At 68.8% G+C, this 43,021-nt stretch carries 47 protein-coding genes and 1 pseudogene; 42 read left to right on the top strand and 6 right to left on the bottom strand.

What is annotated here, in order from left to right; all coding sequences use genetic code 11:
- A pseudogene (locus FHX73_RS43070) lies at window positions 1-451 on the bottom strand (hypothetical protein); the annotation flags it as partial.
- 1,142 nt (window positions 452-1,593) lie between these two features.
- Between FHX73_RS43070 and FHX73_RS43065 the strand changes: the two are divergent.
- The 37 genes from FHX73_RS43065 to FHX73_RS42890 all read left to right on the top strand — a co-directional run bounded on the left by FHX73_RS43065 (window position 1,594) and on the right by FHX73_RS42890 (window position 35,926).
- The gene (locus FHX73_RS43065; protein ID WP_145911591.1) at window positions 1,594-3,744 is read left to right on the top strand and encodes an ATP-dependent DNA helicase; all 2,151 of its coding nucleotides are present in this window, start codon (window positions 1,594-1,596) and stop codon (window positions 3,742-3,744) included.
- Window positions 3,745-3,881: 137 nt separating this feature from the next.
- Entirely contained in the window at window positions 3,882-4,610 is a 729-nt protein-coding gene (locus FHX73_RS43060; protein ID WP_145911590.1) for a hypothetical protein, read from the top strand.
- 67 nt (window positions 4,611-4,677) lie between these two features.
- Window positions 4,678-5,172, top strand: coding sequence for a hypothetical protein (locus tag FHX73_RS43055; RefSeq protein ID WP_145911589.1), 495 nt, complete (start codon window positions 4,678-4,680; stop codon window positions 5,170-5,172).
- An 8-nt stretch (window positions 5,173-5,180) separates the two neighbouring features.
- Window positions 5,181-6,044 (top strand): hypothetical protein, encoded by an 864-nt coding sequence (locus tag FHX73_RS43050; protein ID WP_145911588.1) that lies wholly within the window; start codon window positions 5,181-5,183, stop codon window positions 6,042-6,044.
- A gap of 211 nt (window positions 6,045-6,255) precedes the next feature.
- A complete protein-coding gene (locus FHX73_RS43045; RefSeq protein ID WP_145911587.1) occupies window positions 6,256-6,642 on the top strand; it encodes a hypothetical protein in 387 nt (128 codons plus the stop codon).
- Entirely contained in the window at window positions 6,639-7,490 is an 852-nt protein-coding gene (locus tag FHX73_RS43040) for a P-loop NTPase family protein (protein WP_145911586.1), read from the top strand. The genes FHX73_RS43045 and FHX73_RS43040 overlap by 4 nt, the downstream gene beginning before the upstream one ends.
- A 3-nt stretch (window positions 7,491-7,493) precedes the next feature.
- Window positions 7,494-8,795, top strand: a complete 1,302-nt coding sequence (locus FHX73_RS43035; protein WP_145911585.1) for a DnaB-like helicase C-terminal domain-containing protein — start codon at window positions 7,494-7,496, stop codon at window positions 8,793-8,795.
- Window positions 8,792-9,391 carry a WhiB family transcriptional regulator gene (locus FHX73_RS43030; RefSeq protein WP_211786515.1) on the top strand — a complete coding sequence of 200 codons (600 nt, stop codon included), beginning with the start codon at window positions 8,792-8,794 and terminating at the stop codon, window positions 9,389-9,391. The genes FHX73_RS43035 and FHX73_RS43030 overlap by 4 nt, the downstream gene beginning before the upstream one ends.
- Window positions 9,391-9,645 (top strand): hypothetical protein, encoded by a 255-nt coding sequence (locus tag FHX73_RS43025; RefSeq protein ID WP_145911583.1) that lies wholly within the window; start codon window positions 9,391-9,393, stop codon window positions 9,643-9,645. Before FHX73_RS43030 ends, FHX73_RS43025 begins: the two co-directional genes overlap by 1 nt.
- Window positions 9,632-10,735, top strand: a complete 1,104-nt coding sequence (locus FHX73_RS43020) for a hypothetical protein (protein ID WP_145911582.1) — start codon at window positions 9,632-9,634, stop codon at window positions 10,733-10,735. The genes FHX73_RS43025 and FHX73_RS43020 overlap by 14 nt, the downstream gene beginning before the upstream one ends.
- A 12-nt stretch (window positions 10,736-10,747) precedes the next feature.
- The gene (locus FHX73_RS45390) at window positions 10,748-10,909 is read left to right on the top strand and encodes a hypothetical protein (RefSeq protein WP_170305342.1); all 162 of its coding nucleotides are present in this window, start codon (window positions 10,748-10,750) and stop codon (window positions 10,907-10,909) included.
- A gap of 5 nt (window positions 10,910-10,914) precedes the next feature.
- Window positions 10,915-11,649, top strand: a complete 735-nt coding sequence (locus tag FHX73_RS43015; RefSeq protein ID WP_145911581.1) for a hypothetical protein — start codon at window positions 10,915-10,917, stop codon at window positions 11,647-11,649.
- A 55-nt stretch (window positions 11,650-11,704) separates the two neighbouring features.
- Complete coding sequence (locus tag FHX73_RS43010; RefSeq protein ID WP_145911580.1) at window positions 11,705-12,703, top strand: hypothetical protein; 999 nt, start codon at window positions 11,705-11,707, stop codon at window positions 12,701-12,703.
- A 97-nt stretch (window positions 12,704-12,800) separates the two neighbouring features.
- Entirely contained in the window at window positions 12,801-16,442 is a 3,642-nt protein-coding gene (gene dnaE / locus FHX73_RS43005) for a DNA polymerase III subunit alpha (RefSeq protein WP_145911579.1), read from the top strand.
- 11 nt (window positions 16,443-16,453) lie between these two features.
- Window positions 16,454-17,050 (top strand): hypothetical protein, encoded by a 597-nt coding sequence (locus tag FHX73_RS43000; protein ID WP_145911578.1) that lies wholly within the window; start codon window positions 16,454-16,456, stop codon window positions 17,048-17,050.
- On the top strand, window positions 17,047-17,334 hold the full coding sequence (locus FHX73_RS42995; RefSeq protein WP_145911577.1) for a helix-turn-helix domain-containing protein: 288 nt from the start codon (window positions 17,047-17,049) through the stop codon (window positions 17,332-17,334). The genes FHX73_RS43000 and FHX73_RS42995 overlap by 4 nt, the downstream gene beginning before the upstream one ends.
- Window positions 17,335-17,385: 51 nt before the next feature.
- On the top strand, window positions 17,386-18,477 hold the full coding sequence (locus FHX73_RS42990) for a RecA family protein (RefSeq protein ID WP_145911576.1): 1,092 nt from the start codon (window positions 17,386-17,388) through the stop codon (window positions 18,475-18,477).
- Window positions 18,474-18,746, top strand: coding sequence for a hypothetical protein (locus FHX73_RS42985; protein WP_145911575.1), 273 nt, complete (start codon window positions 18,474-18,476; stop codon window positions 18,744-18,746). Before FHX73_RS42990 ends, FHX73_RS42985 begins: the two co-directional genes overlap by 4 nt.
- On the top strand, window positions 18,746-19,210 hold the full coding sequence (locus FHX73_RS42980; protein ID WP_145911574.1) for a hypothetical protein: 465 nt from the start codon (window positions 18,746-18,748) through the stop codon (window positions 19,208-19,210). The genes FHX73_RS42985 and FHX73_RS42980 overlap by 1 nt, the downstream gene beginning before the upstream one ends.
- Window positions 19,204-20,040, top strand: coding sequence for a hypothetical protein (locus FHX73_RS42975; RefSeq protein ID WP_145911573.1), 837 nt, complete (start codon window positions 19,204-19,206; stop codon window positions 20,038-20,040). The genes FHX73_RS42980 and FHX73_RS42975 overlap by 7 nt, the downstream gene beginning before the upstream one ends.
- Entirely contained in the window at window positions 20,037-20,732 is a 696-nt protein-coding gene (locus FHX73_RS42970) for a hypothetical protein (RefSeq protein WP_145911572.1), read from the top strand. The genes FHX73_RS42975 and FHX73_RS42970 overlap by 4 nt, the downstream gene beginning before the upstream one ends.
- Window positions 20,729-21,418: a hypothetical protein gene (locus tag FHX73_RS42965; protein ID WP_145911571.1), complete on the top strand. Its 690-nt coding sequence runs from the start codon at window positions 20,729-20,731 to the stop codon at window positions 21,416-21,418. Before FHX73_RS42970 ends, FHX73_RS42965 begins: the two co-directional genes overlap by 4 nt.
- Window positions 21,419-21,578: 160 nt before the next feature.
- The gene (locus FHX73_RS42960; protein WP_145911570.1) at window positions 21,579-21,971 is read left to right on the top strand and encodes an RNA polymerase sigma factor sigma-70 region 4 domain-containing protein; all 393 of its coding nucleotides are present in this window, start codon (window positions 21,579-21,581) and stop codon (window positions 21,969-21,971) included.
- The gene (locus FHX73_RS42955) at window positions 21,971-22,288 is read left to right on the top strand and encodes a DUF7236 family protein (protein WP_211786514.1); all 318 of its coding nucleotides are present in this window, start codon (window positions 21,971-21,973) and stop codon (window positions 22,286-22,288) included. Before FHX73_RS42960 ends, FHX73_RS42955 begins: the two co-directional genes overlap by 1 nt.
- Window positions 22,288-22,917 (top strand): hypothetical protein, encoded by a 630-nt coding sequence (locus FHX73_RS42950; protein WP_145911569.1) that lies wholly within the window; start codon window positions 22,288-22,290, stop codon window positions 22,915-22,917. Before FHX73_RS42955 ends, FHX73_RS42950 begins: the two co-directional genes overlap by 1 nt.
- A 63-nt stretch (window positions 22,918-22,980) precedes the next feature.
- A complete protein-coding gene (locus FHX73_RS42945; protein WP_145911568.1) occupies window positions 22,981-23,973 on the top strand; it encodes a hypothetical protein in 993 nt (330 codons plus the stop codon).
- Window positions 23,974-23,988: 15 nt separating this feature from the next.
- Complete coding sequence (locus FHX73_RS42940) at window positions 23,989-24,453, top strand: hypothetical protein (protein ID WP_145911567.1); 465 nt, start codon at window positions 23,989-23,991, stop codon at window positions 24,451-24,453.
- Window positions 24,450-24,764, top strand: coding sequence for a hypothetical protein (locus FHX73_RS42935; protein WP_145911566.1), 315 nt, complete (start codon window positions 24,450-24,452; stop codon window positions 24,762-24,764). Before FHX73_RS42940 ends, FHX73_RS42935 begins: the two co-directional genes overlap by 4 nt.
- A 53-nt stretch (window positions 24,765-24,817) precedes the next feature.
- Window positions 24,818-26,920 (top strand): hypothetical protein, encoded by a 2,103-nt coding sequence (locus tag FHX73_RS45385; protein ID WP_170305341.1) that lies wholly within the window; start codon window positions 24,818-24,820, stop codon window positions 26,918-26,920.
- Between the two features lie 42 nt (window positions 26,921-26,962).
- Entirely contained in the window at window positions 26,963-30,478 is a 3,516-nt protein-coding gene (locus tag FHX73_RS42925; RefSeq protein WP_145911565.1) for a GNAT family N-acetyltransferase, read from the top strand.
- 45 nt (window positions 30,479-30,523) lie between these two features.
- Window positions 30,524-31,306, top strand: a complete 783-nt coding sequence (locus FHX73_RS42920; protein ID WP_145911564.1) for a hypothetical protein — start codon at window positions 30,524-30,526, stop codon at window positions 31,304-31,306.
- 80 nt (window positions 31,307-31,386) lie between these two features.
- Window positions 31,387-32,304 carry a C2H2-type zinc finger protein gene (locus tag FHX73_RS42915; RefSeq protein ID WP_145911563.1) on the top strand — a complete coding sequence of 306 codons (918 nt, stop codon included), beginning with the start codon at window positions 31,387-31,389 and terminating at the stop codon, window positions 32,302-32,304.
- A gap of 122 nt (window positions 32,305-32,426) precedes the next feature.
- Window positions 32,427-33,632 (top strand): DUF2637 domain-containing protein, encoded by a 1,206-nt coding sequence (locus FHX73_RS42910; protein ID WP_145911562.1) that lies wholly within the window; start codon window positions 32,427-32,429, stop codon window positions 33,630-33,632.
- A gap of 40 nt (window positions 33,633-33,672) precedes the next feature.
- On the top strand, window positions 33,673-34,236 hold the full coding sequence (locus tag FHX73_RS42905) for a hypothetical protein (RefSeq protein ID WP_145911561.1): 564 nt from the start codon (window positions 33,673-33,675) through the stop codon (window positions 34,234-34,236).
- Window positions 34,237-34,297: 61 nt separating this feature from the next.
- Window positions 34,298-35,407, top strand: coding sequence for a hypothetical protein (locus FHX73_RS42900; protein WP_145911560.1), 1,110 nt, complete (start codon window positions 34,298-34,300; stop codon window positions 35,405-35,407).
- A 124-nt stretch (window positions 35,408-35,531) separates the two neighbouring features.
- Window positions 35,532-35,735, top strand: a complete 204-nt coding sequence (locus FHX73_RS42895) for a hypothetical protein (protein WP_145911559.1) — start codon at window positions 35,532-35,534, stop codon at window positions 35,733-35,735.
- Window positions 35,732-35,926 carry a hypothetical protein gene (locus FHX73_RS42890; protein WP_145911558.1) on the top strand — a complete coding sequence of 65 codons (195 nt, stop codon included), beginning with the start codon at window positions 35,732-35,734 and terminating at the stop codon, window positions 35,924-35,926. Before FHX73_RS42895 ends, FHX73_RS42890 begins: the two co-directional genes overlap by 4 nt.
- Here the strand turns inward: FHX73_RS42890 and FHX73_RS42885 are convergent.
- From FHX73_RS42885 to FHX73_RS42865, 5 genes are all read right to left on the bottom strand, one after another.
- Entirely contained in the window at window positions 35,923-36,129 is a 207-nt protein-coding gene (locus FHX73_RS42885) for a hypothetical protein (protein WP_145911557.1), read from the bottom strand. The genes FHX73_RS42890 and FHX73_RS42885 overlap by 4 nt on opposite strands.
- A 14-nt stretch (window positions 36,130-36,143) precedes the next feature.
- The gene (locus FHX73_RS42880; protein WP_145911556.1) at window positions 36,144-36,686 is read right to left on the bottom strand and encodes a hypothetical protein; all 543 of its coding nucleotides are present in this window, start codon (window positions 36,684-36,686) and stop codon (window positions 36,144-36,146) included.
- Between the two features lie 111 nt (window positions 36,687-36,797).
- Window positions 36,798-37,217, bottom strand: coding sequence for a hypothetical protein (locus tag FHX73_RS42875; RefSeq protein WP_145911555.1), 420 nt, complete (start codon window positions 37,215-37,217; stop codon window positions 36,798-36,800).
- 24 nt (window positions 37,218-37,241) lie between these two features.
- The gene (locus FHX73_RS42870; RefSeq protein WP_145911554.1) at window positions 37,242-37,649 is read right to left on the bottom strand and encodes a hypothetical protein; all 408 of its coding nucleotides are present in this window, start codon (window positions 37,647-37,649) and stop codon (window positions 37,242-37,244) included.
- A 28-nt stretch (window positions 37,650-37,677) separates the two neighbouring features.
- Window positions 37,678-38,442, bottom strand: a complete 765-nt coding sequence (locus tag FHX73_RS42865) for a hypothetical protein (RefSeq protein ID WP_145911553.1) — start codon at window positions 38,440-38,442, stop codon at window positions 37,678-37,680.
- A gap of 316 nt (window positions 38,443-38,758) precedes the next feature.
- Between FHX73_RS42865 and FHX73_RS42860 the strand changes: the two genes are divergently transcribed.
- The 5 genes from FHX73_RS42860 to FHX73_RS42840 all read left to right on the top strand — a co-directional run bounded on the left by FHX73_RS42860 (window position 38,759) and on the right by FHX73_RS42840 (window position 42,980).
- A complete protein-coding gene (locus FHX73_RS42860; protein WP_145911552.1) occupies window positions 38,759-39,877 on the top strand; it encodes a radical SAM/SPASM domain-containing protein in 1,119 nt (372 codons plus the stop codon).
- Complete coding sequence (tmk, locus tag FHX73_RS42855; protein ID WP_246214240.1) at window positions 39,874-40,503, top strand: dTMP kinase; 630 nt, start codon at window positions 39,874-39,876, stop codon at window positions 40,501-40,503. Before FHX73_RS42860 ends, tmk begins: the two co-directional genes overlap by 4 nt.
- Window positions 40,493-41,335, top strand: coding sequence for an endonuclease/exonuclease/phosphatase family protein (locus FHX73_RS42850; protein WP_246214239.1), 843 nt, complete (start codon window positions 40,493-40,495; stop codon window positions 41,333-41,335). The genes tmk and FHX73_RS42850 overlap by 11 nt, the downstream gene beginning before the upstream one ends.
- 34 nt (window positions 41,336-41,369) lie before the next feature.
- Window positions 41,370-41,693, top strand: a complete 324-nt coding sequence (locus FHX73_RS42845) for a MazG-like family protein (RefSeq protein ID WP_145911550.1) — start codon at window positions 41,370-41,372, stop codon at window positions 41,691-41,693.
- A gap of 336 nt (window positions 41,694-42,029) precedes the next feature.
- Window positions 42,030-42,980, top strand: coding sequence for a hypothetical protein (locus tag FHX73_RS42840; RefSeq protein ID WP_145911549.1), 951 nt, complete (start codon window positions 42,030-42,032; stop codon window positions 42,978-42,980).
- Window positions 42,981-43,021 lie beyond the last annotated feature (41 nt).

The following is a 43,021-nucleotide window of genomic DNA, read 5'->3' as shown; positions in this document are numbered from 1 at the left end:
CGGAGATCCAGTGGGCGATCAGGACCTTGAGGTCGCTGGCCCCGGCCTGGCCGGTCCACGCCAGTTTGGAGTACTCGGCGAGTAGCCGGTGGAGGTCCCAGAGGGCGTCGCTGCGGGAGGAGATGCCGTCGTCTTCCCGGGCCTTGGCCTTGGCGCTGGCCCAGATGCGGTTCAGCTCCCGGATCACCCGCTCGTGGCCGCGAAGGTGGAGAAGGTGCTTTGCCCAGCGCCCGGCCCTGGAGGGGCTGTCGGTCATGACGCGGATGAACTGCAGGCGGTCCCACCCGGCGCGGACGGCGAACATGGCGGCGACCCAGGTCACGGCGTAGCCGTTGCTCTCCTTGCTGGGCATCGGGGTGAGGACCTTGGTGGTCTTCCCGTTGATCACGGCCCAGCCCTTGGAGCGGGCTCCGTAGCGCTGTTCGGGGTCGCCCTCGACGAGGAGGCGCACGCCGGAGGGGGGGAGAGCGGGGAGGACCAGGAGCCACGGCGGGGTGGACGTGACTGTCCTCGTGGTCTTGGACGTCTGTCCGACAGGGGAGGTTGCGGAGAACTTGGCGAGATTTACATCACTCTTGGCGTGCAATGCTGATGGGAGGGCCCTAAACTGGGGCTGCTGCACCGCTGACTTGGACACGTGTTGGTCTTTTCTTCCTTGGCAGGGTTTGAGATCGACGCGATGCGCTTAGAAGGCGGCTGTGGCCAGTGGTGGCCTGGTTGAACAAACCGCACTACTGAGCGGTGACGGCCTGGTTGAACAAACCGCGCGCCGCAGCAGGTCCGGATCGGCAGTTTCGGACCTGACCGGGCAAGGGGTCATCCCCTTACCACCTCGCCGCTCCTTGGAGCTGGCTGTGAACGGGCGGCTCTCTCCGTGGCAGGTGAGAGGCCGCCCGTCACTGTTTTCTGAAGGCAGCATCGTACGAACGTCCTGTCGAAGCCCGTGCGCGGTGGCGACGCCCACGGTGGTGGTGGTGGCAGGTGTGGCAGGTGAAGCAGACGGTTGCGGTGCTTGGCGGGCGATCCGAACCTGGACAGCATTCAACCTCATCAGAGCGGCTGATGGGGAGAGCGACGCCGTGAGCCCCAGAGCGCGTGGCGTGTCGAATCGGCGTGGGGTACTCGCGGCGGCCCGCCGCAGGGTACGCTGGTGCATGCCAGCGACCTCCTCAGGGTTTTGAGGACGAAAGGTTGCGCGGCCACCGACAACGCGACACCCACTAGCGGCGGGTGGTTGTCGGAGCCCCCGGATGCGTCGGACAGCCAATCCGTCTCCCGGGGGCCTCTTGCGTTTCCCGGGGGCCAACCCAGGGCACGCACTCGGCCTTCAGCGCAGGGGCCTCTAGCGACAAGGCACCCGCGCGCTGCGGGGCTAACCCTACTCGTCCACAGCCTGTGGATGCACGCATACCCCCCTCTTGGCGCCCCGGCGTGTCCACAACCCCTCACCTGCGACGACGCAAGAACGAGCGTTCGAGCGAACCCGGCCACGCCCGAGCACCAGTTCCAGGAATCATATTGACACCTAGATATCACGGTTGCTAAATTGCAATTCCTGCCACCAACACCCGCTGCCGAGGGGAACCTGCCACCATGACGACCGCCACCCCCGAACCCCAGCTCCGCACCTTCGCCGACGCCGAGAACGTCCTGGCCTCCCGCCTCCCCGGCTACACCGCCCGCCCGGCCCAGCAGAAGCTCGCCGCCGCGATCGAAGCCGTCATCACCGCCTGCGAGACGGACCCGGCCCCCCAGCACCTCCTCGCGGAAGCCGGTACCGGCACCGGCAAGAGTCTCGGCGCGCTGATCCCGGCCATCCTCGGCGTCAGCCGCAACGGCCGGATCGCCGGAGGCCGGGTCGTCATCGCCACCTCCACCCTCGCGCTGATGACCCAGTACCTGGAGAAGGACCTCCCGTTCCTGAAGGAGCACCTCCCGGTCGATTTCACCTACGCGCCGCTGAAGGGCCTCGGGCAGTACGTCTGCAAGGACAAGCTGCAGGAGGCCACCTCCGAGCAGGTCGCCAACCTGGCCGACCTCATCGAGGAGACGATGGCCGACGGCTCCACCTCCACCGGCGACCGCGACACCCTCACCACCCCGGTGGCCCCCGAGGAGTGGAGGCACGTCGCCGTCGGCGCGAACGAGTGCCCCGGCCGCTCCGGCTGCGCGTTCGGCCAGACCTGCTTCGGCTACAAGGCCAAGGACGAGGCCGCCGAGGCCAACATCGTGGTCACCAACCACAAGATGGCGATGCTCGACGTCAAGGTGAAGATGTCCATCGCCGAGAGCAACGAGAACGGCATCGGCGAGTCCGTCATCCTCGGCGACCGCGACCTCATGATCTTCGACGAGGGCCACGAACTGCCCGAGACCGCCCAGAGCACCCTCGGCTTCGAGGTCAAGGAGGGCGGCATCCTCGCCTGGGCCGACCAGGCCCTGAACTTCGTGACCCTCCAGAGCGCTACCGACGACGAGAACGCCGAACGTGACCTCGAAGCCATCCGCGACACCGAGAAGCTCGTCGAGACGATCCAGGCCAAGCTCGTCGAGATCCGCGAGATCGTCGTCAAGCTCATGGAGATCGAAGGAGCCACCCTCGACGTCGACTTCGTCGAGGAGCACTACCCCGTCTTCGAGGCCCTCACCCAGGCCATCACCCGCGCCTGGCACAAGATCAAGGCCGCCAAGATCACCAAGGGTGAGAAGGGCGCCCAGGGCACGAAGCAGAAGCGCCTGCTGACCCTCGGCGAGAGCTACCTCACCAACATCGCCCGGGTCCTGGAGGCCCCTGAGATCGACATGGTCGCCTGGCCCGAGACCTACACCGCCCGCAGCAAGAAGACCGGGGAGCAGGTCACCCGCTGGGCCCTCACCGCGTGCCCCATCGAAGTCGGCCCCATCCTCCGCGAGGAGCTGTGGAACGAGACCTCGGCCGTCATCCTCTCGGCCACCCTCAGCACCGGCAACTCCGGCTTCAGCTACGCGGCCAAGACGCTCGGCCTGGAGAAGGCCACCACGCTCGACGTCGGCACGCCCTTCGACTACGAGCGGCAGATGCTCATGTACGTCCCCGGCGCCAAGACCGAGGCGGGCGAGCCGATGCCCATCCCCTCCGCCAAGGACAAGGACGCCCGCGCCGCCTGGCAGACCTGGGCCATCGAGACCATCGCCATGCTCGTCCGCGATGCCGCCCGAGGCGGAGCCATGCTGCTCTTCACCTCGAAGACCGACATGATCGCGGCCTACAACCTGCTGGCCGAGCGCATCGGGGCCGCCGGGTTCCCCGTGTACATGCAGGGCAAGGACCACACCAACAAGGAGATCGCCCAGAAGTTCAAGGAGCAGAAGGACAGCGTCCTGTTCGGCATGAAGTCGTTTTTCGTCGGCGTTGACTTCCCGGGCGACACGAACCGCCTCGTCGTCATGATGAAGCTCCCCTTCGCTGTCCCCAGCGACCCGGTGATCGCGGCCCGCTCCAAGAAGATCAAGGAGCGCGGCGGCAACGACTTCGCCGAGCTGGCGCTGCCCCTGATGATGCTCACCCTGGGACAGGGCTTCGGCCGACTCCTGCGCACCGTCACGGACTACGGCATCGTCGCCATCCTCGACCCCCGCCTGTCCACCACCCACTGGGGCAAGAACATCGTCCGAGGGCTCCCCCCGGCGCCGGTCACCACGTCCCTCGACGACGTCAAGACCTACTACGCTGCCTGGCGCGAGGCCCTCGGCGCTGCCTCCTGAATGAATCTTCAAGCCTGTGAAGGCCGGTAGGGGAATTCTCCTACCGGCCTTTTCTCATATTGACGTCACCTAGATATCAGGGTAGCTTGATTATTGCCAGTACGGCCCCCTTACCTGCCAAAGGGAGAAACCCTGCCATGACCACCGCACTCGTGCCCACCTTCACCGCTGACGTCGCCGTCTACGCCACCGACGGCACCACGTCGCTCGCTGAGATGCTCACGAAGCTCGTCACCACCACACCCGCCGCCCCGGCCAAGCCCACCGTCTCCAAGATGCCCGCTGTCACCAAGGTCCCCGACGACCTCGCGCAGGCTCTCGGCCAGGTCCCCGCCGTCTTCAAGTGCGTCGCGCCCGCCACCCGCCGTGCCTTGCGCGCGACCGAGCTGAAGCGCCTGCTGGAGGAGAAGCGCACCCTCGACGCGGTCCAGACCGCCGTTGAGCGGCGCAGGAAGGAGATCAGCGAGATCGTCTCCACCCACTTCGACGTCGTGTCCGAGAACACGGGCACGGCGACCGACCTCACCCCCCGCGACGGCAAGGGCCACTACCGCACCGCCCAGCCCGGCGACCGGGAGGAGCAGCTGATCGACGGCACCGGCATGATGTGGACCCGCGAGGCCACCGCCGACACCAACACCCCCAGCCAGGCCCTCCTGGAGCAGGGGCTGGCAGACGGAACGATCAGCCGCGCCGACTACCTGGCCGTCACCGCGCCCAGCCGGGTGCTCGACGAGGACCGTTTCCGGAGGTTCCTGCTCGGCCGCCGCACCCGCAGCCGTGCCGCCGCCCTGATCCCCAAGATCACCACCCTGGTTCCGGGGCGCCTGAGCATCCACCTGCGATCCGCCACGCCCGCTGCCTAGAACGACCCGCCGGGCCACCGATCAACCGCGTGGCCCGGCGACCACCTCCGGAAGGAAGAGCGACATGATGAGCGACACCCCCCAGGACCCCCTGGTGGTGGCCTCGGCCGACCTCGACGGCCCCACACCCGTGCCGAGCAGCGGGAGCCTCTTCCAGGACGACCAGTTCCCGCTCGACACCCGGACCGAGGTCCCGGACGGCTACCCGCCCCTCCGGTTCCCGCACTTCAACCCGCGCGAGGTCGGCACGATCTTCTTCGGCAAGGCCGACGCCCCAGAGTGGCACCGAGGCCACCGCCGATACGGCAAGGACGTCTACCCGGGCCAGGAAGCGTTCCCGTACAAGTTCCGCAAGGGCCGCAGCTTCAGTGCAGCGCGCCGCAGCACCGAACCTGGTGAACTCCGCCTTACCATCCCGGACGTCGAGCGGCTCGCGCACGTCCTGGCCTACAACCAGGTGATCGACGGGGTCGCACTCGTCAACGCCGTCAACGTCTGCATCAGCATCGCGAGGACCTACGGCGTGAACCCCCGTCCGGCCCGCCCCTCCCACCACTCCTGAGAGACACCGTGACCTCCCGAACCGAGCCCGTGATCATCCGCGACCCCCAGCCGTACTACATCGCCCGCACCGGCCTGGTGAACGCCGAGGTTGCCCCGTTCCTCGTCGGCACCGAAATCCTCTCCACCGACGACGACGGCCACGCCACCTGGCGCCGCGTGGACGGCGTCATCTCCGCGCCCGTCAGCGGCCCCGCCACCGCCTGGCACGGCAGGAACCACGACCTGCTCACGCTCCACCACGGCCACGAGGCCGTCCAGCACGACCTGACCGACTTCACAGCAAGCAGCGCGACCGCCGACACCCGGCTGCTCACCGCACCCCGACGCCGCGCACAGCCGGAGGCCCCCGCCGTCACCGACGACATGCTGATCATGACCGGTGCCGCACTCCAGCAGGCCACCGGACCCGACCTACCCCAGGGCGGCCGGAAGGTCTGGCAGCAGATCGCCGACCAGCGCCTGATCGAAGCCCTCGGCACGCTCTCCCCCCGTCAGCTGAACGTGCTGCTCAACGCCTTCGTGGGCGGCGGCACCCGCAAGCCGTTCCCGGACGCCGGTGGCGGCCTGGACCGCACCGTCATCCGGACCCGGGGCCGTGAGTTCCTCCACCAGGCCCTCACCCACCTGCTCGTCCTGCAGGGCTGGTCCGTCGCGCCCCTGGTCGTCCAGGCCGAGGAAGACGGCATCCTCTACACCGACGGAACCCTCACGATCTTCGAGCAGGACTGGATGCCGCTCGGCACCACCACCGAGACCATCGACAACTCCGGCCGGTGTACCTGCCTGAGCGTGCCCGGAGGACGGTACTTCGTCGTCCAGGGCGGCGGCGTCTCGCTCCACGTGGCCTGCATGCACAGCCCGAAGAGCTGAACCCCCGGCTGCGCACCGGCGGTGGTGGGACTCGAACGAGCCCCACCACCGCCTTTTTCGATCTTCAAGCCTGTCAGTCGCTTGCCACCGCCAAGTCCCCCGGATAGCGTCGAGAACGCCACGCTCGTGCTGCCACCACGAGCACCCCAGCGCGCCCAGACTGCCACCTGAGCGTGCCACCAGCCCTTTGCCACGGTTGGAGAACCCTGCCATGCTCCTCGACCTGTCCGAACCCCTCCACGTCTCCTCCGGCCCTTCGCGGCCCGCTGCGCCTCCGATCGCCACGACAGCCAGTACGGTCCGCTCCGCCGACCTCCTGACGGCCGACACCGACTGGACGTGGCAGGAGCTGCGGGACTACGTCCTGCGGCAGCTCACGGAGCGTCGCATCCCCTACGCCACCATCCCGGCCGAGCGCATCGCCGGGATCTTCAAAGGCTTCTCCACTCGGTGGGGCACCGACGCCGCCGCCATCGCCCGCTTCGCCTACGAGCACTGCGACGGCCAGTGGCGCGACGCCCCAGTCACCCCCCTGCGGTTCTGCAAGAACAGCGACCCGTACTTCGCCGCCGTCATCGCCGAGCGACTCGCCCGATGACGAACCCCCTCACCCCGGCCCCCGCTCCCAGGGCCTGCAAGCCCCTGAGCAACCACGACTTCGCCCGGCTGCGCGCCGCCCGCCCCCGGCTGTGGCTCGACCCCACGACCAGCTGCGTCACCTGCCTCAAGCAGAACGGCAACACCTACCGCTGGTGGGACTACCAGACAGCCCCACCCGAGGTGGCCACCTGGAACTGCAGCTGCACCGATCAGTGGCTGATGCACCTGTGGATGCTCAACGCCGGAATCGGGCTGGCCTACCAGCGCCTCGACTGGGAAGACGCCACCGCCGTCCCCGAACACGTCCGCGACCAGATCATGCAGTACGCCGTCAACGGCGCCCGCAACATCGCTCAGGGCCGCAACCTCATCCTCTGGTCCCCTGACGCCGGAACCGGCAAGACCCTGCTGCTCACCCTGCTGGCCAAGGCCCTCATGGCCCAGGCGCGAGACGTCTTCACCGCCCAGTTCAACTCGATCATCGACCTGTTCACCGGCGGCTGGCGCGACGAGACCGAACGGGCCGAGTGGAACCGCCGCGTCCACGCCTCCGAGGTCCTCGCCATCGACGACCTCGGGAAGGAGCACAAGGGCCGCCTGGAGATGGTCGAATCCATGGTCGACCAGGTCATCCGCTCCAGGGCGGCCAACAGCCAGCCGGTCATCCTCACCACCAACCTCACCCCGCACCAGATCCAGGACGGCTACGGCGGCTATGTGATGAGCCTGCTCTCCGAGCAGTCCGACTTCATCGAGGTCTCCGGCGCCGACTTCCGCCCCCGCCGCCGCGAGATCTCCCGCCAGGAAGCCGACCTCGGCCTCACCCGCCCCATCACGGTGGTGTAGCCGGTGACCACGCACGCCGAGAACGTCCTCTACGGCTCACTGCTCGATGTCGAAGCCCTCGACCGCCTCACGGTGGTCGGCCTCGACCTGGACGTCATCCCCACCGAGGGGATGCGCGAGGTGGTCGAGTGGGCCGTCGAGTACTTCCACCGCAGCGGCCGGGCCAAGGCCCCCTCCCGCGAGATGATCACCGAGGAGTGGGGCGACCGCCTGGAGCAGTGCGACATCACGCTGCCCGACGACGACCTACAGATCGACGACGTCACCTGGGCCATCGACACCCTCAACAGCCAGTACGTCCTGGCCACCAGCCAGCGGCTCCAGCGCGACGTCGCCATCGACCTCGCCAAGGCCACCGTGGGGGAGCGGACTGACGTCGTCGCCCTCGCGGCCGAGCGCTGGTTCGAGCTGGCCCTGACCGTCCGCGACCGCACCAACGAGATCGAGGCCACCCAGGGCCTGAACGACTCCCTGGCCCGCTACCAGCACCGCCTCACCACGGGCGCCGTCCTCAGCGGCCTGTGCCTGGGCATCGACGCCATCGACCAGCACACCCGGGGCATCCACGACGGCGAGATCGCCGTCTGGGCCGCCCCACCCAAGGGCGGCAAGAGCTGGACGATGACGTGGGCCGCCATCAGCGAGTGGCTGCGCGGCCGAGAGACCGTCCTCTACACCCTGGAGAACGGCGTCCAGATGACCCTGGACCGCATCGCCTGCCAGATCTGCGCCATCGACTACCGCAAGTACCAGATGGGCACCTGTACCGAAGCTGAGATCCAGCGCCTGGCGGACTTCCTGGCTGCCCGGGGAGACGAACTGCGCGACGGCCTGCACGTCATCTCCCCCGAGCCCGGCCGCCGCACCCCGGCCGCCCTCGTCCGGCACGCCCAGGCCCTCGGCGCCAAGTCGCTGATCGTCGACCAGCTCACCCACGTCGAGCACCCCCAGCCCGGCCGCAAGGCCCGTTGGGAGCAGGTCCGCGACCTGATGATGGGCTTCGCCACGCTGGTCTCCACCGGCCGCCGCCCCATGCCGCTCCTGCTCGCGCACCAGTTCTCCCGCGAGGGCGTCAAGCGGATGCAGAAGACCGGCATTGCCGAGCCGTACGACCTGGCGGAAGGCGCCGAGGTCGAACGCTCCGCGAGCTGGGTGTTCGGTCTGCTCCGTTCCGAGACCCAGACCCGGATCGGCCAGGCCACCGTACAGATCCTCGCGGCCCGGCGCATGGACACCAAGGCGTGGGACTGCGCCTGGGAACCCTGGTACGGCATCCAGGAAGCCCGCCAGGAGGTGAGCCTGTGACCACCGGGGCACCCCCACTGCCTCCCTGCGTCGGCCGTGCCAAGATCTTCTTCTCCTACACCGGCCGCGACATCGCCCAGGCCAAGGCGCTGTGCTCCAGCTGTGCGGTGCTCGACCCCTGCCGCAACCGAGCCCGGAACCTGGGGGAGTGGGGGATCTGGGGCGGCGAGACCGAGGACGACCGCCGTGCTGCCGGATTTCCGCCCCAGTACACCTCCGCGCTGGCCCACCTCGAACTCGCGGACAGCACCGACGACGTCGAGGCGGCTCAAGCGCCGACCACCCAGCCGAAGCGCCGTCGCAAGCGCCGCAACCCGCCCGAACACGGCACCATGGCCGCCGTCCGACGCCACCGCTACTTCAAAGAAGACCTCTGCGAACTGTGCGGCCCCGAAGCCGAACGCGACAAAGAAGAACGAGAAAAGAACCGCAAACCCAGAGCGAGATCGCTCAATAAAAAGGAGCCGCCGGATTGCGGGACTCCCGCAAAATACCGCTGGCACCGAAAGCGGAAAGAAGAGTGCGAGGAATGCAAGGAAGCCGAGAGATTGCACAGCCAGCAGCGCCGAGACGAGAAGAGAACGAACGCGGCGTAATGGACTGGATCAAGCCGTTCCGGCGTACCGAAGACAACTCCTCCACCTGCATCAAATGCTGCAGCGGCGAGACCATAACCCATTACCACCCCGCCGTCGTGGTCGGGGAGTGCGACACCGAGTACCAGCACGCCCTGCAACTGGCCGACGACCCGACCCAGATCTCCGACATGCTCACCGAGCACCTGTGCCGAGCCTGCCTGCGCTGCGGATACACCTGGTGCGAGCGAACGGCCGACTATGAGCAGCAGTGACCTCCACGACCTGGTCGCCCTGCCGGACGCCCACAAGGAACGCCTCGCCCTCGACCTGCTCGCCGAGCTGGGCGCTACCAACATCCAGCGGCGCGGCACGGAACTGATCCACGGCTGCCTGGTCTGTCCCCACCACACTGACCAGGCCCGCAACCCCACCGCCTCCCTGAACTGGGACCGGTGGCTCTACAACTGCTTCTCCGGCAGCGGCGGCACCGCCCTGTGGCTCATCGCGACCGTCCAGGACACCACCGTCGAGCAGGCCCGCGCCTGGCTCACCGGGCAGGCAGGACTCAACCGGGCCATGGAGCTGCCCGACCTGCTCAACCTCTTCGACAGCATCTACACCCCCACCCGCCCAGAGCCACTGCCCCGCTACGCAGACCAGGTCCTCACCCCCTGGCAGGGCATCCCCGACTACATCCTCGGCGAGCGCCAGATCCCGCAGGCCAACGCCTCCCGCGCCGGAATCTGCAGCTCCCCGCCCGGCCGGGACCGAGAGGGCAACTACATGGGCCGCCGGGCCGTCATCCCGCACCGCTGGAACGGCAATCTCGTCGGCTGGCAGTCCCGACGGCTGGAGCGCGACGGCACCCCCAAGTACCTCAACACACCCGGCTTCCCCAAGGACTCCACCCTCTACAACCCCTTCCCCGAGGTCACCGGGCGCTGCCTCGTCATGGTCGAATCCCCGATGAGCGTCCTGCGCCACGGCCTGGCCATCCCGATGCGGGCCACCTTCGGTGCTGAGATCACCGACCGGCAGCTGGACCTCGTCCCGCCCTGGGCGGAGACCCTGATCTGGTGGCTCGACAACGACACCGCCGGGTGGAACGCCACCGAGTCCCGCTTCACCGAGCGCGGTCACTACCTCGAAGGCATCGCCGAGAAGACCTCACGCCGCCACAACGTCCTCGTGGTCGACAGCCCGTACGCAGCCGACCCTGCAGACCTGGACACCCCCAGCGCGGAGGCCCTGATCCACCAAGCCGCCGTCCCCTGGCCCGTCTGGCAACGCCCCGCCCAGCTGTTCTGCCACCGCTGCCACCGCCACGCCCACCCCGGCCAGCCCTGCCATCCCCCCGCCTGACACCACGAAGGGGTGACCGACGACAGCAGGAGGCCGAGGATGCTCAGAAAGACCGGTGCCGGTAGCGTGATCAGCCGCGACGACTCCCAGCCGGACCCACCGCTCGCTAAGAGCGCCGGGCTCACCGACGAGCAGCGCCGTGTGCTGCTGGAAGAGGAACCGACCGAGGAGTAGGGCATATGGCGGGGGAGGAGCTGATCCTGGTCGGCGACCCGGCCAGGGCAGCCCTCAGCCTCTCCACCGAACTGGCCCGGTACGAGGCGCCACCCGTCGCCGACGTCAACGGCTACTACGCCGAGCTGGGTGTCCCCACCCATGCCACCCGCGCCGAGCTGTTCGCCGCCTACCAGGCCCGGGGCACCGGAAGCCCCCGCCTCACCTACATCTTCAAGCAGCTGTGGAACCCCCGGACCCGCGCCGCCTACGACGCCACCTGGCAGGGCTTCTTCCCTGATCGCTGGAGCCTGGAAGTCCTCCTGCGACACGCTGCGCCGATCGCCGCCCAGCACAGCGCCGCAGGCAATTTCACGACAGCTCTCGACATGCTTTCATCTCTGGGTATCTCATTCGCTGCCAACCTAGATTCAGAAGGCGATTCGCGCCTTGACACCGCAGAACCCCAACGCTTTGATGGGCAAGGACCAATAACCACCCCGCCGTGGAGCTACTCCTACTACCTCAAGGCCACCACCTGCGATGACATCGACAGGCTGGCCCTCTGGCAGCAGGATCTCGCCACGGCACTCGCTGGATGCGAACCCATCCGCCGCCTGGCGGTCGGATTCCATCGCGCCAACAGCGACGCATACCAGATCCACCAGGTGGACGGGGTCCATATTTTCCTGCTGCACGAAAACCTGAACCCCTCGCCACTCCTGATTGCTGCCGCGACTGCCACCGCTGCTGCTCTCTGAATTTTCACCTGATGTACCCCCCCTAAAAACCCTGCCAAGAATTCAGGAGAAATGCGTGACTGCCAACACGCCTTCCTTCAGCTTCCGCACCGGCGGACACGCCGCCAGCGCCGCCGAGGACGAGGCCCGAAAGGCCGCTCAGTCCCGGCGGAGCAACGGGCCCGAGTACTTCGGGATCGAAGACGGCGAGAGCATCATCCTTCGCATGCTGACCGACGACCCCGAGCTGATCTGGGTCGACCAGCATTCCTTCGTGCCGACCAAGGCTGCCCCCGAAGGCGTCGACAACTGGCCCCGGTCGATGACCGCCGTCTGCCGCAAGGACGAGGCGCTCGCCAGCCACTTCGACGGCTGCTACATCTGCGACAACAAGCTGCGCAATAACTTCGGCCACCTCGCCACACCGCAGATCCGCGCCTGGGCCTTCGCGGTCGAGCGCGAGCTGGTCAAGGGCGACGGCAGCGAGGCCCTCGGCGGCCCGTCCAAGCTCGGCGTCATCGTCGGCATCCGGGACAAGACCGTCCAGGTCGAGGAGACGGGCGAGGACGGCCAGCCGACCGGAGCCGTCCACCGCTTCCCGAAGATCATCGTGATCAACCAGCCGATGAAGACCTTCTTCGCGCACTTCCGGCAGATGTACGGCCTGCACAAGACCGTCTGCGACCGCGACTACAAGGTCTCCCGGGAAGGTACCGGCAAGGACACCGCCTACCAGGTGAGCAGCCTCGACCCGGTGCCCGACCTCAAGCCGGGCACCCCGGCCTGGGACCGGTACCTGCAGACCCTGGACACGAGGAGCTTCAACCTCGCCGCCATCATCGGTGAGAAGGCGTCCGACGCCTACTACGCGCGGTTCTTCGACCCCCGGTTCGAGCTGGACAAGGACGGCAACGTCGTGGCCACGGGCCAGGGCGGCAACGCGCTCACCGATCTCGGGGCCTCACCGGCCAAGCCCCGGATGAGCGGAGACCTGCGGGCCAAGATCCGAGGCATGGGCTCGCCGTCGTCGGCCCCGCAGCACCCGGCCTCCGAGATCGACGAGCCGCCCTACTGACGCTCGGCCCCAGCAGCCCGGCCGCACTCGCCTGCCACGAGTCGCGGCCGGGCCCGGCCACCTGCCACCTGCCACCTGCAGCCGGGGAATCCTGCCGATGTACCGCGTCATCGAGACCCACCCGTCCACCACCACAGCCCTGGTCGAGCACGACGACGACGCCAGCCGCTGGCTTCTCGTTCCGACCGACACGTGGAACAACATCCCGGCCAGCCTCTGGGCCCGCGCGCTCGCGGCCGGAGCCGAAGGCATCGCCTGTGTGGCCTCCGACGGCTCCGCCGAGGCCGTCACCGCCGACACCTTCGCCGACCTGCGCACAGAGACCGCCAGCGGCACCTACAGCGTGGCTCCCGAAGCCCTCACCCGGCATCCGCACGGACTGCCGACCATCGGAGAGGCAGAGCGAGCAAAACCAGAGATAAGCAACTCAGCACATGCGCAACGGAGCAACTTTGTCCACCTCCACACCCATGCCGAGTACAGCGCCCTGGATGGTCTGTCCACTCTGGGAGAGGCCGTCCACCAGGTCGCCGCAGACCGTCAGACCGCGCTCGGCCTCACCGACCACGGCACCTGCGCAGGCCACCCCGAACTCCAGCGAGCCTGCGACGCAGCGGGCCTCCACCCGGTATTCGGTATCGAAGCTAACCTGGTCGACGACCGGCTTGCCCGCCCAGCACCAGGCGACGCCGAAGCCCAGAAGCACATCCGGAACAACTACTGGCACCTGTGCCTCTACGCCGAGAACAACACCGGCCTGAGCAATCTCTGGGCAGCCTCCACCGAGTCCTACCGGGACGGCCACTACGGCAGGCCCCGCATGGACTGGAGCACCCTGCAGCGCCACGCCGACGGCGTGATCGCCTCCACCGGCTGCCTGCGCGGCCCCATCGCAGTCGCGCTCGCCGACGGCGACACCGAGACCGCCCGCCAGCGCCTGGCCCACCTCATGGCGATCTTCCCCGGCCGCCTGTACGTGGAGATCCAGACCAACACGCTGCCCAAGCAGCAGGCCCTGAACAACCAGCTCATCGACCTCGCCCGCGAACACGGCCTGCCGCTGCTGGCCACCGTCGACTCGCACTTCCCGACCTGCGCCGACGCCGACGCCCACAGCACCTGGATTGCCGTCCAGACCAACAAGGACATCCAGGACGAGACGGACCTCTTCAGCGAAGACCTCGACCTCTACCTCCAGACCGAGGCCGAAGTCCGCGCCGCCCTCGCCTACCTCGCACCCGACGTCGTCGACGAGGCCGTCACCAACACTGCCGTCCTCGCCGCCCGCTGCACAGCGCGCATCGAAGGCACCACCACCACCCCCGTGTTCACCAGGGACGGCACACACGACGACGACGCCCGCCGCCTGCGCGAGACCTGCGAGGCCAACTGGCAGCGACGCATCCCCGCCACCGCCGACCAGCAGACCTACCGTTCCCGCTTCGAACGGGAGATGGACCTCCTGGTCGAGCGAGGATTCTGCGGCTACTACCTGATGGTCGCGGACTACTGCTCCTGGGCGAAGGACAACGGCATCCTGGTCGGGCCCGGACGAGGCTCCGGCGGAGGAAGCCTCGTCGCCTACCTCACCCGCATCACCTCGCTCGACCCCATCCGGCACTCACTCCTCTTCGAGCGCTTCCTGACGCGCGGCCGAAGCGGCCTGCCGGACTTCGACGTCGACTTCCCCGCCTCCCGCAAGGCCGACATCCTCGCCTACCTGCGCTCGCGCTACGGCCAGGACCACGTCGTCAGCATCGGCACCGAGCTGCGGCTGAAGAACAAGGCGGTCATCAACGACCTCGGCCGCGTCTTCGCCTCCCGCCTCCCCGACGGCGCCCACGTGGACCTCCGCAAGGTCTGCGCCCTGATCGACGAAGCCGAGGCCGGGACCGCCGGGCTCGGCATGTCATGGGACGAACTGTGGACCCAGCACGGGGACCAGCTCGCCCCCTACGCCCAGCGCTACCCCGACCTCTTCGCCATGGCCGAGCGCCTGGTCGGCCGCCTCAAGAGCTACGGCCGCCACGCAGCAGGAGTCGTCATCTCCACCGACCGCCCGCTCACCGGCTGGCTGCCCCTGCGCTCCGTCGACGGCGAAGAGCAGATGGTCACCCAGTGGTCGATGGCTGACGTCGAGAACCTCGGGCTGGTTAAGTTCGACGTGCTCACCCTCCGCACCCTCGACACCGTCCAGGTCTGCCTCGACGCGATCCGGGAGCAGCGCGGCATCATCCTCGACCTCGACGCCTGGGAGGAGCAGTTCGAGGACCCAATGGTGTGGGAGGAGATCGCGGACGCCCACGTGCTCGGCGTCTTCCAGATCGAGACCCACTCCGGCACGCGGCTCTGCGAGCAGATGCGCCCCCGCTCCCTCCCGGAGCTGGCCGACATGATCACCCTGGTCCGGCCGGGCCCCATGAACTCCGGACTCACCGACGCCTACCTCCGCAGGCGAGCAGGCAAGCAGCAGACCAGCTACCCCGACGAGCGACTGCGCGAGGTCCTGGAGCCCACCCACGGCTGCATGATCTACCAGGAGCAGGTCATGGCCGTCACCCGGCTCCTCGCGGGCTACAGCGAAGAGGAGGCCGACGGCGTCAGGTCCATCCTCGGCAAGAAGAAGATCGAGAAGATCGCCGCCGCCGGGAAGGACTTCCTCGCCCGCGCCGACATGCCCCGCGAGGCCGCCGAGCACCTGTGGCACCAGATGGCGGAGTTCAGCAAGTACTCCTTCAACAAGAGCCACGCCTACGCCTACGGCATCCTCGCGTTCTGGACCGCCTTCCTCAAGGTCCACTACCCGATCGAGTTCCTCCAGGCGGCCATGTCCACCGTCGACAAGGACCGCGTCCCGGAGTTCGTCCGCGAGTCCCGCCGCCTCGGCGTCGCGGTCCTCCCCCCGGACGTCAACGTCTCCGGTCGGGGCTTCTCGATCGACCCCAGCGCCTACGCCGTCCGGTACGGCCTCGACTCCATCAAGGGCGTCGGCGAGAGTGCGGTGGCCGATCTCGTAGCCCACCAGCCGTACAGCTCCTGGTCCGACTTCGAGACCAGGCGCGGGCGCGGGGCCAACGCAGGCGTGGTCGCCCTCCTCGCCCGAGTCGGCGCCTTCGACAGTCTCGTCCCCAACCGCCGTGGCCTGGAAGCACTGCTGCTCGCCCGGAAGACCGGCGCCGACACCCGCTGCAGCCTCAAGGACGAGACCGTCACCGGCCCCAACGGCCTGCCCTGCCGGTTCGACTGGGACAACGAGCCCGCCCCGGTCAACCCCCGGACCGGCAAGAAGCTCCCCCGCAAGAAGCCCCCGAAGCGCTGCACCAAGGCGTGCCGCCAGTACACGCCCCGCCCCGCCCTCCAGCTCCACGACGTCCAGCCGTACACCGCCGAGGACATCCGCGAGATCGAACGGGACATGCTCGGCTGCTACGTCAGCTCCACCCCCTTCGACCGCATCGACCCCGTCGAACGGGCGATCTGCACCCAGACAGCCAGCCAGCTCAGCAACGCCCCCAACGGCCGGTACATCGTCGCGGCACTGATCAGCAGCATCCGCAAGCACCCCGCGAAGGCCATGGGCTGGCTGGAGCTGGAGACCGAGGAGCGGGACGTGACCGCCGTGGTCTTCCCCGACGCCTGGGCCACCGAGCTTCACCGCTTCAAGCTCGGCCAACTCTGCTTCGCCGAGGTCCGCAAGAACGACCGAGGCTTCACCCTCACCGACTACCAGCCCCTGTGAAGGAGACCCGCATGACCACCGAGAGCTTCGACACCGCGATCGACCCCTACGCCTTCAGCAAGACCGACTGGGCTCGCCTCGGCCGGGAGATCACCAGCGACTACCCGTCCCAGTACGACAACCGCGAGGCCCTGGCCCACGCCATCGACGCCACCAGCGACCAGGTCTCCGCCCTCCTGGAGGGCCGCGTCAGCCGCCACCCGTACGCCTCCCCCCAGAACCTGATGCCCCTCCTGCCGAACATCGACAGGGCACTCCAGTGGGGCCGGGGCACCTCCCTGCGCATCCTCGACCGTCCGGTGAAGGTCGTCACCGAGCCCGAGCCCGTCTCCACGGGCGGCCCGACCTCCAGCCCCGGACTCTGGGAGCACCTGACCCAGGAGCAGGCCGACGCCGACCTCACCAGGCTGGCCACCCTCCCCTTCCCCGCCAACCGAGCAGAGCTGAGGGCCCAGATCTCCAGCATCGCCGACCTGTACATCACCGCCCTGCAGCAGCTGCACGGCCTCGGCGTCCCGGCGGAAGCCCTGGAGCACGCCTGCGACACCGTCGCGGGCGCCTTCGCCGACACCGTCCGCGCCATCGCCACCCCGGCGGACGAGCAGTGAGCGAGGAACACCCCGTCGACGCCTGGAGGCGCTTGGGCCGGGAGGCCGAGCAGGCCCGCGTCGCTGCGGGCCTCACGCGGAAGCAGGTCGGCACCGTCATGAAGTCCACCGACCGAAGCATCCTGCGCCTCGAACGAGGCCGGGTCTACGGCCACCCGGACGACGTGCCCTCGGCCTCCGACTACAACTCCGAGGGCTACTGGCTGCCGCGCCTCTGGCTCCTGGAGCAGGCCGTCGGCTGGCCGCCCGGCCGGGCCAGCGAGATCCTCCGCCAAGAAATCTGAGCCGCCCGCCCTGCCACGAGCGGCCCACCGAACCCTGCCAAGAGGAGACGCATGCCCCCGTCCAAGGGCCTCAGCAAACTCCGCGCCGACATGACCAAAGCCTTCGGGGACAAGGTCACGCGACGCGACGACATGACCCGGCCCGTCGCCGTGCCAACAGGGTCCATCACCCTCGACCACGCCCTGCGGATCGGAGGGCTCGCCCTGCGGCGCACCCACGAGATCCTCGGCCCGGAAGGCGTCGGCAAGACCTCGCTCTGCACCCTGATCATGGCCTCCGCGCAGAAGATGTTCCCCGATCGCGGCGTCGCCCTCATCGACATGGAGCAGAGCTTCGACTTCGCCTACGCCCAGAAACTCGGCCTTGACCTCGACGAGGACCGCTTCGTCCACATCTACCCGGACCACAGCGAAGACGTCGCTGACATCGCCAAGATGCTGCTGCGCAGCGGAGACATCTCCGTCGTCTGCCTGGACTCGATCGGCGGCATGGAGAGCAAGGCGGCGTTCGAGAAGAGCGCCGAGGACAGCGCCATGGGCAAGAATTCGCAGGTCATCTCCCGCATGGTCAAGCAGGTCGCCAGCCTGTGCCGGGCCAAGAACGCCATGGTCATCTTCGTCAACCAGTACAGGGCCGACATCGGCAACCCGCGCGGAGGCCAGAAGAGCGCCGGGCCGAACATCCTCAAGTACTGCACCACGACCAAGATCGAGCTGAAGAGGACCGGCGAACCAGTCGTCAAGGTGCCGGTTGCCGACGCCGTCTCCGAGTCCGTCAAGGACGAGGAGATCGGCCGCCAGCTCCGCGCCAAGGTCGTCCGGAACAAGTTCGCGCCGCCGGGCCGCGCCGCCGACTTCTGGCTGTTCTCCGCCGACCACCCGACCTGGGGGCCGATCGGCATCGACCGGGCCGACGAAGCACTCAACTTGGGCATCGCCACCGGCGCGATCGAGCGGATCAACGCCAGCAAGTACGGCCTCCCCGACGGCACGCACATCGTCGGCCGGGCCAACGTCAAGCAGGCCCTCCGGGAGAAGCCCGAACTCACCGAGCTGGTCCGGCAGCGCGCCCTGCTCACCGTCAGCGGCGAGATCGTCCCAGAGCACGAGGTCACGTACGACGACGAGGAGTACGCGGCATGATCCGCACGGCTCTCGACGGCGTGGTCTTCTGCTTCGTCGCCACCCTCGTCGTCCTGGCTGTACTGAAGCTGAGACAGCGCCAGCTCACCTCCAGGCCGCGCCCGGTTCTGCCGGAGCACCCTCCGTACCACGTCACCTACGTCCGAGCCGACGGTGATCCGGCTCTGACCTGCTCGTGCCACAGAACCCCGGTGCACGACGGCGACGACCTCCTCATCTGGCCCGCCGAGGAAGTCCTGTGCAAGCGCACCTTCGCGAAGGGGGCCTGATGCTCAACCAGAAGATGGGCAACGGGCACGAGCAGCACGTAGCCGACCGCCTGGGCATGCGCCGCAGCCGGGGCAGCGGCAACCAGTGGCGCGACCCCATCGACGCCCGGCACAACCGCCTCGACACCGAGTACGCCTTCGCCGCCGACGCGAAGAGCACCCTGGCCAAGTCGCTGTCCGTCTCGCTGGCCATGTGGCACAAGGCGGTCGAGCAGGCCGGGGGAGAGCGGCCGATGCTGGCCCTGCGCTTCTACACCGACCGCACACTCGCGGACGTCCACGCCGACCTGGCCGTAAGCCTGCTCGACGACTTCGCCGACCTGCTGGGCGCCGCCCGTCTCTGGGAGGCAGCCCAGCCCATCCTGAAGCGCCTCGTCCACCCCGACACCGCCGACACCGAATGGCTGGACGTCGTCATCGCCGAGGCGAACACGCTCCTGGAGGAGGCGCAGAAGGGATGGTGACCAAGCCGTTCACCCCGGCGTTTCGGCGTACCGTCGACCTGCTGACCCGCCTCCACCTCGTCCCCCTGGTCGAAGCCGCCATCCGCGACTGCCGGTTCCCCGAGGTCTTCGAGGTCACCTTCCGCAACTACCAGGCCGACCGCCCCCCGGACGGCTGGTTCCACCCCTCCACCCACCCGACGATGGACGAGCGGCAGCTGTACTACTACCTCGCCGAGCCGGACCGGTGGATACGCGAGCCGTTCGAGTACGGCAGCCGGATGGCCGTGATGATGGGCACCGCCACCCACGACCTGATGGCCGCCGCCCTCACCGAGATCGGCGTCCTGAGCCCGCCGAAGGGCACGTGCGTCGCCTGCGGCCGACCTCACGGGCGCGACGCCGGGCAGTGCGGGGAGTGGGGAGTCATCGACCCCGTGCTGCGCCGCCGGGGCCACCTCGACGGCCTGCTGACGCTGCCCACCTGGGGCGAGGGGATCTACGACCTCAAGACCTGCAGCCCGATGGTGATCAAGGGCATCCAGGACCACGACCTGGCCGCGTTCAAGGCCAGGTGGCCCGGCTACTACGGCCAGCAGCAGGAGTACATGGCACTCTCCGGCAAGCGCCAGGCTCTGGTGCTCTTCCTCGGGCTGTCCCAGGGCTGGCCGATGAAGGAGTTCACCATCCCCCGCGACGAGGAGTACATCGTCGCCCTCGAAGCGAAGTACCGCGCCGTACGCAACTACGTCGACGCCGGACAGGTCCCGCCAGTCGCCTGCTGCCCCGGCGGCGCCCGCGCCCGCCGCTGCCCTGCCACCGCCTGCCCGATCAAGAGGGGAACCCCGTGACCCCGCCAGACCAAAACCGTTCCGCGCGGAACACTTCTGGGTCCGGCCGCCCGCTCATCCCGGCCCAGCGCGGCCAGCTCGTCTTCGACACCGTCCACGAGATCGAGGAGCAGGCACGCAGGCGCCAGCCCACCTGGCAGGCCCCCATCCCACGGGACTTCGCCTACGGCTGCGTGCTGGCGTTCGACCAGACGACCAGCAACACCGGCACGGCGGTGATCACGCACCTCCCCGGCGCCGGACTCCGGATCGCCTACACCGAAACCGTACGCCCGGCCGAGACCGCGCTCACCTCCCATGAGGGCAGCTACGCCAAGGCGGCCCAGATCCGTCGGGGAGTTCGACAGGTCCTTGCCAGGACGCAGCCCCACCTCGGGAGCGAACCGCACTACGTGTTCGAGCGCCCCTCCGTCACCGGACACCGCACCGATTCAGCGCTCCTCGCAGGGCTGGTGGTCTACGAAGAGACCGACGGCCGGGCGGTCCTGGTCTCCAACCGGCACGCCAAGCGCGTGCTGGTGGGGCCTGTGCCGAAGGGCACAACCATCACGAAGCGGCAGGTCAAAGAGGCTGTCGGCCGGTACTTCCCCGAGCCGCCCCCGTCGTCCTCCTGGAACGAACACGTTCGGGATGCCATCATGCTCGGACTCGTTCACCTGTTCGATTTGAAGCAGAGGGAGACGGCCGAGTGACCACCGAAGCCCTTGACCCCCGCCAGGCCGCCGACCAGGCCGCCCGGGTCGTCGCCGAGATCTCCGTCGAGCCCGACGCACCCCTCACAGTCGAGACCGACCCCGACCGCACGCGCGACCTGAAGTTCGGCCTGTCCCGGATGCGTACGGACTGGACACCGGAGGACGCGCCCCTCGTCCAAGGGGTCCTCGCCGTGGCCGAGGGAGCGATCCGCAGGCTCTTCCCCGACGCCTTCCTCCTCATGAACGAGCTGTGGGCGCTGGTACGCGAGCCCGAACACGACCCAGAGACCGGTGCTGTCCGGGTCGACGTCTACGGTTGGCCCCACTGGAAGAAGACCCCCTCCGGCGCCTACATCGAGGACTACAGCCGACTCACCGACCGCGAGCGCGAGGACTTCCTGATGCGCATCGCGGCCATGGGAGTCGAGTGGGGGCAGCGGTCGACCGTGGCTTGGGCGGAGGCGATGCTGGCCAAGGTCCGCTGGGAGGAGGCCATGGCCACCGGGTTCATCGCCCCGTCCGGGAGGGTCACCGTCGAGGAGCGGACCCAGCGCGGCCGGGCAGCCGCGCTGGAGCACCGGTATCACGCGGTCTTCCGGGCAGCACTCTCGCGAGCGGCGGAACAGCTCGTAGCAGACATGTCCAAACTGGGACAAAGGATCAAGGATGCCACGGTTTTCTGACCGGGCCCCTGTCCGACACCTCCGTGAAATACCTAATGGAACTCGCAAGCCTCGTTAGTATTACCAGTGTCAAAAATGCCGACCGACTGCCACGGTCGGCCTCGGAGAGCGCGCGACCTGCCATCAGCGCGCCCACCCGCAACCCTGCCGAGGTACCACCATGCCAATTTCCGTCACCGTTCTCAGGGAGATGTTCCGGAACCTGCAATCCTGGCGCTCCCTCTACGAGGTAGGCGGCCCCGACGTCATTACCGGGCTCGACGGCCAGGACTACTGCATCCACGACATCACCCACCTCTACACGGCGTCCCAGGCCACCCGCGCCAACGCCAAGGGCCAGCGCGAACCCGTCCTCAGTCCGAGGCAGGCCCAGGCCATCCGCATGTTCCTCTTCGAGAACATGCTGGAGAAGGACGTCGCTCGCCGCATGGGCGTCAGCGAGACCAACCCGGTCGCCTCCTATGCCACCCAGGGACTCATCCGCCTGCTGGCCCTCGCCGAACAGGGCCAGCTCGCCCTCGCCCCGGCCGGTCCGGCCGCCAGGGCCGCCTGATGGGCCGCATCCGCCGGGGCGTGGACCCCGACCTCGAAGCCGCCGCCGACGCGCTGCTCTACCCCGTGCTGAAGGCCATCACCAAGCCCTCCGAGCGCGATGTCCTCACCCACTACATGGAAGCCTCACGGCACCGCCGAGAGGTCTACAACATCAACGGCATCCCCGACCCCGCCGTACGGTCCGGCCTGTTCCACCGGGCCTACAACCCGACCTCGCCGCACCTCAACAGCCGCGACGGCACCCTCAGGGGATCGCGCTTCTCCAGCTCCTCCCGCATCGCCCAAGACTGCTGGCCGGACCCGGGTGACGGGTGATGACCACCGACGCCCCGCCCTCCATGGTGCTCGTGCGCATCGGCGACAAGGTCTACCCGGCCAAGACCTCCAGCACCTGCCGCACCTGCCAGCACCCCAAGCGGGCCGCCATCGAGGCGTGGTACCTCGGCGGCTACCGCTGGCGTGCCATCCTGCGCCAACTCGAAGAGCAGCCCAGCCCCCTCGGAGAGATGACCGAGAAGGCACTGCGCTACCACTTCGAGCACCACCTGCCGATCGAGGCCAAGGCACAGCAGGCCATCATCGAGCGCCGTGCCGCCCAGCTCGGCGACGCGATCGACGAGTACGGCGACCGCGTCGCCGACCACCTCGCCGCCCTGGAGCTGACCATCTCCCAGGGCTTCGACCGCCTCCACCGGGGCGAGATCAAGGTCACGGGCGGCGACCTGCTCAACGCGATCAAGCTCAAGCACCAGATCGACGAGTCGCTCGGCGAGGACACCGACAGCCAGGTCTGGCGCCAGGCACTCATGATCCACATGCGGCTCGCGCTCGAATTCATCCGGCCCGAAGACCGACCAGCATTCGGCAAGGCGCTCTCCGACCACCCAGTCTTGAGAGCCCTCTCCGAAAGCCAGAAGAAGCCCCGGGAAATACCCCAGACATAAATCCATAAGACCGTCCAGGAAATCCGCCACCACGACGCCGGAAACAGGGGAGACCACCACACCATGTCAGAGCCGATCACCCTCGCCGAACTGGCCACCAAGTGGACCAGCCGCACCCGCTCCTGGACCTCGGACGCCTGCACCCCCGAGGTCGACCTGCTCCGCGAGGGCTCCGAGAGGCCGACCATCTCCCTCGGCGACCACACCATCCCCCTCTCCGAGCACGGCACCGACCAGCTCTGCGCCTTCTACAAGATTCCCAAGGCGTTCTTCCACCGCCTCACCCGGCACGAGCAGCACACCCTGCTCAACAGCCGCATCCACAACACCCTCGGTGAGGTCACCATCACCTACACCGACAAGGGCGGCCTCGCCGAAGTCCTGCGCCCCGCGCAGCCCCGCCTGGCCCCCGAGCAGTTCGTCCAGGCCGCCCTCGCCGTCCTCCCGCCCGACTCCGTGGTCATCGACTCCTGGTCCACCACCGCAGACCTGCGCCTCGACGTCCTCCAGCCCCACTCGGCCACCCCGGGCCCCGACGGCCACCACATCAGCGCGGGCCTGCGCCTGGGCCAGAACCGCGCCCAGAACCTCGCTCCCTGGGCCGCCCCGCTGCTCCACCACAGCAACGGGACCGTCCTGCAGATCCCCGACCCGGCCCTCAAGATCGAGGCCCGGGGCGCCAGCGGCGACACCCTCGCCGAACTCCTCGCCGCCGACGCCCAGCGCGCCCTGGCCCGCACCGAGAACGACCAGTTCGCCCTCCTCGACCTCGCCCGCCAGAGCATCGCCGGTGACCGGATCACCCTCCTCAACCGCATCGCAGCCGAGCAGAAGATCCCCGCCCGCTCCATGGCCGGGATCAGCACCCACCTCTCCCGCCTCACCGCCCCCAGCAAGTACGACCTCGTCCTGGCCATCGCCGACGCTGCGAACGCCGCCAACCTCATCGGCACCAACCACCGTGGCGTCCGCACCCGCCTGCAGACCATCGGCGGCCAACTCGTCGCCCACCACGCCGAACGCTGCAGCCACTGCCACGCCGCCCTCGCCGCCTAACCCCAAGGACCCGCCATGGCTATCCCGATCCTCGGCCACAACAGCCAGAACGCCACCCCCGGCCCCGACCGCTTCGACCGCGAGTACGGCGGCGTCCACAACCGCGACGGCCTCGCCCGAGGCGACATCCTCGACTCCGAGATCGAAGAGATCGGCAAGGTCTTCGAGTGGCTGGAGAAGCGCGCGGGCCAGCGCCGCGACATCGACTCCTTCCAGCGCGAGGTCAAGGACCAGTTCCACAAGATCGGCTTCGCCGTCGACGTCCAGTGGTACACCTTCGCCATCGACGGCCACGAGGTCGAAGGCGCCGTCATGCCCAGCATCGAGATCATCGGCCGCGTCGACAAGACCGTCTTCGACCACGACAAGAAGGTCCACGAGGTCACCAACAACTTCCTCGAACTGCGCGGCCAGGACAAGGGAGTCGTCAAGAGCGACTGGGCCTCCGCCACTACCCCCGACGGGCACCAGCACCGATGACCGAGGAGGAGAACCCCGGCTACAACGACGACGCCGTCCTCGTCCGCGTCCGGCCGACCATCTGCCGCCGGTGCGGACACCTCGTCAGCACCGCGCTGCTCACCCTCGAACCCGTCTTCCACCCCTACGACCCAGCCACCGACCTGCCCGGCCACGAGGGCATCCCCGACCCCGCCGACACGGTCCGCCTGGCCGGAATTGCCGCCGACTGCGTCGCCAGCTGCTGCGGACACATCTCCGGCAGCGACGCCCGGCCCGAGTCGGTCGCCCGAACCCTCAACCACCTGGAGATCTGCCCCGACCACGGCTGACCCTGTCGCTGGCACCTCCCCACCCCACGAAGGGGTGAGGAGGTGCCACCACCATGCCGACCCCCACCACCGACCGCCGCTCCCCGATCACCGCGTTCGGCCCGGCCGACATCCACCACCTCTTCATCGGGATCGACATCCCCGACCCGATCACCTTCGTCGTCTCCCCCGACTACCTCGACCGGCCGAACCTCTACCCGCGCCAAGCCACCCTCCTCAAGGCGTTCTTCCTCCGCGAGGACCTGTTCACCCCGTACGACTACGAAGTCCTGGAAGAGTGGGACCAGGCGTACTTCACCGGCCTGCGCGCCAAGGAGCGGGCCCAGGCCGAGACCGACGAGCACGGCGAGCCGCTCGACACCGTCAAGGTCGACGTCTCCGGCAGCCCCCGCCTGCTGGAGCGCATGCGCGCCGCCAAGGCCCTCGGCTACCAGTGGTTCCGGGAGATCCTCCTGGTCATGGGCCGCCGCGCGGGCAAGGGCCACATCAGCGCCCTCGCCATGGCCTACGTCCTGTGGACCTACATGGCCAAGGGCGACCCCCAGGAGCATTACGGCGTCGACCGGGACAAGAAGCTCGCCTGCCTGATCTTCGCGGGCAAGCGCGAACAGGCCAAGGCGAACCTGTGGCGCGACCTCGTCAACGTGATCACCGGCGCCCCCTGCTTCGCCCCCTACATCGCCAACAGCCTCGGCGAGAAGCTGAGCGTGTACGCGCCGCACGACTTTGTCCGCATGGACGAGATGGCCCAGCGCGGCATCACGACCGCCCTGGACATGGCCACCTTCGAGATCCTCCCGAAGGAGAGCACGCTGATGGCGGGCCGTGGCCCGGCCTCCTTCATCATGGGCTTCGACGAGATGGCCCACGTCGTCGCCTCCGGCGCCAACCGCAGCGCCGAGGAGGTCTACACCGCCTCCACCCCGAGCCTCGACCAGTTCAAGAAAGACGGCTTCCTCATCGAGCCGTCCAGCCCCTGGCAGATGACCGGGCAGTTCTACGACAACTACACCCGCGCGGTCGAACTCAACCCGGACGGCACTCCCGCCTACCCGGCCATGATGATGATCCAGCTCGCCAGCTGGGACATCTACCTCGACTGGCAGATCGCCCACGAGCTGCCCCTGCTCCCCGCAGACTTCCAGGGCGACAACGGCGAGTACACCAACGGAGGACACCCCGGCTTCAAGAAGCTCAAGGGCGCCATCCAGGAGTACGACGACCAGATGCGCAAGCTGGAGCAGGCTGAGCCCGACACCTTCCGGGTCGAGCGCCGCTCCCAGTGGGCCACCGTCATGGACGCCTACCTCGATGTCCTCAAGGTCGAACGGGTCTTCGGCCCCTGGTACGGCCGCCCCGACCGCTTCGGCCCCGCCCTCATCACCCCCACCACCCAGGGCATCCTCAGCTACACCTACAAGGGCCACGCCGACCCCTCCTCGGTCAACTGCCGCTTCGGCATCGCTTGCGCCCACATCGAGTACGACGACGGCGGCCGTCCCCACGTCGTCTTCGACAAGATCCACCACTTCGACCCGGCCGACTTCCCCGAGCACACCATCGACTACGACCAGGTCGACGACTGGATCTGGGACGAGATCCTCGTGCCCTTCCAGCCCGAGGAGTTCACCTTCGACCAGTACAACTCGGTCAGCTCGATCCAGAAACTCACCAAGAAGGTCGCCCGAGCCCGCCTCCCGAAGACCACCACCGTGTTCGAGCGCACCGCGAACGCCACCTGGAACTGGAAGGTCGCCGAGGCGTTCAAGAGCGCGATCAACATGGAGCTGGTCCACGCCCCCGAGTACGAGCAGGCCGAGTTGGAGCTGAAGTTCCTCCAGAAGGGCAACGGCAACAAGGTCGACCACCCCACCATCGGACCGGTCCAGACCAAAGACATCGCGGACGCGATGATGATCACCACCTACGCCCTCATCGGCAGCTGGATCGAGGGCTACAAGGAGATGCTCGGCGGAGGCCCCGCCGCCGCCCTGCAAGGCGGCCTCCACGGCCACTCCATGCGCGCCGCCAACCCCACCGCCACCGACCGCAACAGCCAGGAGACCATCAACGCCCTGCGCTCCTTCAGCCGCACCCGCATGGGCCGCGACCGCCTCGACAACCCCTCCCGAGGACGAGTCGGACGCCGTCGCTGATGTCACCACCGCGCCCCGCCCCGCGAAGGGGCGGAGGTGCCCATGACCACGGCCGCCGAGTTCTTCCGGCACGCAGCAACCGACCAGCTCCAGCTCCAGCCGCTCTTCGACCACGAAGACCAGGAGACCGGCGGATCGAAGTACCCGACCCTCACCCGCCTCAAGGCCCTCCACCCGGAGACCGGCGAGGAGATGGGTCACCTCACCTACTACCCGCCCAAGCGGCGAGGCGGCACCATGGCCGTCGACCGCCTGGAGACCCACCCCGACCACCAGCGACGCGGTGTCGGCAGCGCCCTCATGGACGAGATGCAGCGTCGCCACCCCGGAAGCCGGATCGAGCACGGCGACCGCTCCGACGCCGGGAAGGCATGGTGGAAGGGCTACACCCGGGACAAGACCGTCACCCGGGGCAGGACCATGGCCTCCGCCGCCGACTTCTTCCGCACTACCCCAGGCGACAGCACCTATGCTGATGAACCAACCACCGCTGCCAAGGGGGACCATGATGACCAGTCACGAACTGCAGGCCGAGGCAAGCCACGACACGACACGTCTGCACCCGGAGCTGGAGCGGCTGATCCTGGAACGGGACAACTCGGGGGAGACCCCGATCCCCTGGGAGAAGGTGCAGCAGGACCTGGGCCTGTAGCCGAACTCCGCCCGGTCACCTTCCACCCCGGCGCCCATAAGGACCTCGCCAAGCTCGACCGCCAGGACCAGCGCCGCATCGCCGACACCGTCGAAGCCCTGCGCCGAGGCGACGACGGGCTGCAGACCCACGCCCTCTCCCAGCCCCTCAAGGGTTGGAACAGCACCAAGGCCAGCCGAGGCCACCGCGTCGTCCACCGCCCCACCGACGACGGCGGCATCCACATCGGCTACGTCGGCCTGCACGACTATGACCAGGCCATCCGCCGCCTCACCTTCCAGAACACCATCGTCCCCGACAACACCCAGCCCTACCAGCACCACCACGACTGGCTGCCCACCGGCCACTTCTTCGGCCCAGGCAAATCCGGCCTCGACCCCAGGCTCTTCGACGGCACCCACCTGCGACCAGAGATCCGCCAGCAACTCCTCGACCTCCTCGACGACTTCTGGACGCCCCGCTACGGCTCCGACTGGCCCCGGTGGGCCCGCGTCTACCTCACCGGCTCCGAAGCCAGCCACTGGTACGGCAACGGCGACCTCGACACCCTCATCGGCGTCAACTACGACGAGGCCCGCCGCAGCGCCCCACCGCTCTCGCACCTGACGGACCAGGAGATCGACCAGCGTCTCAACGAAGAGCTGCGTGCTGGCCTGGACGACGACGACCGGAGCCTGCAGTCGGACGGACACGCCACCGGCCCGTGGGAGTCGACCTTCTACGTCAACCCCGACAGCTTCGACATCCGCACCCTGAAGCCGTACGCCGCCTACGACCTCACCACGGACACCTGGGCCGTCGAACCCGTGCAGGTTCCCGACGACTTCGACGCCCACCACCTCCCTGAAGAGGACTGGGACCGCCTCGACGACCTCCGCGACCAGATCCAGCAGATCGAGCACCTCCCCGAGGACGACCAGGCCGCCGCAGGCGCCGCCCTGTACGACCAGCTGCACCAAGACCGCCACGACGCCTTCGGCCCCGACGGAACGGGCCTGTACGACGAACGCAATGTCGTCTGGAAGGCGCTGGACGCCGCGCCGGGCCACCCTCTGCAGGACCTGACCGACTGGAAGAAGGACCAGACCGCCGAGGCCGCGCCCACCCGCGCCGCCGCCGCTGTCCTCCCAGTACGGCAAGCTGGGACTGTGGACGACGACTACCGTATGCAGCACCGAGCGCCAGGCCCGGACAGCGCGCCCCTGCACGACCCCACCAACGGAGCTTCCGGTTTCCACCCCGGCTTCGAGGAGAACGTCGCCGACGGCAGCTACGGCGAGCCCCACGAGGAGTCCCTCCACACCCTCCACCGCGCCCACGGCCGTCCGGACGAGCCGGTGACGATCTACCGGGCCGCGCCCCACGGCGTCGACCGGATCAGCCCCGGCGACTGGGTCTCCACCTCCGGCGAGTACGCGCGCAACCACGCCATGGACGGCACCGGCCCGGACTGGCCGGTGCTGAAGGCCACCGTCCCGGCCAAGCACGTGCACACAGACGGCAACGACATCAACGAGTGGGCCTACCACGGCCCCGAGATCCACCAGCCCGAGATCCACCACCCCGGTGACGACCCCAACGACCTCGGGGCCGAGCAGTACGCAGGGACCGCCGTCCACCTCACTCCCGAGGACCACGCCTTCGTCCACGATCCGGCCCAACCGGTGGCCGAACGCGCCGAACGGCTCAAGCAGGTCGCTCCCGCCGCCCATGAATGGGAGGACGACCCCGACTACGCCCACGGGGCCGCTCACGAAGCCGCCGAGGACCTCCCCGCTGTGCCGCACCCGGCCACGCAGATCGTCTGGCACAGCCGCGAGCGGGCCAGCGACCGCACCGGGATCTCCTGGACCCTGCACCTGGCCGACGACAACCGCGACTTCCGCACCGACTTCACCCATCACGACTTCACCACCGGGCACCACACCGCCGCGCGCCAGCCCTACACCGAGGACACCGGCGACGATCGCCCCGTCACCTTCGATTACTTCCGCAACACCGAGGGCGCCGGGCACCACGGCAGCCAGTTCGCCCAGGACCTCGAACCCCACGGCCGATACATCACCCAGGGCGCGCTGCCCTCCCACCTGGCCGACGATCCGCGCTACGAAGGCGGCCAGATCACCTTCCACCGGCCGCTGCGGATGCACTTCGGCGGCGACTACCGCGACCCGTCGAACTGGAAGCACCAGCTGTCCGCGCGCTACGACGGCAAGTCCGGCCGCGCCCTGTCCGAAGCCATCGCCGCCGACGGCTACGACGGCGTGATGACCCACGACGAGTACGGCCCCAGCGAGACCGTCGACCTCACCTCGCTCAGGCCGAAGACCGCCACCCTGTTCTTCCGGCAGGCCACCCCCGAGGAGGCCGACCGCATCGCCCGCCAGGCCGCCGCCGAAGTCGAGGACGGCATGATGGTGGCCTTGGTCCCGCCGCCGGAGATCGCCGAGCAGCTGGCCCTGCCCGGCGGAGAACCAGCAGCCCAGCTCCACGTCACCCTCGCCTACCTCGGCAAGACGGGTCACTACACCCGCCAGCAGCTCGCCGACTTGCCGCAGCTGATCGGGAACTGGGCCAGCCGACACCGCCCGGTAACCGTCCGCATCGGAGGCGTGGGGACATTCACCAAGCCCGGCCAGAATGTTCTCTGGGGCTCGGCTGATATCCCCGGAGGAACTCACCTCCACTCCGATCTGGAGAAATTCCTCAACGGCCACGGCTATCGAACCCCGAGCGAACACGGCTGGTCACCGCATATGACGCTCGCGTACGTCGGCGACCACTTCCGATTCATGCCCAAACTCCCGGAAGTCTCCTGGACGGCATCAGACATAATTGTTTCCACAGGCAGGGTGTGGACAAAGATTCCATTCGGAGCGGCTCCGAGGAACAGCGTTGACACCTAGGTATCAGGGTCATAGGGTGAATTGAAACTAGACCCAGGAGACCCCATGGCATCGCCCACCCTCCCCCCGGAGACCGCCCGCTTCGCGTCGATGGCCGAGCAGCTCCCCGGGTGGGAGGTGTCCGTCCGGGCCAACGCCACGGTGATCACCTCGCCGGACGGCGGACGCCTCGACCTGCCTCACGACACCAGCGACCCGGGCTGGGGTGGCGTGCAGGACTCCGCCGTCCGGAATGCCCTCCAGGAGGCGTACGAGGCCCTGGCTGACCAGGGCGGCGACGAGCTTCTGGAGGCGGCTCTGGCCGAGTACGGCGCGGGCGGCGTCGCGTCAGCCGAGATCCCGGTTCCGGAGGAGCCGACCCCAGTCGGAGAAGTGGAGCCGGAGACCGGCGAAGGCTCGGTCGACGGTGCCGACAAGGAGTGCCCCGACTGCGGGAAGCGCTTCCGCAACCTCGGGGTCCACCGTGCCCGTGCCCACGACGTCCGGGCCTCCTCGGGAAACACCCCCCGGCGCAGGACCCGCTCCGCCGCCGATCCGATGCTGGCCTTCGACAGCGCGCTGGCAGCCGTCCGCGAGGGGGCCGTTGCCGAGTTCGAGCGCTTCTCCGAGCGCATCCGCGCGCTCGAAGAGGAACTCGCGGACACCAAGGCCCAGGCCGCCAAGGACCTGAAGGTGGCGGCGAAGGAGAGTGCCGCCGAACTGAGGGTGCTCCGGCGGTTCAAGGAGCAGGTCGTCCATGCCGTCCTCGACAACCGTCCGGCCGAGGCGGTCATGCGGATCATCAAGATCGACCCCGAAGCCTTCGCCGAGGACAGCGCTGCGAGGTGACTTGAGTGAACTCGATTGCCCATGCAACACTTAGTTCACTAGAGTTCCGTCATCACGCCTGACCGTGGAAGGAGGGTTCGGTGGTACCCAGCACACCCACGGGTTCCGAGCCGACGCGAGAACCGGAAGCCGACGCGGACGCCTACCGCTGCAAGACGTGCGGGAAGGTCTGCAAGGGCCCGGCTGGGCTCGGCTCCCACATGCGCCTGCACGGTGTAACGCCTCCTCAGCGCATACGTGACGAAGGGGGGCTCAGCCAGGGCTCCACTCCGGAGAACCGGCCCCACGCCTTCGTCAGCACCGCCGCCACCGACCGACTGGTGAAGACGGTGCCGATCCGCGCGCTCCTGCAGCAGGCGGTCCACGAGATCGAGGAGTACCGCAAGGGCCTCTGGCTGCTCGGCTGGTCGGAGAATCAGCCCGCCATCCACCTCGGGACGGTCTCCGGACTGTCCACCCGGGAGACCCGCCCCATCTACAACGTGTGGCGGGAAGCGGGGTACGAGACCGACCGCGCCCGCGACCGGTTGAAGAACGGCGTGCAAGCCGTACAGCTCGACAAGGCGCAGCAGCGCCTGCCCGACCTCAGCTTCCTCAAGGAGATCATCCCCTCGGGAGAGACAAACCCCGAGCTTGAGGGCGCCTACGACAAGAAGGTCACCTGGACCCCGCTCATGGAGCGCCTCCGCGTTGCGGGCCAGGCGCGGCACTTGCTCGCCAGGGCCTCCCAGGACCTTGGTGAACTGCAGGACCAGCTGATCGGCATCGCCAGCGACGAGGGGCACCCGGTGCGCCACATCGCGTGGGCGGACGGCACTCCGTTCATGACCGCGCCCGTCTACAGGTCGCTCAAGCGCACCAACCGGATGCCGGACTCGGCGCCGAACAAGGCGGTGTCCAGCCTGCCCGTCCCCGAGGAACTGCTGGAACTGCCACGCTCCTTCTCGGACCTGGGCCTTCTTCTCGACCCCGACTGGCCTGGCCAGCCCATCTCGTGAAACGAGAAAGCCCCCGACGGTGCTCTAGCAGGAGCCGCCGAGGGTTTCCCGAACACCCACCACGACGCTCCCGCGAGGAAACGATGCTCAGGATGTCCAGGAGAAAGACTAGCGAAGACCAGGTGTCGTTCGCGTCCGCTCCGACGGAATCGGGCCAGGAACTGGCTTCCGCCAAGGTCCGCTGGTGGCGCCACCTCAAGATCGGCGAGCGCGCCCTGGCCTACGGCGTCGACTACGTCCTCGCCGCCGGAGCGTTCTACCTCAGCTACCGCACCCTCTACGGCCTCGCCCTGAAGGTCGGCTTCAGCGCCGGGTCGTCCGAAGCGTACGTCGCGGCCTTCCTGGCCGACCTCGGCGTCTTCGCCTACTCCTGGAAGGCCATCAGCGCTGCCGAGGACGGCCGCCGGACCTGGGGAATCAACCTCATGGTCCTCGCGCTCGCCAGCGCGAGCATCGCGCTCAACATCCACGACAGCTGGCCCAACCCCTGGGCCTCCACGTACCACGCCCTCCCGCCAGTCCTGTGGATCGGCGCCCACTTCAGCACGCTCCAGGCCAAGTGGCACGCGGTCAAGAAGCAGCGCCGCGCCCAGCAGGCCGAGGAGCGGCAGAAGCTGATCGAGCAGGGCATCCTCCCGGCCCCGGTACCGCGCCTGCGCCGGGCCCAGGTCCTGCTCGCCCCGCTGCCGATGTTCAAGGTCAAGCGGGTCATGTGGTTCAGCGGCTGCGACGCCCGTACGGCCGCCCGGTTCCTGATCGCCCAGGCCCAGGCCGCCGACGAGAGCATCCCGCTGGCCTGGCGGTTCCTCGTCGTCGACGACCCGATGACGGACCTTCTCTTGCCCCCGTCGGTGGAAGTGACCCGGGAGCCGGAAGCCCCGGCCGTCAACACCACGCTCGCCCTCGCGGGCCTGCAGCTCACCCCCGCCCCGGTCAAGCCCGCGCTGACGAAGACCCAGAACGTGCTCCCCGCCGCCGTCAAGGCCCCGAAGCAGATCGTGACGGTCCCCATCCCGCCGCAGAAGCCCCCGGCCGACCAGCGTCTCTCCCTCGGGCTGGTCGGCGCCGACGGCAAGACGGCGCTCACGCGACTGCCCAAGGTGCTCCAGGACGCTCTCCTCACCGAGATCCCCGAGCGCCGTGGAAGCCGCTCCGTCGAGGACACTGTCGACCTCGCCGTCAAGATCCACGACATCTGCGCCGACCACGGCCAGAAGTGCACCGGCGCTCTCCTCGCGCTCGTGCTCGGCGTCGCCCCCTCCTACATCTCACAGACCATCAAGAAGCCGATGGAGGACAAGCTGAACTCCCTCGTCACCACCGCCTGACATCCCCCCTCCCATGCCGCCACGGCACTACCGTGGCGGCATGACTCATGAGGAGGCAAGGGCGATAGCCCACCTGCCGGTACGCCCCGGCGAGCACTGGTACCTCCACCTGGACGGCCAGTACTGGACCTACAAGGGCCTGAGCCCCACCGGCCAGCTGCGTCTGTACCGCCGGGCCCGGCGCCCGTACCGCCAGCAGGTCCATCACCTTGACCCGGCCACCGGTACCTGGTCGGTCCGCCGTGCTGCCCCCGGCCTCCACCCCTGGGTCCTCGGCTGGCTGGTGGCTGCGACCGCCGTCTGCCTGCTCGCTGCAGCTCTGTTGCGCGGCCAGGACCCGATCATCTTCAAGACGGTCCTCCTGGTCGCGGGCGGCGGCGGCCTGCTTGCGGCCCTCGTGGTGCAGTTCGCACCGCCCGGGGCGCCGTCCGACGAATGGGATACCCCGGTCCCCGACCACCCGTACATCCCCGGCCCCGACGGCCACGCGGCACGTCTCGAAGCCTGGGCCCGCGCTTCCTACGGCCAACAGCTCGGCGTCAACGACACTCTGAACCCGGGCAAGGACTCCTGGGGAGCGTACGGCCAGTACCCGCCCCTCTGAACTCGACCAAGTTATCCCGCCTATCTTGCAACCTAGATATCTAGGTTGCTATATTCATTCCATGACCTCTGCCAAGGACCTCACCACCGCCACCCCCGCCGACATCGACAAGCAGCTCGCCCAGCTGGCCGCGCAGCTCTTCAAGGCCGAGAGCAAGCTGCCCAGCCTCCGGGACAGCATCCACCGCGCCGCCGGTGACCGGTCCAACTACCAGGGCCGCCGCCAGGTGTGGGGCATGGACTTCAACGCCGCCCAGCAGGCCGCCCAGCACCGCGCCGACACCGACACCACCTACATCGGACGCGACGCCCGCAACGCCCTGCAGCGGCTGCAGGACGCGGAGAAGTCCATCGCCGCCATCGAGGCCGAGCAGGCCCCCTACGATGCCGAGTTCGCCCGCCGGGGCGGCTGGACCCGGGCCTTCATCGTCACCAACGTCGACGGCCACGTGCACAAGACCATGGACTGCTCCACCTGCCGCCCCAGCACGCAGTTCGCCTGGCTGACCGACTACTCCGGCGGAACGGAGCAGCAGGTCGTCGAGGACGCGGGGGAGCGGGCCTGCACCGTGTGCTACCCCTCGGCCCCCGTCGACATTCGGAAGCGGCCCACCAAGATCTTCACGCCCGACGAGATCGCAGCGAGCGAGGCCCGCGCTGCCAAGGCCAAGGCGGCCGAGGCCGCCAAGGTGACGAAGGCGGCGAAGGCGATCACCGACCCCGAGGGCAACCGGCTGCAGGGCAAGGGCCGAGGGGACTGGATCGACACCGAGGCCGCCGCCCAGAGCGAGGCCGTCGACGCCCTCGTGACGTCCCTCCGTGAGGCGCACATCGCCGCCATCCTTGCCGCCGAGCCGGACCTGGCGTTCTACTTCCTCCCGGCGGAGCATCGCGCTCGGCTCCTTGCGGAGGACGTCGAGTTCGCGGACCGCCTCGTCGTGGCCCTGGCCGCCAAGCGCGGGCAGGGGGTCACCGAGGTGCGGGACAGCCTGGAGGCGAAGGCCATCGCCAAGTACAAGCGTCTGAACCGCGAGGCCCAGAAGGACCTCCGGCAGCGCAGCTTCTCCGAGGCCGTCGCCTACGCCGAGAGCAAGCGGGCGAAGGGTGAGGAGCCCTGGGCAGCGTTCGCGACCCCGGCGCCCTCGACGTTCCCCAAGGACAGCAACGACTGATCATTCCTATAACAAGCCCAAGCACCTCTCTCCCCGCAGCCGACAGGACTCGGCAGCTGGGGGAGGGGTGCCCTGCCGTGCTGCCCCTACACCCCACGAAGGGGTGAACAGGGAGGAGTGACAGATGCGTCGAGCAGTGTTCCCGGAGCGGTCGTGCCGGGCGATGGTGGGCGGGGAGTTCCAGAACTACTCGTGCGAGGTGGTCGAGCACCACAACGGCCCATGCGCCAGCGGGTCGGTCCCGGCCTCGGTCACGGTCCGAGAGCGCTGGGAGGAGGCCAACCCGCAGCTGGCCTCCGAGACCGCAGGCCCGGAGGTGTGGGTATGAGCGGCTTCCCGCCTCCGCCGACGGACGACCCGGGCCGGGCCCTGGCCGACCCGCTGGTGGCGCAGATGCAGCGCCTGCACAACTGGCTGGCCGTCCACCGGCCAGTCGACCTCGCGGCGGCCCGGGAGGGCGAGAGCGCGGTGGACGTTGCCCTGAGGCTGATGGCGCTTCTCCCGGGGACGGAGGGCTAGAACAGGGCCAGGTGCTCCTCGGCCTGGTGGAGTTCCAGACCCGGGATGGCGGCCTGGGGCGGGATCGCGGCCTTGAGGCTCCCTGGGCAGCTGGTCAGGTCGACCTGGGCACGGGGGCCGGGAGGGTCGTGCCGGGCGTAGCGGTTGCCGGGGATCGAGACCTCACGGCCGCAGATCCGGCAGTTGCTCCGGGGGTACTTCACTGTCGCTCCAACCGTCAGGGGGCGGTGCCGCCGTCCATCACGATGGCGACCTCGGCACTCAGCGCAGTGAAGATCGGGCCGGGCGGGACCACGTCTGGCCCGGGGACGACCCCGTGGGTCTGGCGGTACTCCTCAACGCGGATCTTGTAGTCCTCGTGCTCGCGGGCCAGGGCGCGCAGGAGACTGCTGGTGAGCAGGGTGAAGTCGACGGCGTTGGGAGTGCCGATGTCGACCCGGACGGCGTCCACGTGGGCGGCCAGCTCGCGGGTCATGACGACTGTGCGGGTCGACGGCGTCCCGACGCGCGGCAGGCGCTTGGTGGCGGGGAGGGCGGAGGTCCGGCGCCAGGGGGTGGTGTGGGCGGGGTGCTGGGAGAAGTCGATCTGAGCAGCGTCCTCGGGAGCAGGCGACGGCTCCGGTGTCTGGCGGTCGTGCTCCTGCTTTGGGCGGCGCCGTTCGGCGCGCGCGGGGCTCTGTTCGCGAGTCCGGCCGCCACGGCGTCCGGCGCGGGCTGGCGGCGTCGTGGCTTCGCTGGTGGAGGCAGGGTTGGCGGTCATACTCCGCAGTGTAGACATGGAACGGTGACTCCTACAGATGGGCAGTTGCTTATCTGCTGAACACGTCGGCCCCGTCGCTCGGGAGAGCGACGGGGCCGGGCAGGTTGTGTGTCAGGAGGCGGGCGCAGCGGGGTCCTGGTCGAGGTCGGGCATGCCCAGGACGCGGGCGGCGTACCAGGCGGCGGTGGAGGCGTCCGGATTGTTGTGCTTCCGGCTGAGGTAGTGCAGCAGGGCCGCGTCGGCGGTGTACATGCGCTGGGGGTCCTTCTTGCCGTCGATGACGACCGCGAACCACGTGCGGTTCTCGCCGTTGAACTTCTCCACCAGCTCGGCGATGTAGGTGTCGCCGGTGGTCGGGCCCAGGGAGATGATGTTCTCGATCCGGCCCCGGCGGGCCGGGCGGATGCTGTCGGGGTAGAAGAGGTCGCTGGCTCGCGAGTACTGCTCGACCTCGGCCAGGCCGCGCTCGGCGAGCGCCTCCTGGCGCTTCTGCTGCCACTCGGTGGGGCCACTGCTGGTCTCGGTGCTCATGGCGCTCCTTCAGGTGATACGTGGTCAGGTGGTGCCCTGGGCGGCGACCGGATGGTGGTGGGCGACGGCGGCCAGGGCCCGCAGGTTGAACCGGGCCGTGAAGACGGCCCTGTTGATCTCGTCGCGCATGTACTTGGCGGACTCGAACGCTGCCATGTCGCGGGGAACGATCGGGCCGCCCTCGTACTGCGCCAGGACGATCGTGTCCGCGCGGGGGAGCCGGATGCTGACGGTGATGTGGAACAGCACCGCTCCGGCGTCCTGCTCCTCCTTGTCGAGGAGCTGGTGGTCCGGCGGGCAGTCGGCGACCTTGAGGTGGACGAAGAGGCAGTCCGGGTCGGTGGAGCGCTCGGCGGTCAGGAACGTCGCCTCGCCGTTGTGGTCGAGGCGGATGTCACCCCACGGGTGCTCGCGGGGGTGGAGCTGGTGCACGGCGTCTCCCGGTGTCGGTGAGGACGGGTCAGTTTCCCAGGTTCTGGTTCTGGGGGGAGGCGAGGACGGCGAGCAGGGGCTTGATCTGGTCGCGCCGGAAGATCACCGGGGTGCGGCCGTGAAGGTTGGGCTCGGTGCCGGACGCGGGCAGCAGCTTCTCGGTCTCCGTGGTGACGGCCCACAGCGCCGCCTCCGGCTCCCGGCGGTTCCAGTAGTCGACGAACTCGCCGATCTGGGAGTCCAGGGGGCGCAGCCAGGCGTCGTCGTCGAGGCGGGCGGCGAAGTTCTGCAGGCCGCCGGTGGTGGTGGCCAGGAAGGGGTTCTCGCGCGGCGCGAAGACCAGGTAGAGGGTGGTGTAGTCGCCGGTGGCGTCGATGACGGTGGGGGTGGCTCGCAGCTCGACCTGGGCGGTGATGCCGCGCTGCTTGAGGGCCTCGGCGGCGTACTCCTGGACGCGGTTGGCGACGTCGTCGGCGATCTGCTGGGCATCTTCGTCGGAGCCGTAGGTGGACTCCCAGATCGTGGTGTCCACGATGGTGGCGATGTCGAACTGGGCTTCGAGGGTGTTGCTCGGGGGGAGCACGTCGGTCCTGATGTGGCCGGTCTGCCCGATCAGGGCGCACAGCTCGGTGCGGAGGTTGGTGCTCAGCATGGTCTCCACGGTGAGGGAGGCGAGCTGCTGGGTGATCTCGGCCTTGTTGCGCTCGGTGCCGTAGGTGCCCTCCCAGTCGTCGATCGTGAGGGTGATCTTGACGGGGGTGGTGATGCCGACGAGCTGCGGAGTCTTGGACATGGCCTGCTTCCCGTTCGTGGTGGTTGGCGACATGGACGACAGTAGTGCACTCGATTGAGTATGCGCAACCCAGTTCACTAACTTGTCCGGCGAGCTGCGGAAACATGCCAGCAGCACATGCCAGTCGTAAGTAACTGACATTTATTCAACTCGCCTTCTTGTCAGGATGGTTGATCCAGTGATGAAGTGGTCACCGCAAGCAACCGGGCGCCAGACGGGCCCGGTCCCCGCTGACCACCTCGACGCACGGCCCAAGCACCGAGACGCCCCGCCACCACGGGGCGCAGCAGTGCCTCCGGCCTGATGGGGGACACCCATGAGCGAGAAGACAGCACGCCGGATCATGACGGACGAGCAGGCCGTGTCCTGCTACTTCCGGACCTCCGTCGTGGAGCCCTACCGCAAGGCGCTCGTCCAAATCAACGAGCCCTGCAACCTCGGCTGCGCCCACTGCTTCGTCAGCGCCCTCAAGACCGGCGTGACGATGCCGCTGGAGGACATCCGGACCAAGGTCATCCCCCAGCTGAAGGCGGCCCGGGTCACCCGGGTGACCCTCACCGGCGGAGAGCCGTTCCTGCACCCCGACTTCCTCGCCGTCACCGCCGCCTTCCGCGACGCGGGCATGGGCGTGGGACTGTGCACCAACGCCACCCTGATCACGGACGACCACATCACGGCCCTGGCCAAGATGGGCGACATCCACGTGAACGTCAGCCTGGACGGCTTCGCCGCCGACTCCCACGGCAAGTTCCGGGGCGACCGCGAGTCGTTCTACACCACCGTGGAGACGGTGAAGCGGCTGGCCCAGGCCGGGCTCCTGCAGGGCCTGCTCTGCACCCCGAACAACCTTGCCGAGGACGAGGAGTACGCCCAGCTGTGCGCCTTCGCCAGCGAGCAGGGCGCCTCCTACGTCCTGATGAACCCGCTCTCCAGCATGGGGCGCGGCGTCAAGAGCAAGAACAAGCTCGCCCGGTCGGACGACCACATGCGGCACATCCACGACCTCACCTCCCCGTTCGCCAGCGACCAGCTCGACCTGGTCCACATCCGCTTCCCCAACGACACCAAACCCCTCGCGAACTGCGAGGCCGGGACGATCATCTACGTCTTCGCCCCGGGCGAGGTCACCGTCTGCCCCTACCTCGTCTTCGCCGCCCGGACCCCGAATTCCCAGCACGCCGACACCGAGTTCATCGTCGGCAACATCTTCACCGACACCGACATCGCCGACCGCCTGGACGCCTACAACTTCCACGAGCGGTACACCGTCGGAGCCAACCCCACCTGCGGCAGCTGCTCGATGGCAGACGGCTGCGGCAAGGGATGCCCGGCCGCCGTGGTCGCCGCCGGGGAGCGCATCGGCGCCCTCGACGCCGAGATGTGCCCCGTCGCCCCGAACAAGCGCGCCCTGCTGCCCGTGGTGGCCGTCTCGTGAGCGACACCGAGCGCGGCCTGTTTGTCGCCTTCGACGGCCCCGGCGGCGTCGGCAAGTCCACCACCGTCGCCGCCGTCGGCCACCTCCTGACCACAGCCGGAACGGCAGTCCACGCCACCACCGAACCCTCCCGGGCCAACCTCGGCGAGATCGCCCGGCACGGCACCGAGACCTACACCGGCATGTCGCTGGCCTGCCTCGTCGCCGCCGACCGTTACCACCACATCGCCACCGAGATCACCCCCGCCCTCGAACGCGGCGACACCGTCCTGTGCGACCGCTACGTGGGCTCCTCCCTGGTGCTGCAGCGGCTCGACGGCATCGACCCCACGACGATCTGGGCCATCAACCAGCACGCCATCACCCCGGACCTGACCGTCGTGCTCACCGCCGACCCCGAGGTCATCCACGCCCGGCTGACCGCCCGGGGCACCCACAGCCGCTTCGAGAAGATGCCCGGAAGCAGCCGTAAGGAAGCCGCCCTCTATGAGGAAGCCGCTACCTTCCTGGAAAAGGTCGGCTACCCCACCCTGATCATCGACTGCACCAACCGCAGCCCTGAGCGGGTCGCCGACATCATCGTCTCCAGGATCGGCACCCTGCGGAGGGGAACCAGTGGCAACTGAGGCAGCGACACCGGCCCGACCCGGCCTGAGCTTTCTCACCTTCAACATCGGCGGCCCGGCGCTGGAGCGTGCACAGCGCCAGCTCGCCTGGCTGGCCCAGCGCCCCGAGGACGTCTTCGTCCTCACCGAGACCACCCCCGGACCCGGCTGCGCCTACCTGGCCGACCGCTTCCGGAGCGCAGGCTACGAGGTGGCCTACCCCGTTCCCGACAAGGGCGAGCGCGGCGTCATGATCGTCTCCCGGCTCCGGCTCGCCGCGCACCAGCCCGTCACGCTCGACTACCTGCCCTACCGGGCCGTCTCCACCGCCGTGCACACCACCGACGGCCCGCTGGAGATCCTCGGCCTCTACGTCCCCTCCAGGGACGCCACCGCCGCCAAGACCGAGCGCAAGGCCCGCTTCATCGCCGAGTGCCAGGACCGCACCCCCGAGGGCACCGGCACCCCCAGGATCGTGATGGGCGACCTCAACATCCTGGAACCCGACCACCGCCCCCGCTACCCGATCTTCCGCCCCTTCGAGTACGACTACTACCGCTGGTTCGGCAAGACCGGCTACCACGACGCCTTCCGGCACGTGCACCCCGGCGCCCAGGAGTACTCCTGGGTGGGACGGACCAACGACGGCTACCGCTACGACCACGCATTCGTCTCCACCCCCCTGCTCGGCCTCGTACACTCCTGTGCGTACGTCCACGAGCCCCGCACCGAGAAAAACCTCACCGACCACTCGGGCCTGACCCTGCGCGTGGACGTGACCGGGGACCAGCACCTCACGGTCTCCGACCCGACCAGCACGCCGGAGCCCGAACCGGAGACCACCCTGTTCTGAGCGACGGCGCCCCGACCCGAAGCGGACGCAACGCATGGAACAGCAGACCTGGGACCACATCGGCGATCTCGTCGCCTGGCTCGACGGCAAGAGCACCCTGCCGCCCGAGACGGAACGCCTCCTCCGCATCATGAAGATCGGGGAGGAGGTGGGCGAGGTCCACGAGGCCGTCAGCGGAGTCCTCGGTCAAAACCCCCGCAAGGGCATCACCCACACGTGGGAGGACGTCAAGAAGGAGATCGGCGACACCATCCTCACCGGGATGGTCGCGCTGTACACCCTCGCGGGCCCCGACGCACCCAAGATCTTCCAGGAGCACCTGGAAGGGGTCGCCGCACGAGCCCGCGCCATCCAGTAGCCGCCGGACCGGCCCGGTAGTAGCAGTACCAGCCCCAGCCGGGAAGGGGCACCCACACCACCCACGAACGCCCCGCGCAGGTTGCCGCACGGGGCGGCCCGCACCGCTTGAGACCCCAGCTCCCCGGTAGGTCTCGCGTGCGGACCAAGGCGGTTCCCCCCACCCGCCTGTCGGAGGCCCGAGGCGCCGGAAACCCCCGGGCCTCCGACGAACCCGAGACTCCCTGCCCCGGCCGAGCCATGACAGTAGCTGGTTGATCGGTCAGAAAATCACCTTCAGCTGTTCGGCCGGGACAGGGCCACCACACCGGGATTCACCTCCAAGAGGGGCCTGACCTTGTCCTTGATCACGTTCGTGAACCTCAACGGTGAGCACGACTTCGGCGGCGAGAACTCCGCGCACTGGCGCGAGGCCCACGCCTACCTGGCCATGCTCACGCGGAAGTACCGCATCGCCGCCATCGCCCGGCAGGAGCTGACCCACTCCCGCGCCAACGGCAAGCGCCTGCTCTTCGCCGCCGGGCACGCCCTCGGCATGACCGGCTACATCGCCGCCTCCAGCACCCGGGAGAGCCCCAACGCCCCCGGGATCTTCGTCAACGAGCAGCTGCTGCGCGTGGTCGCCGACTACCCGCAGGAGACCGGCTGGTGGCACCCGGCCTGCCAGATCAAGACCGTCCGGGCCGGGACCGAGGCCAGCCCCGAACTCAACCTCGCCTCCTACCACCTGTGCTCGAACGACGCCGAGTGGCGCCGCCGCGAGGCCCTCATGATGGTCAAGTGGGGCAAGAACGAGCAGCGGCCCAAGGACCCGGACGACCGCTTCGGCGAGCGCGTCCAGACCACCTACCCCTGCCTGTGGTTCGGCGACCAGAACTCCTACAGCGGCGACGAAGCCGACCGCGCCACCCTGCCGGACTGGGACGTGGTGACCGACCTGCCGTTCCGGGCCAACCGCACCACCGCCGACGGCCGCCACGACACCGGCCCCTGGGACGTCATGACCCGGGCCGGGTTCACCGACCTCGCCCTGCACGCCCACAAGCACCTCGGCCAGGAGCTGCAGGGCACCGCCAGCCTGATCCGCACCGACCAGGGCAACCCCGACGGCATCCGCCGCCCCCGCATCGACTTCGGCTGGGGCAACGGCTACATCCCCGAGACCCTGGAGGGCGTCGAGATCATCACCAAGCCGATCGGGAGCTGGACCGACCACGGCATGGGCCTCTTCCACTTCCGGATGAACGACTTCTGGGACGCCGTGGCCGCTACCGCCAGCCCCCGCTGACCAGCTCGTCCAACCCGCCCACCGGCGTCGGCTCCCAGCGG

It is taken from the genome of Kitasatospora viridis (assembly GCF_007829815.1).
Taxonomy (GTDB): domain Bacteria; phylum Actinomycetota; class Actinomycetes; order Streptomycetales; family Streptomycetaceae; genus Kitasatospora; species Kitasatospora viridis.
The sequence above is the reverse complement of the archived record's forward strand: the minus strand, read 5'-3'. Positions and strand labels throughout refer to the sequence as shown.

What these genes read in the sequence shown, in the direction of transcription:
- FHX73_RS43065 (WP_145911591.1), top strand. Translation starts at nt 1,594, where the DNA reads ATGACGACCGCCACCCCCGAACCCCAGCTCCGCACCTTCGCCGACGCC.
- FHX73_RS43060 (WP_145911590.1), top strand. Translation starts at nt 3,882, where the DNA reads ATGACCACCGCACTCGTGCCCACCTTCACCGCTGACGTCGCCGTCTAC.
- FHX73_RS43055 (WP_145911589.1), top strand. Translation starts at nt 4,678, where the DNA reads ATGAGCGACACCCCCCAGGACCCCCTGGTGGTGGCCTCGGCCGACCTC.
- FHX73_RS43045 (WP_145911587.1), top strand. Translation starts at nt 6,256, where the DNA reads ATGCTCCTCGACCTGTCCGAACCCCTCCACGTCTCCTCCGGCCCTTCG.
- FHX73_RS43040 (WP_145911586.1), top strand. Translation starts at nt 6,639, where the DNA reads ATGACGAACCCCCTCACCCCGGCCCCCGCTCCCAGGGCCTGCAAGCCC.
- FHX73_RS43025 (WP_145911583.1), top strand. Translation starts at nt 9,391, where the DNA reads ATGGACTGGATCAAGCCGTTCCGGCGTACCGAAGACAACTCCTCCACC.
- FHX73_RS43020 (WP_145911582.1), top strand. Translation starts at nt 9,632, where the DNA reads ATGAGCAGCAGTGACCTCCACGACCTGGTCGCCCTGCCGGACGCCCAC.
- FHX73_RS43015 (WP_145911581.1), top strand. Translation starts at nt 10,915, where the DNA reads ATGGCGGGGGAGGAGCTGATCCTGGTCGGCGACCCGGCCAGGGCAGCC.
- dnaE (WP_145911579.1), top strand. Translation starts at nt 12,801, where the DNA reads ATGTACCGCGTCATCGAGACCCACCCGTCCACCACCACAGCCCTGGTC.
- FHX73_RS43000 (WP_145911578.1), top strand. Translation starts at nt 16,454, where the DNA reads ATGACCACCGAGAGCTTCGACACCGCGATCGACCCCTACGCCTTCAGC.
- FHX73_RS42990 (WP_145911576.1), top strand. Translation starts at nt 17,386, where the DNA reads ATGCCCCCGTCCAAGGGCCTCAGCAAACTCCGCGCCGACATGACCAAA.
- FHX73_RS42985 (WP_145911575.1), top strand. Translation starts at nt 18,474, where the DNA reads ATGATCCGCACGGCTCTCGACGGCGTGGTCTTCTGCTTCGTCGCCACC.
- FHX73_RS42980 (WP_145911574.1), top strand. Translation starts at nt 18,746, where the DNA reads ATGCTCAACCAGAAGATGGGCAACGGGCACGAGCAGCACGTAGCCGAC.
- FHX73_RS42975 (WP_145911573.1), top strand. Translation starts at nt 19,204, where the DNA reads ATGGTGACCAAGCCGTTCACCCCGGCGTTTCGGCGTACCGTCGACCTG.
- FHX73_RS42960 (WP_145911570.1), top strand. Translation starts at nt 21,579, where the DNA reads ATGCCAATTTCCGTCACCGTTCTCAGGGAGATGTTCCGGAACCTGCAA.
- FHX73_RS42955 (WP_211786514.1), top strand. Translation starts at nt 21,971, where the DNA reads ATGGGCCGCATCCGCCGGGGCGTGGACCCCGACCTCGAAGCCGCCGCC.
- FHX73_RS42950 (WP_145911569.1), top strand. Translation starts at nt 22,288, where the DNA reads ATGACCACCGACGCCCCGCCCTCCATGGTGCTCGTGCGCATCGGCGAC.
- FHX73_RS42945 (WP_145911568.1), top strand. Translation starts at nt 22,981, where the DNA reads ATGTCAGAGCCGATCACCCTCGCCGAACTGGCCACCAAGTGGACCAGC.
- FHX73_RS42940 (WP_145911567.1), top strand. Translation starts at nt 23,989, where the DNA reads ATGGCTATCCCGATCCTCGGCCACAACAGCCAGAACGCCACCCCCGGC.
- FHX73_RS42935 (WP_145911566.1), top strand. Translation starts at nt 24,450, where the DNA reads ATGACCGAGGAGGAGAACCCCGGCTACAACGACGACGCCGTCCTCGTC.
- FHX73_RS45385 (WP_170305341.1), top strand. Translation starts at nt 24,818, where the DNA reads ATGCCGACCCCCACCACCGACCGCCGCTCCCCGATCACCGCGTTCGGC.
- FHX73_RS42925 (WP_145911565.1), top strand. Translation starts at nt 26,963, where the DNA reads ATGACCACGGCCGCCGAGTTCTTCCGGCACGCAGCAACCGACCAGCTC.
- FHX73_RS42920 (WP_145911564.1), top strand. Translation starts at nt 30,524, where the DNA reads ATGGCATCGCCCACCCTCCCCCCGGAGACCGCCCGCTTCGCGTCGATG.
- FHX73_RS42905 (WP_145911561.1), top strand. Translation starts at nt 33,673, where the DNA reads ATGACTCATGAGGAGGCAAGGGCGATAGCCCACCTGCCGGTACGCCCC.
- FHX73_RS42900 (WP_145911560.1), top strand. Translation starts at nt 34,298, where the DNA reads ATGACCTCTGCCAAGGACCTCACCACCGCCACCCCCGCCGACATCGAC.
- FHX73_RS42895 (WP_145911559.1), top strand. Translation starts at nt 35,532, where the DNA reads ATGCGTCGAGCAGTGTTCCCGGAGCGGTCGTGCCGGGCGATGGTGGGC.
- FHX73_RS42890 (WP_145911558.1), top strand. Translation starts at nt 35,732, where the DNA reads ATGAGCGGCTTCCCGCCTCCGCCGACGGACGACCCGGGCCGGGCCCTG.
- FHX73_RS42880 (WP_145911556.1), bottom strand. Translation starts at nt 36,686, where the DNA reads ATGACCGCCAACCCTGCCTCCACCAGCGAAGCCACGACGCCGCCAGCC.
- FHX73_RS42875 (WP_145911555.1), bottom strand. Translation starts at nt 37,217, where the DNA reads ATGAGCACCGAGACCAGCAGTGGCCCCACCGAGTGGCAGCAGAAGCGC.
- FHX73_RS42865 (WP_145911553.1), bottom strand. Translation starts at nt 38,442, where the DNA reads ATGTCCAAGACTCCGCAGCTCGTCGGCATCACCACCCCCGTCAAGATC.
- FHX73_RS42860 (WP_145911552.1), top strand. Translation starts at nt 38,759, where the DNA reads ATGAGCGAGAAGACAGCACGCCGGATCATGACGGACGAGCAGGCCGTG.
- FHX73_RS42845 (WP_145911550.1), top strand. Translation starts at nt 41,370, where the DNA reads ATGGAACAGCAGACCTGGGACCACATCGGCGATCTCGTCGCCTGGCTC.